This is a genomic window from Pseudoalteromonas sp. P1-13-1a, assembly GCF_001401875.1.
Taxonomy (GTDB): Bacteria; Pseudomonadota; Gammaproteobacteria; order Enterobacterales; family Alteromonadaceae; genus Pseudoalteromonas.
The window spans coordinates 1-48842 of record NZ_LKDV01000031.1 but is presented as its reverse complement, the minus strand read 5'-3'; the positions used below and the strand labels follow the sequence as shown (position 1 = coordinate 48842).

The following is a 48842-nucleotide window of genomic DNA, read 5'->3' as shown; positions in this document are numbered from 1 at the left end:
AAAAGCTAAAAGCTAAAAGCTAAAAGCTAAAAGCTAAAAGCTAAAAGCTAAAAGCTAAAAGCTAAAAGCTAAAAGCTAAAAGCTAAAAGTGCTCACATAGTAAACACTTTCGCCCTATGCTTTAATATTAAAAAAGGGAGGGCGTTATGCATAAAAATCGATTTTTATTTAATAAACAGGTTGCTGCAATGGCTGTGCTAAGGACTTTAGCTGCGCCGCTGCCTGTATTGAGTAATGAGCCAGGGGTATTAGTTGAGCAGCTTTGTGCCAGTTGCCATAGTTTAAACAATCTTGAGCGCAGTGCGGGTTATAGCCAAGCGGATTGGCAAACACTTATAAGCTATATGGTAGATACAGGCGAAGGCACAGCCCTTAGTAAAGATATAAGCGCGTATTTGGCTAAGCATTACTCTGTTAACACTAAGCGCGAGTCAACGGTGGTTAAAGGCGATTTAAAACTAAACTTTAAATACTGGCAAGTGCCTACGCTTGGGCAACGCGCTCGCGACCCTGTGCAAGGTGAAAGCGGGCTTATTTGGTGGGTTGGCCAGTGGGGCAATATTTTAGGCAGGTTAAACCCTAAAACCGGTGAAATGAAAGAGTACACTTTGCCAAGTGGTACGTATGCGCACAGTGTATCGCTTGATAAAAACCAAACCCCTTGGTTTTTAGGTAATAAAAATGGCACGGTTGGGTATTTAGACTTAAAAACCGAAAAATTTAAAGTGTATAAAATGCCCAATAAAAATGCCCGTGACCCGCATACAGGGGTGTTTGATGATGCGGGTATATTTTGGTTTACCCTGCAGCATAGCAATATGATTGGCAGGCTAGACCCTAAAAACGGCGATATTAAACTGGCTACTTTACCCACTAAAGGCTCGCGGCCTTATGGTATAAAGCTTGATTCAAGCGGTACGCCGTGGGTGTCGTGTAATGGCAGTAACTGTTTGGTTAAAGTTGATAAAAACACCATGGCGCTTAGCGAAATAAAACTCCCAGGTGCTAAAACACATACTAGGCGCCTTGCTATTACGCCTGATGATATGGTGTTTTATGTAAACTCTGGTATGGGTAAACTTGGCCGCTATAACCCCAAAAACGGTAAAATAACGCAGTGGGATAACCCCAGCGGCGCAAACAGCCACCCGTATGCCATTGAGTATGCCGATAATGCTATTTGGTTTAATGAATCGGCTAAGCGCCCCGAAACACTAGTTAGGTTTGATTTAAAAACTCAAACCATGCAAAGCTGGCAAATTCCCAGTAAAGAAGGGGTTTACTCTGGCTTAATTAGGCATATGCGTATGGGCAATAACGGCTTAATTATTCATCAAACGGCTACTAATCAATTAGCCGAAATTACGTGGTCTAAGTAATTGAGTTTATTAACACGTTATAGGGAGCCGCTAAGCGTTAATACCCTTATGTATGAGGTAGGAGTTTTTTACAACAGTTAGCAATATTTACGTTGTTTACAAGGGTGTTTGAATATAAATAAACCTAAACTATTGATTTTTATATATTGTTTTGCTGGCTTAGGTTTTGCTTGGTATTAGCTGTATTTTTTAAATAAATAAAGGAGTTATTATGAGCAAGGTTATTACTGGGTTATTTGAAAGTGCATCGCAAGCAACACTGGCTATTTATAGGTTAGAAGCATTAGGTATTAATGAAGCTGATATAAGCATTGTAGCCAACGACTCATACGCAAAGGAAGATTTTGCTTTAGATGAGGGAACTAAAGCGGCTGAGGGCGGCATTGTAGGAGCTGCCTCAGGTGGTATTATTGCCGCTCTTGTAGGCGGGTTTACTGCTGTAGGTACCGTGGCAACAGGTGGAGCAGGCTTGCTCGTAGCTGGTCCATTAGTGGCTGCTTTTGCAGCGGGCGGCGCTGGTGCTGCTGTAGGTGGCACGTTAGGTGCTGCTATTGGTGCATTTATCCCTGAGCACGAAATTAAATATTATGAAGATGCGATTGAAAAGGGCTCTATTTTAATCGGCGTTAAGTACGATAGCGATAACAAAAACGCAATTGAAGAAATTCTTAACAATGCAGGGGCAAGCAACGTCTCTACTGCATAATGGTTAAAGGAATTGCCAGAAAGGTGAAACGTAGTTTCACCTTTTTTTATTCATTTTTAAATGTCTTTAGACACACTTTATTTATAGCGTTAAAAAACCCCTATAAGGGGCTTTAGAAAAGTTACACTTATTAGGTGGGTTATTTGTGCTTTCGTTTATCTAGCGCGTAATTTACGGCCATTCTTGCTAAGCCTGCACCCACGCCCGACACCACAGCCCATGTAACGGCTTCTTTAAGATCAGTTTTTTCACTCGGCTTGTCTTTTGGGGCTGGCTCATTGGTTACTTTTTCCCACGACTTTTGTAAACTTTTTCTGGTCAACATGCCAGCTGATGCAGCGGCTAGGCCTATACCTAGTGTTTTAATTAGTTGCTTGTTACTCATAATTCCCTCCATTGTTTAATAACGATAGGGTCATCTATAACCCGTTTAATGACACTAGTATGTGGAGCAATTAGCATACCGACAGCGCAATGGGCGTGGCGAGCATGGTTTATTTTAGTTTGTGTATGAGGGGGGAATTTGATTAAACGCGCTGTGCTACTGGCTTAGCGTAAAGTTAACTAATTAGCCTCTTAGCGGTTAAGTTGTTTTTTAAGCCACCGCAAAGGTATTTAGGAAAGCGTGGGTTGCCTGCTAGGCCTGTAAAGTTGTCATTTTATTTGTAAATATGCATCAGTTTTTGTACAGCGTTTTGGCAAAATTGCGCAGTATGATTAAAAGTGGCGAGTTGATAATTTCCCATAGCTGATTATTTTATTATGATTCAGCGAGTTAAGTATTATGTAGGTAAATTATGCATCCATAGCGAGCTTGGTATAAAGATTGAACCTAACAGCTAAGCAATCACGGTAATTTATAAACCTGATACTTTACGAGGAGATTACAATGAATAGTTTACTGTTTAATTCATCTGGTAGTAAAAGCGCAACACGTATTTTTAAACCCGCTTGCGCCATACTTTTTACCGCTGCAATGCTACAAAATAGCGCATTGGCGAATGTAGATGTTGATATGCATGCAGTAAGTAAGTCGGGGCAAGGTGAGCTACTTGGCACCGTTACATTGACAGAAAATGAGCACGGGGTGGTATTTACCCCTGCGCTTAAGGGGTTAACGCCTGGGCAGCATGGCTTTCATGTTCATCAATATGCTAGCTGCGAGCCAAAGCAAAAAGACGGTAAAGTTGTACCTGCCGGTGCTGCTGGTGGGCACTTTGATCCTAACAGTGCTAAACACCACGATGAGCCGTGGAGTAATGGCCACTTAGGCGATTTACCTGCGTTATATGTAAATAAGGATGGCGAAGCTACATCGCCTGTTTTAGCCCCAAGGCTCAAGCTTGAGCAGCTTAAACAACACGCAGTGATGATCCACAAAGGGGGCGACAATTATGCCGACGAACCCAAGAAACTGGGTGGCGGCGGTAAACGTGTTGCGTGCGGCGTAATTAAGTAATACGGAGGTTATTATGCCTTATCAAAATACAAATGAGTTACCGGAGTCGGTAAAAAGTAATTTACCTAAACACGCCCAAGAGATATACCAAGAGGCGTTTAATAGCGCGTGGGATACCTATAAGGACCCAAGCGATAGAAAAAACGATGACGATCGCGAAACCACAGCGCATAAAGTGGCGTGGTCTGCTGTTAAAAATAGCTACAGTAAAAATGATAATGGAAACTGGGTTAAGGCGAGTAATTAGTTACTTGTAAAAGTAAAAAACCAACGTTTAAAAAGCCGCTACAACTTTTGTAGCGGCTTTTTTATAGCGTAATTGGGCTACTCGCTTTTGTGCTTACGGCGTTTATAAAAGGCAAAACCACCTACTACACACGCTAATATAAACGCCATAATAATAGTAAATGCCCACGGCCCAAAATTAGCAATGGCAGGAAGTGCGAGCGCAGTAACAATACCGCCGCCAACCACAGGTTCATAAAGCGGTTGTTTGTAACTAAAGGGGCGAATATGCTCACTAGGGTTCGAGGTAGCCTGTTTTAGCATTAACAGTCCAACCGCCGTGGTGCCCATAGATTGCCCAAGCTCGCCAATCCCTCTCACTTTCCAATCTTTAGGGAAAAACCACCCACCAAAGAAAAAGTAAATAGCTGCGCTATAAGCAACCCCCACCGCACCTAAAATTAAAATACTTTGCCAATATTTAGCAAGCACCGATAAGTTAAGTGCACCCAGTGCGGCAATTATCAGTAAATCGAGGGAGAGGTTAGAAAGCAGGTTTATTTGATAGTGACTAATTAAGTTACCCATGCCTGATTTATTAAGCGCTATTTGCACCACTAAACCCACCATCATGGCAATGGGGAATAAAGGCATGTACTCAAGTATTTTTACAGATGAATCGGCAAAAAGGCTTTTTTCGGCTACTTGTAAGCCGCTAAGTAAAAGCCAAGCAACAATAACAACAGTGCCTAAAATAGCAAAGTGCAGACCAAACGGGCGGTCTTTTACTTCTACTTTTTCGTCGTGGCTAATTTCAAGCTCTTGGTCGCCATCATCGTTGCGATTAGACATAATAGTCCCTAACACGATGGCGCTTATAAGGCCTATTGTTGCTATACCTAGCCCCAAGTCCATACCTTTTGCAAAATCGATACTCTCAAAAGTGGATTGCAGGCCAGCTACGGTGCCATGTCCGCCTTGAAACCCCACAGCAATAAGCGCACCGGCAATTTCGTTGGTATCAAATAAAGGGGCTAGTATTAATAATGCTGTGATCATCCCGACTACATATTGGCCTATGGCAATGCTGTAGCCAAAGCTTAAATTGGGTAGGCTTTGATTTAGCGATTGCTTAATTGTAGGTATTTTTTTACCTAAAAATAAACCTGCAAACACCACCACAATTAAATACCCAGGTAACTCCTTCCATATATTTGTGACCTTTTCATCTATCCATAAATTAGTCCCTTGGAGTGACAAATTAATATGCTCACCGAGTAATTGTGGCCCTAATAAAAGAGCCAACACGCCGGCAATTAACGAGGAGGGCACAATTAATCCCCTTAAAAATGTGTACTTAATTAAATTACCTAGCGTTAAAAAAAAGGCTAGTAATAGTAACGACTTAAAAAATATAGCTATATCCATAACTGATTTAACCTGTGTTTTATGCTCCTTTAAACTGCCCGCTAATAAAAAGAGCTATACATGTTTGAGTGCTAAATACGCTAGGTAGCAATATATATTCCAGCAACTTTTAAATTTTAAGTGATTGATAATTCTATTTTAAATATTTTATGCTGAATTGAGTGCGACGGCTTTACAGAGTTTTTGTATGATTTTCAAACTAAAGTGTTAGGTAAATAAACAGGGATGCGCTAAACACTCGTGTGAGTTTTGCTTAAATGTGCGTTACTATTTGGCTAAATTAAGTTTGTTTTAGCCCATTGGGATAGCGTTGAATTATTTAGCTCACCTTTATTTTGCACAACCTACAGCCGATTCGCACTTTGGCAATTTATTAGGTGACTTTGGCGGCCGCAGGTATGCACAGCACCTGCCAAGTAGTGTTAAAAGCGCGCTAGAAAACCACTACTTAGTTGATAAGTTTACCGACTCACACTATTTAGTAAAATCCGCTAAACAGTACTTTTCGCCCGAGCGAAAACGCTTTGCAGGCGTAGCGATTGACGTGCTGTTTGATCATTTTTTAATTAGGCATTGGCAACACTTTAACAAACTCCCTTTAAATGATTTTAAACACAGCAGCTACGCACTTTTAAATGATCGCATAGCGGTTATGCCACCGCGCATGCAGCATGTTGTAACCAGCATGATTACAAACGATTGGTTTAAAGAGTACGAAACGATAGAAGGGGTAGGGCTTGCGCTCGATAACATAGCCAAACGTATTCGTTTTACTAATAACTTTGCTGGTACTGCTGATGATATAACGCAAAACTACCATGAGTTAGAAACAGTATTTTTAGCGTTTTTTCCTGAGCTGATTGAGCATGTAAAAGAGAGCGGGCTTGAAAGAGGCTGCTAAAAATAGTAGTTATAAGCGTTTCCCATTAAATAAAAGCAGGGGCAGAAAAAGAACCCTGAAGGCCCAAATATACATAAGCGCGGATTGCGTAAAGCAACTAATAGCAAAATATGGGGGGCTGTAGTGTATTCCCTTAGTGATGAAATATTGTTGAAATTTAAAAGGAAGTAGATTTTATGCCTGATGTAACGGCACTGTTTTATATAGCTATTATGGCTTTTTATTTATTACACAAAAACGAAGAAGCCAAAATATTAGTTCCCGTAATTGGCTTCGCTGCAATCCCTCTTTTTAGCAACGACTACTGGCAATGGTTTCAGCTCAGTGCGGCACTGAGTGTTGTTGTTATAGTGATAGAAAAAGAGAAAGCAGGGTATACAGGCGGTGGTGCTGTTTCGGCATTTGCTGCATTTTTTATCGGCGCGTTATTAGTTAGTATTTTTATACACGCGACTTCGTCTGCTGTTACTAGTTTAAAATCTACAAACTTTAATTTTAAACATCCACTAAGTTACGAGTGGTCTAGGGAAGTTGTAATTTTATACGCATCTTCGTTTATAACTGCATTGCTCGGGATATTATTCAATGTTCGTATGCCTGCAGCTCATAATGGCCTAGTAATTATTGCCGGCTTACTTGCTGTTTTACCTCATTTTTGTGGCTCTTTTTTATATGGTTTAGCATTAAGTGTAATTATTATTGTAGTCACTTTTTTGGTAGCACTTGTTAAAAAGGCGCAAGAAGAAGCGCGCGTTACATTTCTTTGTATTGGCGCAGGGTTAATGCAGGTGAGTTGTTTAGTTAAGTACTTTAGCTAACTATTTTTGTTATTTGAACGATTGCTCAAGTTGTGTTTTAATTGAAACTACTACTTTTAGGAGCGTTTTATGATCAAATTTTATTTTCACCATACACCTAACCCAATGAAGGTTGCTTTGTTTTTGGAAGAAACAGGCCTACCGTTTGAACTTGTACCACTTGATACTTTAAAAGGTGAGCAACATACACCTGAGTTTAAAGCCATTAATCCTAATGCAAAAGCACCTGCCATTGTTGATGGTGAAACCCGTGTGTTTGATTCGAACGCTATATTAATGTACCTAAGTGAAAAACACGGCAAGTTAGCAGGTAAGCCAGAGAATCGCGCCGAAATGCTTTCATGGTCAATGTTTATTGCATCGGGTTTAGGCCCATACTCAGGGCAAAGTGTTCATTTTAGACACATGGCGCCAGAAGGGCTTGATTACGCAGTAAACCGCTACTTGCGTGAGGCGCAGCGCCATTACGAAGTGCTTGATACACACCTTAAAGGTCGCGACTTTATAGTGGGTGATGAATACACTATTGCTGATGTATCTGCTTGGGGTTGGATTGATAAAGCCCCTGTAGTACTTGGTGAAGAAGCCCTTGCACCATACCCTAATTTAAAGCGTTGGTTTGAAAGCATTGATAGCCGACCAGCGGTTGCGCGTGCACGCAAAATTGGCACCGATGTCGCCTTTAAAAAAGAATTTGATGAAGAAGCCAAACGTGCTTTTTTCCCATCTAATTACCCAAAGAGCTAACGCTTAAAAGTAAAAAAGGGCAATTTTTGCCCTTTTTTATGCGTATTAATTCCTTAATTTTGCTACAGTGCTACTAAGCTATGCTCTAGCATTGATTGAATCTGTTCTACTATTTTAGCTTCTGTTTCTGGTTCAAACTGTTGTATACGCGGAGTATGGATATGTCCGGTAGGTATGCTTGAATTAAGCTCGTCACGTAGGCGTATGCTGCGATACGATATTTCGTTAGATAAATAGCCACCCCCGCCGCCATTTACCGCAACACTGTTCTTAAGTACGCCATACGATCCCGCTTTAAAGGTTTTATTAAGTGTAGTGACTTCGCGGTTGTCGATTACTTTATACGGGCCTTTGGCTTTTTGCATAGCGCTTACAGGTAGGCTAAATTTTACAAACTCATTACCAGGTAGGGGGCGTCCATTTAGCTTAGGAATAACAGGGCTTGTTTGCGTACCGCCGTAGACAATATTAGCGTTATCTGGCGCGGTGACACTGCGGCGTTTACCCGGAAAGTGCTCTAAATCAAACTCGGTTCTGCCCATGCTAACCGTTACAACCATGTCAACGTTATTTAGTGCATAGTAGGGGGCAAGCAGAGACTCTATTATGCCTTGGTCAAAGTCTTTGTAGCGTACTGGTACCATAACCGTGTTAATTTCGGCGCTAACGCCATTGTAATCAATAACTTGGCCGTCGAGTAACAACGCGGCTACCCCAGATGGGTTACTTTGGTTGATATTTTTGTCGAGTAAAAAAGGGTCAAACCCGGTTAGAACAATCTTTTTATCACTGCCTGATGAAAAAGCTAAATCGGTGCGGCCTCGGCTGCCTTCTTCAAGCATTTTTAGCAGCGTATTTATTTGCGCGTCAGATAGCTCAAATTTTGCGGCGGTTGTACGTATTATTTTACTTGAAAGCAGGCGCGCCCAGTAAAGTGCTCTATCGTCGTAGTTTTTAGTTTTAATAATGCGTTGCTTAGCGCTTTCCCACAGCTCAAAACTATAGGTTTTTATGAGCTGCTTGGCCTCTTTAAAGTTATTGAGCGCTTTGAACTGCTGCTCAAAGCTGGTTACTTCTTTATCAAAGGCGTTTAACACGGCGGGCATTGCAGTTTGTGCTTTGCTGATGCGTTGTTCTTCAACGGTGAGTGGATTACTTAAAGCTGCGAATGAAGAGGCAATTAAGCTGGTTGCTAGTAATACTTTGATCATGATACTCCTAATTAAGCCGTTGTTATTTGAGTAACTTACTATCCTACTATTAAACAGTGAGGGCAATTATTTAAAGTTGAATTAACTGATATCTGGTACGGATGGAATGTTACATTATTACATTTTAATGAATTTAGCAAAGCGCCGCACTTTTAGTGGGTTATTTCCTTTACTATAGATTTAATAAAAAACACGGGAATAAAATAATGGTCTCTAGAAGAGAGTTTTTATTAAGTGCAGGCTCGCTTGCGTTTATTGGCTTATCGCGCAGCGCAATGGGTAATGTTGCTTTACCTGAAGTAACAACTAAGCTGCCCGCTTATGGCCCATTAATAGCCGATTCTCAGGCCTTATTAGATTTACCTAAAGGCTTTAGTTATCAGGTTATATCTAAGCTTGGCGATAAAATGGATGATGGTTTAGATGTGCCCGATCGGGCTGATGGCATGGGCTGTATTGCATTAGATAACGAACGCGTAGCCCTTATCCGTAATCATGAATTACAGCCTAAACACATTGATACAGCGTCTGATTTAATTTGTAATCACAAAAGCCCCTTAGCCTATGATTCGCTTGAAAATGGTGTAGCTTTGCCTGGGGGCACTAGTCATATAATTTATAATTTAAAAGAGCAAAAACGCGAGCAAGAATATTTATCGCTATGTGGCACAATACGAAACTGCTCAGGCGGTGTAACACCATGGGGTAGTTGGCTAACGTGCGAAGAAACCGTTATGGATAAAAGCGATGGTTTGTCACAATCTCATGGTTACATTTTTGAAGTTCCAGCTAGTGCCAAAGGCTTAACTAAGCCAGAGCCATTATATGATATGGGCCGATTTAACCATGAAGCCGCAGCAATAGACCCACAAACCGGTATTGTTTATTTAACTGAAGATAGAGGCGATAGTTTGTTTTATCGGTTTATTCCTCATCATCGCGATAAGTTAAATAAAGGCGGCACATTGCAAGCTATGGTAATTAAAAACCAGCCTCAGTTTGATAGCCGAAATTGGGACTCTCCGGCCATGCCACTTCACAGCGACCTTTTGGTTGAATGGATAACACTTACAGACCCTAAAAGCCCAAATGATGACTTACGCAAGCAAGGTTATAAAAAAGGCGCAGCCTTATTTGCACGGGGAGAGGGGATACATTGGGGTAAAAATGAGCTTTATTTTTGCTGTACTAATGGGGGCAAAAAGCAGTTAGGTCAGGTAATGAAGTACACACCATCAAAAAACGAAGGTACTGAGTTAGAGCAAAATGAACCTGGCAAAATACAACTATTTGTAGAAAGTACAAACGAGTCGTTATACAACTTTGGTGATAATTTAACGGTAGCGCCTAATGGGCATTTAATTGTATGTGAGGATCAATATACTGATACGGTGAATAACCATTTACGCGGGGTAACACCTAAAGGAGAGGTGTATAACTTTGCTAAATTGCATACGCAAACAGAGCTTGCTGGAGCGTGTTTTTCACCTGACGGGCAAACCTTATTTGTAAATGTATACATGCCATCTAAAACGTTGGCTATTACTGGTCCTTGGGATAGTTTTAAGCTTTAAAGCGGTAAAAAATACAAACGCTTAGCATGCTTATACTAGGCGTTTGTACTTTAACAATCCTTGTAGATTTACCAAATCCGTTAGCAAGCTTTAATCATCCTTGGCGCATTTACTACATCCTTTATGTAATAAGTAACGGGTCCTTGTAGTTTGCACTTCATCCTGTACCAACTTATGTAACGTATCCTTGTATGATTATTAATCTCTTAATACTTATTAACATTCCTTGTATGGCAAAGTAGGTAATCAATTAATGATTTAGTTTACCTGCAGACGATTCAATGTGAGCACGCACAAACCATTGAAATTGCTCCAAATCGCCAAGCTGGCTGGTGATCATGTCTTCAGATACAGGGTCTAATTCAGACAGCGTGCTAATGGCATTACGATGATCGGCGTTTACGCCACTGTATACTTTGTCTAATGCGCCCAAATGTTCAATTACAAAGGCTTTACCTAATGAGTATTCATCCCACGTGCGGCGATCTACAATTGACTTAGGTGTACCTTGTGGCGTACCGCCTAATGTAGCAATACGCTCTGCGATGGTGTCGGTCATTTCGCGAATAGCATCCACCTGCGGGTCTAACATTTCATGAACACCAATAAAACTAGGGCCCACTACATTCCAATGAATATGCTTTAAAGTAAGTTGTAAATCTAAAAGAGATACAAGTCGATTATCGAGTGTTTCAATTGTTTTTTTTGCTGTTTCGTTATCCATACCTGGGGCTGTAAATTCAATTGGGTGTTGTGAGTTACTCATAATGTCTCCCGTTATGTAATGTGTTGTATGTAGCCATTGCTACTATTTAGCTTGCAATACATGAAGCAAAGCCTATGCCTATTAGACTTGATTGTATAAAGACTTGATAATTAATGGTTTATTTTAATTTCTAGTGTGGGGGGAACAAAAGGAAGGGCGGAGATTATGAATTTTATGCACTGATTTTTGTAAATTCTGCATACTAGCAATAAAGTCGGAATGCGTGTGGTACGCGTTTAAATTAGACGGCGTTTAGAAAGGCATAATCGGTGTAGTGCAACTATTTTGCGTACTTAGTAGTTAATTTAGGCCCGCATTACATGAGCTTTAAAAGTTAGTTTTAGGGCGCACGCGTTTCAATATTTAAGTTAGACATAATTTATAAACTAAGCAGTTATACCTAAAAGGAGCCAATTGTGTACCTACGTTAAATTAGCACTCACACTTTATATTCATACAAAGCCTGTACAGCTCTTCGATTGCTGCATATAACTGCCTAGATTTAAAAAATCATTCTTTATACTTATTTAATCTCTTTAGTTGGTGAATGCTCACTGATATACTCCTGCCGCATTTTAATTGGGGTTATGTAAATAAATAATGAATTTTTTTAAAGCACTGTTTACAATATCTATACTGCTTTTGTCTCACTCAGCTCTAGCAGAAAATTGGAGCATCACACAGCTTCACACAAACTTTGGCGATGCCTTAAATCCTTTTACTGGGGAGTCGTCATTTACACGCACCTACACCATAGAGCATGCCTCAGAGCATGACTTGGGTGATAACTATTTTTTTATCGACTTTTTAAACGACAGCCTTAGTGATGGTTTTCAAGATACGGGTATTTATGGCGAGTGGTACACAACACTTAGCTTATCTAAAGCCTTAGAGACTTCTTTAAAATACGGACCAATAAAAGACACAGGTTTAGTATTTGGTATAAATGCCGGTGAAGAGGGATTAATGAAATACACCCCAGGCATAAAGCTCAGCTGGGATGCGCCAGGCTTTGATTTTTTAACTACCACTTTTGCAGGCTATATTGATGCCAATGGTGGCGTTCAAAAAGATCAGTTAGCTAAACAAGATAACAGTATTTTTATAGACCTTGCTTGGGGTGCTCCTTTCACGTTAGGTAGCCAAGCATTTTACTTTACCGGCCATGTTGAATACATCTCAGGGCGTAATGATGAGTTAGACAAAAAAGTTAATGAATGGCTACTTGCGCAGCCTGCAGTGTATTGGGATGTTGGGCAAAACTTTAATTTAGATGCTAAGCAATTAATGGTGGGAGCTGAATGGCGTTATTGGTACAACAAGCTTGGTACGGCTGACATAGAAAACCAGCCCTTTTTACATGCCATTTGGGTATTTTAAGCAAAGCTTGCTTTGCTAGGCTGATAAAAAAATAGCGCCTTTTGGCGCTATTTTTGTCAGTGTGGTTGGAACTATAAATGGTTGGTTTTACTCGTAACCACGAGGTTTTTTGGTTTTTATCACTGCGATGTAAGCATGCCAGTTGGCATAGCTTAGTAAGGACATAATTACTATAAAACCGGTAGCGCCTTTGGCAAAGCCAATGGCTACCAACAAAAATATATATTTGCCAAACGAGCCTTATATTGTAGTGGGTTTGGGGAATAAGAAAATAATAAAAAGCTGTATAGTGAGTATGGCTTTTTATTAACTAATTAAGTGTCTTTATAATAAACCTTTGGGTGAAATGAATTACCACAAAAACTCCTACCAGTACCTGGCGATAGAAACTCGCATTAAGCTGGGTCATCTTAATTTCGTAATAATCTATAAACTTGGTTAGACCATAAAAATTATTAACCGATGATGTAAGTTTTTTTAAGCTGTGAGTAGTTGTAAAAGCTAATTCAAAGCAGGTAGGATTTATGTTTTTTATGAACACCTTGAGTGTTTTATACGTAACTGAAAGGGCTCTGTTTTTCCGTTGGTTGGTAGTTTCTAGCATAATGCTTTTAGTATGAATATTTAGTGTATATGGTTATTATTTCTACTTAAGCTAAATAATAGATTACTATTCTATTGAATAGACCAAATATGGCCTTGTGGGTTTAATAACTAAGGCTGTGTAGTAAAGACTCGACTGATGAAGTCAATCGGGTCTTTACTTGCAATAATTTAAAAACTAAAGCTTGTACCTACGTGAAAGAGTGGCAATCGCAACTAAAAGCAAATAAGACATACTACCTGATGACTGTTCGTCATTAATACTGTCATCAATATTTTTATCATCAGTGCCACCATGGATGTTTTCATCACTAATAAAATCAATATTAATTGTTTTAACCTCAGACTCAGAGAATTTATCACTTACAGAGTATTGAAAGCTCGTAGCTTGGTTGTTTTCGACCCCTGGAGTATAAATAAATAAACCCGTTTCTGATTCTAATGAGACACTACCATATGCAGGATGAGAAATCAGTTCAAATGTAATGTAGTCGCCATCTTCATCTGTACCACTCAATTGAGCGTTTATAGGACCGCTTCCTGTTATTTTATAGGTAGAATCTCTGGCAACTGGTGTCGTGTTTGTAAGCATGATACTAACCATGCTTTCTTCGCTACTTGTTATTGAATCATTCACGGTATAGGTTGCTGTTAAAGGCTCTAAAGATTGTGCGTTAGGTACATATCTAACATTGCCACTATTTGGGTTTAATAACTCAATCGTTCCACTTGTAGGGAGTGTGTTAAAATTATAAGTTAGTAACTCTTGATCGTCATCATTACCTTGTAGGTTAAATTCAATAGGCGTGTTCCAATGTGTACTAATGGTGAAGTCACTACTGGTAGGTTCAGCATTTTTAATATCAATATCAATATTAGCTACTTCAGACTCTAATCCGTCTAGCACAGTGTAAAAATAGAGATTTTCAGTTCCAATCTCACCTTTAGGGGTATATCTAAATTTACCTGCATTGTTATCGATATATTCAATTGTCCCTATTTTCGGCGTGTTAATAATAATATTATCTATATCAGTTAACTGTAAATCTATTTCAATTTCTGAAAGTACATGTGTTGAAAATGAAGCATCATGAGGCTTTTCTAATTTTTGGTCTACTTTTTTTGCATATATTACAGCCGAACTGCCTATTGCTGATATATAAGCTGTATCACCAATCGTAGTTGTTTTTAGCCTGTCTGAAAATATATTATTATTTAAAATAGTGGTGTTTTTACCACTATTTAAATTTAATTCTCGTAAATCTTTACCGCATGAATATATTACACGCCAATTTTTTTCAGATTTAGCAATACCACCTATATAGTAAATTGCAGTACCGCGGGGATCTGTATCTGTATAACTGTCGCATAGATTAGTGGCAATTTCTTCCACTTCACCATTTGTTTGTAGATAGTATGCTTTTGAATTACTCTGATTTATTGATACAAGTCTTTCTTCACTCCCAACTTTAACTTTTTTCGCGTAGGAATAATTACTATTGCTCCAATGATGCCCGTATTCGGGTGCGTAATTAGTAAATGTGTTATCTACAAAGTCATAAATAACAAGAGAGCTATCATGATATTTTTCGCTAAGAACTAACTTTGGTATATCGCTATTATTTAAATAAATAGTTTCCATATCATAAGTAGAAAGATTCCGGTGAGCAATCGCTGCACTTTTTATAACATCGCCAGTTTGTCCATTTAGAACATATAATACATAGTTGTTGTCGACTATATTTACAATTAAAAGTATTTCTAAAACTCCATCATTATTAATATCTAAAGTTTTAAGTTGCGTTATCTCTTTTCCTTCTAATTCGACTTGATATATAAGCTCTGTATTTTCAGGTGAAAGAACTTGTAACGCTAAATTATCTATATCTTTCGTACCTATTATTATTTGCTTTTTACCTGTATTAAATAAATCCCCAGTTGTTACTTTTTGTGCTAATAAATTCGGGGAGTTAGGGTTAGAAACGGATAGTATATTTTCTGATTTTGCATAAAAAGGGCGCTTAGTCTCTAAATCAATAACTTTTAAGGTAGAGTAGCTATCTTCGGAATAAATTAATTCAGGTTTATCATCGCTATTTATATCAACGATCTCATAGATACCTGAAGAATAAACTAAGGTTTCTTTATTCCATAAAGTTTCTTTTGATGGGATATCTATTATCTTATATTTAGTACTACTGTTATCAGCTCTATAAGCAGCATCCAAAAATGGTCGACTACCACACGCCAAGTTTAAGTTACCGTCTCCATTAACATCATCAATTAAAAAACTTGCGCTGCATTGAAAATCGTGCACCTCGTATTCCCAAAAGGCCTCAAGGTTTGAAAGTGATAAACCAAATACTGTTTGTATTTCAGGATCAAAATAAAACAGACTATCATTAATACCATCACCATCATAATCTACGATAGTCTCGTGCAAGTAGCTACGTTGTGGCTTTTCTTCTGTAGTATCAGTATCAGTATCAGTATCAGTATCAGTATCAGTATCAGTATCAGTATCAGTATCAGAAAAGGGGTAAGTGTTTATAATTTCTAGAGTTAATGGGTCTAGTATATTTACAGTATTATATTTCCTGTTGACTACTTCGTATTTAACAAGCTCATTTACACCATCATCATTGAAATCTAAAACACGAGGTAATGTATAGTCTAATATGCTTATTTCAACTGTGCTTTTAATTTTTCTTGTGGCTAAGTCAACAATGTATATTACTTTATCATAGTTTGATGTAGGAACTTCTTTTTCTGCTTCAATGTAAAGGTAATGTGAATCAGAGTTTACGTCATAAAAATAAAAACTACTTTTAAATAAACCACCGTGATAATACTCAGCGTTGCGGTAAGTTTTGCTTAATGGATTCCTTTCATAATATTGCCTATTACTAACAACTATCTTATCAGTTACTTTAAATTCATTATTTTCAATTGAATTAATAAAATCAATAGTACTATTTTGTACAGTAACGATTTCTTTTATACCATCATCGTTAAAATCACCGCTGTAAGCGCCTTCAAGGCCAGTAGCTAGAGATAAAGTGTGGTCAAAAAATTTTGCAATGTACGCGTCATTACTACTTTGAGCGGGTTCTGACGCCAAAGAATAATTACTGGCTATCGCAGCAGTCATACAAGTAAATAATAAAGTGGTTTTTAATAATTTATATTTCATGAAAATCCTTTTCAATTATGAAAGTCAATTTGAAGCTGTTTAATAAAGGAAAACAATAGATGACAATATTATAACCACAGTAAAATTCCTCATTCATTTCAATGGTTAATTAACTGAACTTATTGTTTAATATTTGAATGTTTCATTTTCGGGTAAATGGGTGCCGGAGGGCTAATATCTTGAAATAGATAACCATTATTAATCCTTTAATGAGTATTCGATCATCATTGCTGAATATTAACACCAAATAAATCTAAATAAAAGTGTACCTAAAATGGTTTTTAACAATGAGTCGCTTTTAGTAATATCTTTTATGATCAGATGACTTATTTAAATTTCCATCGCTAAACGAACTTGGAGTTTAGCGATGGAAAAAGAGCCATACAGTGTGTATGGCTCTTTGTTAACTATTTCATTGTTTAAATGTATGACGGAACGAGTTACTTCAAAAGCCCTACCTGTAACTGCCGACGGAAGCTCGCCATTAGGCTGTTGGGTCATGTTAGCTACGCGATAAACCATAAACTTGGTTAAACCATAAAAATTATTAACCGATGATGTTAGGTTTGTTCAAACTGCGAATAGCTATAAAAAGCACTTGGATCATTAGCAACATGTTCGCTAATTAAATCTTTTAAATCAGCAACACGTTGGCTAAATTGAGCGCTTGAAAGCGAGCTATTAATTAACGTTTGTAAGTACACATGATACGTTGTTAAGTTACTTTCACTCGCTAATGCACTAGGTAGGCGCTCTGCAAGTGCACCACTGGTTTGTTCGTCTATATAAAGTTCTCGTATATCAACGCCATTAAAGTCCATCGTAAATGTGCCAAATGAATCGTTAAGACCCCATGGTAAAATAAGCTAAACACGCCATCTCTGTCGTATATAATAGTTGAGCGCTAACGTACCGTGATAGCTATCTAGGTTTGATAGGGCAGCACTCACTGATAAATATTTTAGTAAACCGTTTACATCAGTTGCATCAGTTTCGCCGTTATGAATTTGCTCAATAAAGTTTAAAATCGCGCCGTTGTCGACTGTGTCTTGCTTGGTTTGTAAATTAATATCGGTATAACTTGTAATGTCTTCACCTCTACACAATAAATCACTGCCTGTGACTCCTAGTTTATATAAATCGACGTTAACGTTTTCAAAGTTATTTTTTAAAAACGTCTCATCGATTCTCCAACCACAAGATAAAAACCGATAAGTTCTTTATTTATATAAAGTTAACATTTATATGTTGCAGTTTAGCAACGCCTATTTTTGCTAATAAGTCGCAGACAATTGTAATGCGCATAGTGAGTTGGGTCGTTGTAGGAGTTATGTAGTGTGAACTTTTTAAATCAGACTGTCTTTGCCTGCTAACATATTCGTTTATTTCTACTTTAAAGTTGTAGAAAGCGCTTTATGAGCTTATAAAACTAGTTAAGTTCGAATCATCTTTTGTTCTGATTGTTATGCTGTAGAGTACTACACCAATAAACGTGATATAGGTTTCGTGGTACTCTTCATATAACGAGTTATCTAGTATGCCATTCGAATTTTTATCGTCTTGGGTAGGCGTTAAAAACGCTTTGTTTCACCTATGTTCTATTGAAGTAACACCGCTTAATTTTTTAGCTAAGGCTCGAAATCATATCTCTTTTTTCCAATTAAATGGTAGAGATTGAATGGCGTTATTGGTACAACAAGCTTGGTACGGCTGACATAGAAAACCAGCCCTTTTTACATGCCATTTGGGTATTTTAAGCAAAGCATGCTTGCTAGGCTGATAAAAAAATAGCGCCTTTTGGCGCTATTTTTGTCAGTGTGGTTAGAACTATAAATGGTTGGTTTTATACCAACCCGCAATAAAACTTAATCATTTTTAGGGGCTAAAAGTGTCGCTATCTGCGTTAAAAAACTCTCATTTAGAACAACTAAATAGCGAATTTTTTGCCTTCCTATCAACACGTTTTTCCATCCTCAAAATAGATCACGTAATTATACGGATTGGTATTACTCGTAACCACGAGGTTTTTTGGTTTTTATTACTGCGATGTAAGCATGCCAGCTGGCATAGCTTAGCAAAGGCATAATTACAATAAAGCCCGCGGCGCCGGTAGCAAAGCCGATGGCTACGAGTAAAAATATACAAATAGACCACACCACCATTGCGGCAAAGTTAGTTTTAACAGCGTTCATAGAGCTGATCACTGCGGTCATAATATCTACTCGGCGCTCCATCATTATTTGCGGAGCAAAAGCAGAAAGCGAAAACACAGTTACAAGCAATACACCACCTATTAAACTGCCTAGCGTTAAAAACGCTGATAATTCTTCAAATGTGGGATTGGCATGGCTAGGATATAAAGCATGCACAAGCGCGGCTAATCGCATCCAAGCTATCATGATCACCATTAGCATTATTGCAAAACCCCATTCACCTACCGGGTTTCTAAACATCGACTTAATAGAGTGGCTTAATGTGGGTTTATGCCCTTTCTCAAGCTCCCATGCTACATCGTAAAGACCTGCCGCAAAGGCAGGGCCTATTAATGCAAATGCCACGGTTGCGGGCAGTATCACTAAATAAGTCCCTGTAAACATTGCCGAGTAAATAATAGCTACAGGAATTAGGGTAAATATAACCCCGTAAATTAGGCTCAATATGGGCGCACGGGTCATGTCTTTAAACGCCAGTGCGAGCCAGTGAAAAGCTGCAAATGTGTTTACCTTATTGCATTCAATGCAGCGGGCAAATTCAGAGTGTTTATTAATCGTATTTGTTGTTGGCATAACAACGCTCCTTAACAAGGTGTCTCTTAAAGGTTTAGAACACATTGGCTTTATTTACAAATTGAACAACATATACGCAACAAAAAATATTTTCGGTCAATTTATATACTAATTTGGTTTTGACAGCTGCTATTGGTGAGATAAATGAAAGGCTAATTTAGTAAGTAGGTATAAATTTGCAATTTGGTTAATAAAAAGTTAATAAGTGTGCTGGTAAGCTTTTTTAATTACAACCAGTCTAACAGGAATAATAAAATGGACGAGATAATACATAATATTGATGTAAATCAGTATTTGCCCGCAGCAATAATGTGGGCAACAAATATTTTAATGGCAATCGTTATATTACTAATAGGTTTATGGCTTGCAGGCAAAGTGCGTAATATGATTGTAAGTTTATGCCATAAATACACTCATTTTGATGACACACTATTTAGGTTTTTAGGTAGCATGGCGCGCTATGTTATTTTAGCGTTTGTATTTATTGCCGTGTTAAACCGCTTTGGTGTGCAAACAGCTTCAATTATTGCACTATTAGGTGCAGCAGGCTTAGCTATAGGGTTAGCACTGCAAGGTGCTATGTCTAACTTGGCTGCCGGTGTGATGTTACTTATATTCAGACCTTATAAAGTAAACGACTTTATAGAAGCTGCAGGGCGCTTTGGTAAAGTTACCGAGGTTGATATGTTTACCACTATTTTGCAAACGTTCGATAATCAGCAAGTGATTATCCCCAATAGCCAAATTTGGGGAGCGCAGATTATTAATCATTCGCACCATCCTATTCGCGGCGTAGATATGCATTTTGGTGTGGCATATGATGAAAACACCGATGCTGTTCGCAAGGTTATTGATAGTGTGCTTGAGGCTCACCCACATATTTTAAAAGACCCAGCCCCTTTTGTTGAAGTAGAAACACTTAACAATAGCTCGGTAGACTTTTTAGTAAGGCCGTTTTGTAAAGGTGAGCACTACTTTGAAATTTTATACACAGTGCCCGAGCTGATTAAAAAAGCCCTTGATGATAACAATATCGAAATTCCATTCCCGCATCGTAAAGTTATTTTAGTTAACGAGAATAAAGACTAATATAAATCCTTTTTAAAAAGAGCACTTTTAAGTGCTCTTTTTTTGTCTGAAAAAGTTACATGCTTGTGTAAATTTTACTTTTATAAATTAGCCAAAATACGACTTTGTTACCTTTACCCTCCTTTTTTACTAGGTTAGTAGGCTGGTCTTGATATTGCATTTGCAAGGTCGCTTTTAGTTTTAAAGCTTATAAAAACTATTGACCCATTAAATCAAATTGTATGAAGGACTAAACATGGCTGAATCATTTAAATACGCAGGCAATAAAGGGCATGGCGGCGAGTTGCATCAAAAGGCGTCGGATGAACACCCTACCATGACCACCGCGCAGGGCTGCCCTGTAAGCGACGACCAAAATTCATTGCGTGCGGGCAAGCGCGGCCCAGGGCTTCTGGAAGATCACGTAATGCGCGAAAAATTATTTCACTTTGATCACGAACGCATTCCTGAGCGTGTGGTCCACGCAAGAGGGTACGGCGCACACGGATATTTTGAAACTTACGACACGCTTGAAGATTTAACCTGTGCAGATATTTTTCAGCGCAAAGGTGAAAAAACTCCAGTGTTTGCACGATTCTCAACTGTGGCAGGAAATAAAGGGTCTCCCGATTTAGCACGTGATGTTCGCGGCTTTGCTGTTAAATTTTACACCCAAGAAGGAAACTGGGATTTAGTGGGTAACAACATACCTGTATTTTTTATTCAGGATGCGATGAAGTTTCCCGATTTAATTCACTCTGCTAAGGCTGAACCAGACCGTGGCTTTCCGCAAGCACAAACCGCGCACGATAACTTTTGGGACTTTGTAAGTTTATCGCCCGAGTCGGTACATATGCTCATGTGGGCCATGTCAGATAGAGCTATACCGCGATCTTTACGCTTTATGGAAGGCTTTGGTGTTCATACCTTTAAATTTATTAATGCCAAAGGAGATGAGAAATTTGTTAAGTTTCATTGGAAACCAAAAGCCGGTATGCAGTCAGTTGTGTGGAATGAAGCACTTAAACTGAATGGCGCCGACCCTGACTTTCATCGCAGAGACATGTGGGAGTCTATTGGTAAAGGCGACTTCCCAGAGTGGGAGCTAGGCGTACAGGTGTTTGACCAACAATTTGCAGATGAATTTGAATTTGATGTTTTTGATTCCACTAAACTTATACCGGAAGAGCAAGTGCCCGTAAAAATTGTTGGGCGCATGGTACTTGACCGCGTAGTCGACAACTTTTTTGCCGAAACAGAGCAAGTTGCATTTTGTACACAAAACATTGTGCCGGGGCTTGATTTTACACCCGACCCATTACTGCAAGGACGTAATTTTTCGTATTTAGATACGCAAACCAAGCGCTTAGGCGGCCCTAACTTTACGCATATTCCGGTTAATGCGCCTAAATGTCCGATGCGCCATTTTCAACAAGATGGTCATATGGCAATGCATAACCCTAAAGGGCGTGTTAACTACGAGCCAAACTCGTGGAGCGGCGATGAACATAACCCACGCGAATGCCCAGTGCATGGCTTTAAAAGCTCAAGCGAGCCAGAAGTAAGCGGTGGAGATAAGCTGCGTTATCGCTCAGAAACATTTAGCGATCACTACAGTCAAGCTCGCCAATTTTACTTAAGCCAAACAGAAGTAGAGCAAGCGCACATTCAATATGCGTTTGTATTTGAGCTTTCAAAAGTAGAGCATGTGCCAATTCGTGAGCGAGTGGTTTCGCATTTATTAAATGTAGACAAAACATTAGCGCAAGAAGTGGCTAAGGGTCTACGCCTGCAAGACATGCCAGAGCCTGCAGAAGCGGCTATGCCAACGCGTAACGATTTACCTGTGTCGGATGCACTTAGTATTTTAAAAAATGCGCCTAATACCTTTGAAGGTCGTAAGTTAGGTATTTTAGTAAGCGATGGTTTTGATGCCGATATTTTCAACTCAGTTATAAATGCCTTAGACGCTGAAGGCGCTAACTACGAAATTGTGGCCGCACAAGTGGGTGGAGCATGTTGTAGTAAAGGTAAGCATGTAGCAGCTGATCAAGTAATTAATGGCGGTCCTTCGGTGCTTTACGATGCGGTGATGGTACTTGCAACGCAAGAAGGCGCTAAGAAGCTTGCCGGTATTCCTGAAGCTAAGGACTTTGTAAGCGATGCATTCGCGCATATGAAGTATATAGGCTATACACAAGATGCTATGGCATTGTTTGAAGCCGCAGGGCTTGATGATGGTAAGGTTGATGATGGTTGGATAGATTTAAACACGCACTCCGCAAATACCTTTATTGAAACATTACGCAATTTGAGATTTTGGCAGCGTTAACAAACAAATGTTTGTAGAAAAGAAAAACCACACTTTGTAAAAAGTGTGGTTTTTTTATGAAAAGAGAGTGTTGTATGGGCTTTTTAGTGGTATACAATAGGTTTATTACAAAACTCTATCACCCTTATTGTTTTGACAACGTGGTGTTTAGTATTAGCCAAATAGCTTGCTATTAGTTAATTATAAGAAATTCGCCGTTGTTAAAAAGCAAGTTAATACTCGCTGATAATTACTTATCGCTTTTAATAGTTTATTGTGCACGTTGAAGCGTTATTTTTTGTGCAGTAATGAAAGTCAGTATAATAGTGGGACTGTGTGGGCTTTTTATTGTATAAAATGTAGTCGTGCATTAATTTGGTGCTCAAGCGGCCCATTTCAAATGGATTTTGCCCTATGTTAGCGGAGGACAACCCTCTACTTAATACATTGAGTTGTATTTCTTCAGTATCGGCTGAGACGATTATAATATCTTTATTTTCAATCATTTGTTTGTATGGACCAAGCGCATTAACATAGTGTGGGTTAAACTGTGCAAACCCCGCTACAGCTAGAAAAATGGGCGGGTTGTCCGTATTTAATAAACTCATCAACTGCTCTAGTGACTTTTCACGTTTACCCAAACTAAACATTGGGCAACGACTATCTTCGCGCCAGCCATTTTTACCTGTTAGCTTTGTTTTGGCTTGCTCAGACAGTGCATACCTAACCCCAGCAATACGCTTGTTTAAATTAGGAGTGGTGTGATGTCCCGACTGTATGCATATCGTATTATTTGCTTTATTGGTAAGTTTTTTTACTTGCTCGCCCAGGGCAACTCCAAAGTCGAAGTTATTACTCCCTACATAGGTTAGGCGGTACTGTTGGTGTTTTTCTAGCAGGTCAGAATCAAACGTTATAACGGGAATATTTTTACTTTTAAGCGCCATTAATGAGTGAGTGACCAAGTGCTGAGAGTCGGTTGTTGCTACGATTAAACCATCAATTCCTTGGTCAATTAATCTATTTATTGCCATAGTTTGGCTGCGAATATCTTGAAAATCTTTTGGTCCATCGTACTTGCACTCGATTTCAGGATGCTCACGACCAAAGTGTAAACAGCCTTTGAATGCTTGCTGATAAAAGGTGTCATTTTTTGTTTTATCTACAATGCCAATTACAACTTTTGCCGCACTTTGGTGAGCCAATAAAACACACCAGCTTAAAAATAAGCATTTCAGAACTTTATACTTTTTAAGCGCTAAGCTAATTTTAGCTACCATTATAAAAGTCCTAATTATTTAAAAGTAGTAAGGTATATATTACAGCCAGTATAGTTATAGAACTTAAATTAGCTAGTTTGGATAAAGTGACTTAAGTGGGTGCTACGTTGAAATAATTGTTTTTAGCCTATAGGCTGAATATATACCCCCAAAACTAATGGAGAGCGTAATGACTGTTTCAGCAATTCCAAAAGGGTTTAGTTCAGTAACTCCGTATTTAATTATAGAAGGCGCGCAGCAAGCCATATGCTTTTATTGCGATGCATTTGATGCACAACTTGTTATGCAAATGCCGCTGCCAGAGGGCGGTATAGCCCATGCTGAAATTATTATTGGTGACTCGCACATTATGATTTCGGACTCATGTCCTGATGAGTCTTTTAAAAGCCCACAAAAACTTGGTGGAACACCGGTAAGTTTAATGCTTTACGTAGAAGATGTAGACAGCGTATTTAAAAAGGCAATTGAACTTGGCGCTACAGAAGTACGCCCAGTGCACGACCAGTTTTATGGTGATAGAGCCGGCACCCTACAAGACCCATTCGGGCATGTTTGGACCATAGGCACCCACAAAGAAGATTTAAGCGAGCAAGAAATTAACCAACGAATGGCCGACTTAATGTCAAAAGAGCAAGATGCTTAGCGCAACTTGCCCTTCGTTTGAATAATATTATTACCCTAAATTTATCGCTAAATATTTTATTTCGTCACCGTTTATTTGCGGTAAAAAATAAATATCTTGGTACTTAAAATATTGTTGCTCGTTAATCGTGACAGCCTCTGCTGAAATAGGGAGGGTGTCGTAGGTTTGGCCTAAATCATAATTTTTAGCACTGCCTACCTTTATAGCCTGATTAACCACTATTTTAGGCTCATCAACTACTCTGTAGCCATTATTGTCTGCTACGTAATATACATTTTGGTAAGTATAGTAAGTGGTATTATGACGTTTAAAGTGTGAATAATGCCTTGGTAATGAGCGTATTCTTAAGCCTCTTGGTGGCTTAACAACATGGTAGCCTCTTTTCGCTTTTCTGTAGTAAATACCATCACTAAATGTAAACGTAATGCCATTAAATCTGATAGATGCACTATTGCGCGGTAAATGGTTAAAGTAGCGCCCAGGTCTGTAGGTAACTACCTTGTGGCGATTGTGTTTAAAATAATTACGTGTGCGTTGCTGTTGTTTGTAATGGGCAGCTTTGCGCTTTTGCTCTTTGCGGTGCTCGCGTTTGGCTTGCTTGCGCTCTTTACGGTCGTTTTTTTTATATTCTATACGCTGTTTTTTATCATCGCGGCGCTCATCTCGTTTGTATTCGATGCGTTTTGCACGCTCATTATTAAAACTTTTTGTGTTTTCTCGCTCATTGGGCGCTGCATATGCAGCGCCAGATACTGCACTTATGGCAAGTAGAGCAGGGAGTAATTGAGTCAGTTTCATACTATTGCCTCGTGTATGTTGTTACATAACTAGGTTCAATACTAGCGCTTTAAACTGAATGGTAACTGACATGTAACCGATAACACGGCTGTGTTTACAGCTTTTTACTAACGTTTACTGTTCTTGACACAAGCCAACGTTTTCTCACATTTTTGACGATTTTAGGAACTTTTATAGGCTTTAAGCAGCGTAACTAATTGTTACGGCAAGTGCTTTTAACACTTGCTGTAAGTTGTATTTAACCTGAACTTTGGATAATAAATTTATCTCGAGCAGCTATTTTCAGCGCTAACTGTGTTGAATTTACTTGCAGTAGGCCAGCTATTGACGCGTAAATTCACCTTGTTTTTACTCAAAACCTCTGACTAAAGAGAATAAACTTAAATATCACCATGGTTAAATATTTTGGTAAGTCTATTAATTAGCGTTTTGGTTTTTCGGGTAAGGCCGCTTTTAATTGCGCCGGTGTCACGTTAAGTGTTTTTGCTACAATCGTTAAATCGGCATTAGGGCCACCAGCATTTTGCATTGCTTGCATAAGCGCCTTTTCGCTAACGCCTAGCTTTTTAGCAGCTTGTGCAAACCCAGGTGGTGACATGCCGCCGCCATTAGGGCTGCCTGCTTTAGGACCACCGCCACCAGGTGGTTCATGGCGCGTTGTTCTAGTGCCTTCAGGTGGCTTAGCGCCTACGCCCGCTTGTGCTGTGGTCGCAAAGTTGTTTTGTGCAACCACGCCTTTTAAGCACTTAGGTAAATTAGGGAACGTATTACTGGCATGATAGTGATAAGTAACTGTTCCGCTTTCACCCGTAGGGCCTATGTGGCCATTACAGCTATCAAGCTCGGCGGGGGTTGTGCCATCAATTTCTTGGCTTCCGTAAATCGGGTAACCATCAAAGGCATAACCAAATAGGGCGCTTGGCTTTTGCGTTAAATTATTACAGTTGGCGTTTACATGTTCGTGTTTATATACGCTGTCTATATCACTGGCGGTGCCGTGGTAGTGGTACCAACCACCCGGATCGATATGGCCTGCGCACGTATCAAGCGCGGGTAAATGCCCAGTATGTTGCACACTTGGCGCATCCGAAAAAATAGGCACACCCGCAAGCGCTATACCCACCTTAGATACTGTGCCCAACGCTGTTGATTGCTCAGACATAACAGGGTGCAGTGGTAAAAGGGCGGTAATTTCTACGCTTTTATCTACCGATACATTAATACATGCATGATCAACTGTTGGGCGAATGGTCGCGTTATCAACAATATGCACGTTGCCGTCTTCATCGTAAAAGGTAAAACCTTGCTCGTTAAGCATGGTTAAAAACGCTTTATCTAATCTGTATAGACCTGCATCGGTGCCATCCCAATCCCAAATTCCGCCAACGTCGTCGAGTGTTTCTGGGCAAAAAGGACCTACTTCAATGTTGTCGGGCTGATATTTTAAAACCACTTGAGTACATTGGGTTTGCGAGCCGTTTTCAAGCGTACATTCAACAGTTTGTGGTAGTTTTACCATGGCTTTAATATTAAATGCATCGGTATTAATAAGCGTGTTTTTGAGCGTTTTTTTATGAGAGGTAACTGCTGTATTATCGTTTTGAGCGTGTTCGTCACATGCCGATAAAAGTAGCATGGCACTTAATATGCTCAGGGCGAGTGTGCCCTTTTTAGTGTTAACACCAAGTACTTTGAAACGACTTCGTTTAATTGCTCTCATACTTACCCCAAAACCATTTATTTACCTTGGTTTTAGTATGACAATAAATTGTGCAAATAAAATGTAAGTTTCATAGTTATTGATATGTTTAAGCTGCTCAGTTGGCTTTTGGTCAGCACTATTGAGAGTGCTCGTTAAGTAATTCAATAAAATCACACCATTAAATAGCTCGTCTGACTACACAAGTGAGCCACTGCTTTATTAGCCTAATATTTAACCTAATAAACATTTTATATGTAAAGTTTAGGCATAAAAAAACGCACAGGTGTGCGTTTTTATTTTTAATTAAATAATTATATTTTTTCCCAGTAGGGTTCGTCACCAAAGTAGCCACTAAAGTAGTCTATAAAAGCCCTAACTTTTGGTGCTAATAAGCGTGAGCTTGGATAAACGCTCCAAATAGCGGTGTCGGATGCAAGTGGGTAGTCTTGTAAAATTTGTACCAGCTCACCACTTTGTAGTTTTTTATAGGCACACCAGCTCGACATTAACGTAATACCTAAGCCTTGCACGCACGCGTCGCGCACTGCTTCACCGTTGTCAGCTTGTAATACATTATTGGTTTTAATGTTTTGTGTGCCCTCGGGTGTAATAAACGACCATGTCGTTAAACCATGTAAATTAACACAGGTATGATTTTTTAAATCTTGCGGTGTTGTTGGGGTGCCGTGTTTTGCAAGGTAATTGGGCGATGCGCAAATTAAGCGTTTATCGCGAGCGATTTTTCGGGCTATAAGGGTTGAATCATTAAGAGCAGCGTCACGTATTGCTATATCAAACCCGCCGCCGACCATATCAATGATGCTATCACTTAAACGTAAATCAATAGTGAGGTCGGGGTATTGCTCAATAAATCCAGCCAATGCAGGAATAATATGCATACGCCCGAACGAAGCAGGGGCGGTAATGCGCAATTTTCCTTGTGGCGTTACGCTGCCAATTCCTACCGAGGCGCGCGCCATTTCTACATTGGCAAGGACTTCCTCGGCATGGGGTAAAAAAGCTTGGCCTTCTTCGGTTAGCGATACTTTTCGGGTTGTACGATGAATAAGTTTAACGCCGAGCGTTTCTTCAAGCTTATTTATTTGTGCACTAGAAACTGCAGCCGACAAACCTAACTCCTTGCCAGCTAAGCTAATATTGTGCGTGGTTGCGATTCTGACAAACAGGTTTAAATGGGCAATATTCATTATCAAATTTTTCAATAAACTGATTATTTAAACAACTATATTATCAATGGTTAGTTGTGTAAATATACTAGTGGCTTATTCATTGTGACTTTTCCTGTGGCGCTTACTATAAGCGCCTTTTTTTTCGGTATTTTTCTCGTTTAAATTTTTAAGTTTAGAGTGAGCCTGCCTTATGAATCGTAATACATCATTACTATTAAAGCATTTATTTAAGCAAACTTGGCCTATGTTAGTTGGCTTGTTTTCTATTATGGGGAGCCAGCTGGTTGATAGTATTTTTATTGCTAAGCTAGGCGCTGAGCCGCTCGCTGTGGTTGCCTTTAGTATTGCTATTTTTCAGGTAATTGTGGGAGTACAAGTAGGCTTAGGTATTGCGGCAACTGCAACTATTTCCACAGCACTTGGAGAAAATAAAGTTAACTACGCACGCTACCTAGGTAGCTTAATTGTGGTTATTGGCACCGCAATAGTCACGCTATTGTGCTTGGCGCTGTGGCTTTTTCAGCAGTATATTATTTTAGCGCTGGGTGCAACGCCTTCTTTATTTAATTTAACCGAGCTTTACTGGCTACCTTGGCTAATAAGCTGCTGGCTTGGCGCGCTTCTTTATTTTGGTTACAGCATTTGCCGCGCTCATAACGAAACCTTATTACCAGGGCGAATTATGGTGCTAACCAGCGTGTTAAATATAGCGCTCGATCCATTGTTTATGTTTACTTTTGATATGGGTTTAGCGGGTGCTGCATGGGCAAGCTGTGTTGCTTTTGCAATAGGCTTAATCGTGGTGTTTTGCACGCTTATTAAACGAGAACTGCTAACTTTTGGCGTTTTAAAAAATCGTACCGAGCAGGCAATAAAAGCCATTGCAAAAATGATGGCACCGGCCTTACTTTCACAGTTTATTCCGCCTATTTCAGCCATGATAGTAACTGCACTTATTGCCGCATATGGTGGGTTTGCAGTAGCTGCGTGGGGGCTTGCAAACCGTATTGAATATATTGCGATTATTTTAATTTTAGCGCTTACCATGGCACTGCCGCCTATTGTTGGAAATTTAAAAGGGCGGGGGGAGCTTAGGCAAATATTAAGCGTAGTAAAACTTGCGTGCGGCTTTGTAATTGGCATACAAATTTTATTAGCAGTTATTATGCTAGGCATAGCTAATCCACTTGCACATGTGCTTAGCAATAATAGTGAAATTGTTGCTAACCTGACAGATTACTTTGTTTTTGTGCCCCTGAGTTATGCAGCTTTAGGTGTGTGTATGATCACAGTATCGGTATGTAACGCGCTGGGGTTTCCAACAACGGCCTTATTTATCTCCATATTGCGACTATTTTTGTGTTACCTACCGCTACTTTGGTTAGGCTCGTATTTTTACGGTTTAACAGGGTTATTTATCGGTATGGCATGCGGCAATACCTTGTCGGGTATTGTGGGTTGGCAGCTATTTAAGCAGCAATATAAGCGGTTAACAACGCATGTTGGTGAGCGCTCAATCACTGTTTAATTATCAATATATTGAAGAAAGTTATTCCACTTAAATTGCAATTATCAAAATAGTTAAATGCAATTACTATGCACCTCATTGAATCATTGCTTTATCTATAGCAGCCGAATGTGCTGTGTTTAGGTCAAGCAATTGCAATAAAAAAGAGCTGCTTGAGGTGAATAACATGAAACTTTATAAATTGTTTTTAATAGCTATAACGCTATACGCAGGCGCTGCAACGGCTGCACAAAATTACTTTTCGATGAGCTACATACAAGGTGAAGGAGACGTGCGAGGGGTTAAGGTGGCTTATCAATATGCCTTAGATTACCAAATAGAAGGCTTTGAAGAGCTAGAGATTTACCTAGAAGCCAATGCCAACTTTTTTGAATACGATGACCCAAAACGCTACGACGCTAATTTAGGTTTATCGCTCTCGCCTGTAATTTTTTATCCTATTGGCAGTATTGCTGGAAACCGGGTTTTTGCCGAGTTTGGTATTGGCTTAAGCCTATTAGACGACACTAAATTTGCGGGTAAAAACATAAGCACCCATTATCAATTTGAAGACCGCCTAGGCATTGCCATGAAATTTGGTGAGGCTGAGCAACACAGCGTGTCGCTCAAGTATTTTCACTATTCAAACGCAGGTATTAAAAAGCCCAACCCTGGCCTTGATTTCATATCGCTAAGCTACTCACGCGCACTTTAAGTGAGTAAATCAGCGCTTATAATATACGTAAAAATGCCACGAGATCGGCTTGTTCTTGCTTAGTTAAATTAAGCTTTATAAGCAGGTCGGTGGTTTTGGGGAAGTGTGGGTCGTTTAGTTGGCTTTTTCGTGGTCGCGGTCTTACTCCACCATGGTTGTATAAGGCGACAATACCGGCTAAATCATCAAATAAGCCGTTATGCATCCACGGAAATGTTTGCATTAAACCTAAAAGCGACGGCGTTCTAAATTGGCCTATATGCTCAGGGTTTTGGGTGGCATCATAGCGGCCTTTATCTTCAAAACGGCGGCCATAATAATGCAGCCCCGTACCATGGAATTGGTTGTCGCTGAGCAGCGGGCCATTATGGCAGGTCATGCATTTGGCTTTAGTTCTGAAAAGGTGCAGACCATTTAGTTCACTATCACTCAAGCTATTAATTGCGTGTTGTGGGTTTTTATTAAGCTGCGTTAAAAACGTTTTATAGCGGCTACTTGGCGCGGCTAATGTTCGCTCAAATGCAACTAAGGCTTTTGCCATTTGCTCTGTGGTTAACGTGCTGCTATTAAAAGCGCTTTTGTTAAATGCATGGTAGCTTTTGTCTTTATTTACTCGCGCTAAAGCTATCTTTGGGTCTAAGTCCATTTCAATAGGGTTTGCTATGGGCATTAGTGCTTGTTGCTCTGCGGTGCTGGCGCGACCATCCCAAAAAAAACTTTGCCATTGATCTATACCAAAAATAGCGGGGGTATTACGCGTACCAACTTGATCGTCAATGCCTATGGCGGTTGTGCGGCCATCATGAAAGCCTTTATCGCGTTCATGGCAGGTGGCACAACTAACGGTATTATTACGCGAGAGCTGCACATCATGAAAAAGCTTATCGCCTAACGCAACGTGTTCAGGTTTAGGCGAGGCTACAGGCAAAAGCGACATGGGCTCTACACGTCTGCCATCACTGGTTTGTATAGCAGGCCAATGTGCTTGGCCTTTGCTATACAGTGAGCGTAAATCGTTACTACTTGCTGATTTGGCATTTAAGCTAAATGAGCACAATACAAAAATGCTTAATAACCTAATCATAGTTATAGCTAACTCCTAGCCAAAACATACGCCCAGGCTCAATACCCGATGCACCTTCGTTTACTGTGTAAGTACGTGCATTTAATAAGTTAGAAATATCTGCTCTTATTTCAACTGACTGGGTTTTTGTCAGGTTGTGGCTATAGCGTAGGCTTAGGCCTAGCATGGTTCTGGCACGAACTTCTTGTTCTTCGTATACATCAACAAGTGTTGACTCTACAGGGCAATTTGCACAGCTTTGTTCAAGGCTTATGCTTTCGCTTGCGCCGGTACTCACTGCACTGGTGTAGCTATCACTAAAGGTTATGTTAAGGCCTGTGCTTAATGAATTGCTCCAATCAACATTCCAACCTAGTGCACCGGTTATCGGAGTGCCAAAGTTTGTACGAATTTGCTCAAGCTGCCCAAGTGTTACAAGCTCGCTGCTGCCACTTGCATTTACGTAGTAAACAAGTTCATCAAGAGGGGTGTTTTCAGCCGTGGCATTGTAGTCGTCGTTAGAGACTTTGTTTTCAGCGTAGGAGGCGTTAGCCCATAATGAATGGCTACCAAATTGTGCGCTCCACGAAATAGAATAGCGCTCTGAGCTGCCATCGCCTTCGTTGGTCATACGGATATATTTATAACCATCGCTAGCAGCTTCTTCATCGGTAACCTGAGAGAATTGCTGATGCTTTTTACGTTTTACATATCTGAGCGATACATTGCCCGCTTTTTCAAATGAATGGGCAATACCTAGCGCGAGTTCATCATCGTACGGGGTGTTTACATCATCAAAGCGGTATTTAAACGCCCCAGTATAGTTAGAAGGCAACCACCCTTGAAGGTAACCGTTTTCAATTGGGCGGTATTCTCGGTATGAAAAACGCTGCTGTTCTTTGACTTTATAACCAATAATAGCTGAATCGTAATAGCGATTAACGCCTGCGCTAATAATAGTGCGGTTGTTGTTAAAAACATCGTAACCCAGCGATATACGTGGTGCAATATTATGATTTGCTAAAAAGTCATCATATTCGTAGCGCATACCTAAATTGAGGCTTAGCTGACCTAGTGTGATGCTATCGGTAGCATAAAATGAGGCACGATTAAGTGTTACATTTATATACTCTGCAGGGGTAACTAAACGGCCATTAAAATACTGTGCTGTTGCGGTTACATTATTTGTATAAGCGCTAATGTGCGCTTGATTATTAAAATCAATTTCGCCACCAAGTTGCGCTGCAAGTTCGTCAATAGAAATAGTGGTTTGCAGCGCTTGGCAATCAAGCGTATAACCACTGCAATTAAGAGGTGTGCTAGCGCTAGACCAAATAATAGGCGAATCGTAGCTGTAGCTATTTTGTATGCGTTCGCGTTCTACTTCTTGGCGAATAAGTTCAATACCGGCTTTTATACGGTGCTCAGTGCCAGCAAACTCCAGCGTTTTAAAATCAAGAGTGTTTTTCCAGCTGGTGGTGTATTGGGTATTATCAAGCGCGCCGTATCCCCCTTGGCGAGAATAACGTGTTTGTGCATCACCTTGGTCGGCGTATTGCCCCCAATCTTTCCCTTTGGCTTGTAGCCAGCTATAAAAGTGCGCAGGGCCTTCTCGGCTGCTGTCACTCATACTAAAATTAAGATTACTGTGCCACGATGCAAAGTCAAAATGCTCGGTTAATGCCGCAACGGCGCCAATAGCCCCGCCTTCTAAATGAAAGTCACTGTCTTTGGCATCCGTAATAAAATTATCAACTTCGTAGGGGGAGTACATTAGTGTTAAATCTAATGCATCTACCCAGCCATTTCGGTAGCCATACTTCACAATCGCATTTATGTTTGTTCTGCTTTGAGTTTTTACTTCCCCTAGCGATAAATCGCTGATGTCGCTGGTTAAGTAACTAACACTCATCATTACGCCATGGCGCTTATTTATTTGTTTATTAGCACGCAGGTTATAGCTAATTTTTTCGTATTTAGGCTCTTCAAGCGTACTTTGGTCAACATTTTGCTGTGAACTATCTTGATCGGCCTCTATAAAATGATAACTCCCCCAGCTACTTTGATTCCCCCGCACGCCAAAACTAAAACTGTCGTTTGCAAATACGCTTTTGGTTTTACTATCAACAATACCACCCGAAAAACCACCAAATTCAGCCGGAATGTTATGGTCGTAAACAGTAATAGATTCAACTACATCGGAGTTTACGTTCATACTTTGCACGCCACCCGATACATCGTCTGATGAAGAGCTTAATCGGCTGCTACTGGCTGGGTCTATGCGGTTATTGTAATTTAACCCATCTAACGAAAACCCTGTTTGCCAAGGTTGCGCCCCTGAGATTGATATTTCCGGCGCGCTGATCTCAGCTAAGCTACCAATAGAGTAGGCTTCGTTACTTAGCTGTACACCAGGGAGCAATGCAATTAGCTCATTTATATCGCCATTGCCTTTAGGTGTGGCGTTTATAAAATCACGATTTAAGTAAGAACGCCCAATAACTTCGGGTACTTCAATGCCTATGTACTGGCCTTTTACTTCAATGTGCTCAAGTGCTTCACAGCGCTCTTTTTGCTCATCTTTAAGTTCGTTACATGGCTGTGGTTTTGGCTCGGTCTGCTGTTGCTGCTCTGCGGCGTATACACCCTGAGAAAGCAAAAGCAGACACGCGAGGGTAGTCGGTGTCTGCATTTATTACGGCTCTTAGTTAAATACCTAGTGGGGTAGTGTCTTCGCTATCAATTACGCCATCGTTATCGGCGTCTTGGTCGGCAATTAACCCAGCTAAGGCTATGTCTTCATCGCTGGCGTTAGGTAAAAAGAAGTTAGGTAGGCCGTCGTGGTCGGTATCTACGCTTGCTATCGCTATGCCTCTAAAGTCATCGCGAGAGGCGACTAAGTTGGTCATGCCTATGTAAAGCTCAAGCTGATCGGCCTCGCCATTAACCCCGTTACTAATTAAGCTTTGTGCTTTGCTAATATCGTTAATTAACGTAAAACTGTTAACTAAGTCTTCCATATTGTCGGCAATAATTGTATCGGCAAAGCCCAAAATAAGAGGCTCAAGCGTATTTAAAAGCGTGCTAGCTTGTGTTTTTGCATTACTATAATTTGCTGAAAAGTCGCTAATGTTCGCTGCGTTTGAACCCATACTTGAAAGCATAGAATAACGTTCAAATTCACCTGTTTGAGCTTCTTCTAAGCCAATTACTTCGGCTTTAACAGCGGCTAAAATAGTTTCTAGCTGATCGCTTGTTAATGCATTTAGCTCAGGGGTTATTTCAGTAATCGCATCATTTAAAGTGGTACTTGCCAGTGATGTTTGGTTTGCATTAACTAAGTAACCTAAAGTTTCTAAGCGGGCTTCAAATCTGTCTTCGGTATCTTCATCTAGTGCAATGTAGCTAAGTAGTTGATTGTGTACACCAGCTACTTGCTCCGATAAGCCGCCTTTAATAAGCGATACTATTACTTGGTTATGCGCTGTAATTGATGAGTTATTACTTAGCGTGCGTATATCGCCATCATTAAGCGTATTAAGCATGCTTAAGCATTTATTAGCGGCATTTGCTGTATCGCCACCGACCTGCGCAGTTAAATCAACTAACAATTTACAGCCCTTTGAACCGGTTAAAAACGTGGTTGATGACTCTTTGCTAATGTATTCATCAGAGGCTAAAAAGTCGCCCGCATAGGTAAATATTTGCTGTGCTAAGTCGTTTCTGCCGGCTTCACTTAAAATTAGGCCTGTGCCTGGGACGTTATCAAGTTCGGTAAGTGCTCTAAAAAATTCGTTGTAATCACCATTTTCAGTAAAAAAGCTGCGAGCTTGTGCTGCGGCACTCGTTATATCTTCACCAGCAAGTAGGCGGTTAGCTATATTAAAACCATACACTTGTTCTAGCGCGTTATTTATATCGGTTTCGCTGTCTGACAGCGTTATTGCAGGGTTTTCGTCGCTTTGGTATAAGCCTTCAATTAAGCCTGCTAAAAATTGAATCGGGTAGGTGTAGTTATCTAAAGTAGCGGCGCTATATGGCGATGCAGAATAGGCATAATTACTATCAAAACCAGTAGAGCCATACATAGCAAGTACTTGGTTAGTGTAATCTTTTGCCGTTTCAAATTCGCCAGCTCTATAAAGATATTGCGCAGCCCATGCCCCGTGCAACGTTTTGTATTGCTCGTATGGTTGGCCTTCGTATTCGCCGCTACGTACCAGTCTGTAACCCGCTTTTACCGCAAGTTGCGCGTAGTTATTGGCAAGTAATTTAGCTTGTGTTAAATCGCTTTCATCTAAGCTTTGTGCATAGCTTTGTAGGGCATCATCTATTGATAAGCGTACGCCATTTAAAAAGTAGCCATAGCTTGATGTGTACTCGTCTTCGCGTACTTGCTCAGCGTATAACGAAATTGTGTTTAACAAATTACTTGCTTGTGAGACTTGATCGGCGCCTAGATAGCTTTTTACTAAAGAGTAAAGCGCTGATGCGTCTGATGAGGCAATATTATCGAAGCCTTTATCAGCTAAGTATTGGTTGTAGGCCGCCACCGCTTGGTCGCGGTAATCGTTTGCTTGTTCTGTTTGGCCTATTTCATCAAGTGCTTGCGCTACATCTTTTAGTGCCGAAGAACGTGCTGTTTGCTCGTTTATTAGTGCTAAATAGTCGTTAGCAGTATCTAAAAATCCTGCACGCGCATAGGCGGCAGCTTGTGTTGCGTATATATCGTAACGAGACAGTTCATCAGCAATATTGGCGCTTAGCTCATCAGCTTGTTTTAAGTGAGATAGGCTAGAGCTGTAGTAATAATTAAGTTTGTCTTCGTTAGTTACATAAGAAGGGCTTAACGAAATAATTGCAGTTAACGGCTCGCTAATTAGGCCATCGGTGTAACTAATTTCAAATTGCTCATCAATGCTGCTTAGCGTTTGTGCTTCATAGGTAAATTCACCTGTGGTGCTATTTATGCTCATTACGCCATTACTCGGTGGTGTAATTAAGCTAATAGTTACGGTGTCACCATCTAAATCTTGCGTAGTAATAATCCCTTGCGTAGTGGTTGAAGAGGTAACAAACACATTAGTGGTTAGTAGCTGCGGCGCATCATTAACATTTTCTACGCTAAAACGTACCACAACATTTGCGGTTAAGCTGCCATCGCTTGCGCTAATAGTTGCGCTATCTTCGCCATAGTAATTACTAAAAGGCGTATATGTAAATTCACCATTTGCTTCTACTGCTATAGTGCCGTTACTAGGAGCATTAGCCAGTGTGTAGCTAAGAGCATCGTCGTCGGTGGCTGTTACTTGAGCAGTAAATGAAGTGTCTTCGTTTACAGTAAAGCTTAAATTAGGTTGTGCAAACTGCGGGGCTGTATTGCCAGAGCCGCCTCCACAGCCAGCTAAAGCAAGGGCGCATAGTATTGGGGTAAACTTAATTAGCTTGTTCATTATTGTTAATATAGAAAGTTAATGATGTTGCGAATGATAACGTATATCAATTAGATTTAAAAGTTTAATCTCCATTTGTATTATAAATAGGTAATATTAGCTGGTGGTTTAAAATGTTCCTAAAAAGCAAAACCCTGTTATTAACAGGGCTTTATTATGAGTAAAATAGGAGGTTAGTAAGAGAGGAATAGTTATTAGTTTAAGTCGCTAATGATAAGAAGCGGAAAATTTTTAACTGAACGAGGTTGCCAATTATTATAGCTAATATTGCTAATTCCAAAATAGTTAAGCACTTTAGGTGCGTACGTCCAACCACGAGCACGTTGCTTTATGGCAGCACTGCGTAGATTGGGTTTTAACCCAACAGTGAGTAAGTCGTGATTTACGTTTAATTTGTTGTAGAGAGCTTTTTCGCGCAGGCTTGCTTTATTAATGACCTCATCGTAATGAGCACGTAATTCTTTCCATTTTTGGCTTTTTTGAGGCTCTTTTAATTGCTTTACCATGGCATCAATATCACTATCTAACCACTTTGCTGAAGCTGCATCACCATGCCATCCAATAATTGCACCGGGCTCTATTATAGTTGGGTGCCCAGCAAGTAATACATAATTAGCACACGACGAAAAACAAAACTGCTTTATATTTACGGTTAATTTATGCGCCAAAATTAGCTCAGCTAAATCCATCCCTAAATCAATATTTCCGCCACCGCTGGTAATAGTAAAAGTATGAATAGTGGGATTGTTTTTTAACAACTCAGCTGCCGTATTGTTATTTTGTTGGTTGATTTGACCACTATAAATAAGCGTTTTATCGTTTAAGGTGACTTTAGCCTGTAATAAAGTAGGAAGTATTAAAAAAAGAGTAAAAATTAATTTTAGCATGTGAGATGTGTATAAGGATTTTTGCCAAAGCCTACGTAAATTGACAGAACGTGGCAAATATTAATTTATCTAAAGTAGTTAACCCCTTTTAACCCACTCTTAACCCTTGGCCTAATAAACTGTGTGCAATGATGTAAATTAGGCACAGTTAAATGGTTTATTTTAAAAAGCGTTCAACAGTTTTATTGCTTGCATTTAGCTGCACGCTTGCTGCGTGTAGTAGCCAGCCAAGTTATACAGGTAATAGCACCGAGCAGTCTCTAAAGCAGCATACAAATTGGCAATACACTCAAGAAGATGCAATCAAGGTAAGTTATATTACCGATTTAGTGAATATAGCGGGGCTTGATTCCCTTATTGAGCAAGCCATTGCAAATAACCCGTCGTTTAATCAAGTGCATGTGGCGCTAAAACTTGCTTATGCACAGCGTGATGTAACCGCAGCAAGCCAATGGTTTAGCATCAATGCCGACTTTGACGCTCAGCGCAACGAAACAACCGGCACACAGTACAGCTCATCGCTAGGGGTTAGCTGGGAAGCCGACGTATGGCAAAAAATTGCTGATAACGTTGCCGCGCAAGACATGACCATAGCTAGTAATCAGGCCACTTACCAAAGCGCTAAAGACACCTTAGTAGCCAGCGTGATACGCACGTATTTAAATATTATTTTGCAGCAAGATTTACTCAACATAGAGCAGCAGCGTTTAACGGTTTTAGAAAATAACGAGCAAAGTATTGTTGAGCGTTACCAATACGGTTTAGGTGATTTAGAAGCCCTTGATACCGCGCGTACAAATACCGCCTCAACTAGAGCCACTATTGCCGATTACCAAGAGCAAATAGCGCAAGCAAAACGCGCTTTAGTATTATTAGTGGGCGTTGATAAACTTGAAAACTTACCATCTAGCGCTGTTTTACCTGAGGTTATGGAGCCGCTAAGTGCATTACCAGAGCAAGATTTAGCGCGTCGCCCCGACTTACAAAGTGCTTATTATAATATTCAATCTAAGCGTTATTTAGTGGATGTAGCTTATAAAGATTTACTCCCTAGCATTACGCTTTCGGCATCACTTAGTGATTTAGCAACCACACCCAGCAAAGCGTTATTAACCAGCCCAGTATGGAACTTACTAGGCAGTTTAAGTGCGCCGTTGTTTCAAGGTGGCGCATTGCGTGCACAAGTTGATATTGCAAAACTAAATGCCGAACAAGCGTTTTGGGAATACCAAGACACCTTATTAAGCGCTGTAAACGAAGTAGAAAACGCACTAGGGCAAGAGCAATCATTAACACAGCAGCAGCTTCAAATCAGTAACGCACTTGCCAGTGCTAAGCGTAGCTATAGCAACTACCAAAGCAAATACCAGCAAGGTTTGGTTGATATTTTAGACCTACTCACTGTGCAGCAGCAGGTGTACGACCTACAAGCTCAGCTTAGCCAAATAAATTACACCCTTTTAACTAACCGTATAGATTTAGGCCTTGCTTTGGGCCTTGGAGCATCGTCATGAAAATTTCGCCAGTACCTGTTGTTGTAACCCTAGTTGCCATTGTTTGCATAGGGCTTGCTATTTCATATAACGGCCAAAAAATGGCGCAGCAAGCAAATGGTCCAAAGCCAGAGCCGGCTAAATCTGTGGCACCCAATGTATCTGTTATAAATGCTGTGCCAAGTACATACCAAGCCTATGTTAGTGGCCACGGTGAGGCTAAAGCACATTGGGCACTTAGCTTAAAAGCACAAGTTAAAGGCGAAATAACGGATATGAGTGAGCAATTTGCCACAGGTAATGTCGTTAAAAAAGGCCAAGTGCTTGCACAAATAGATAACACCGAATACTTACAAGCAGTCGCGAGCGCTAAAGCCACATTGGCAGATGCTAAGCTTGCACTGCAAGAGGAGCAAGACTTAGGAAACCAAGCAAAACGTGAATGGCAGCGCTCGGGCGTTACCCAAGCGCCTAGCTCACCCTTAGTATTTAGAACGCTTCAGCTAGAAGCTGCACAAGCTACGGCCGATAATGCGCAATACGCATTACAAACCGCACAGCGTGATGAAAAAAACACCCATATAAGTGCGCCGTTTGATGCTGTTATTTTATCGCGCGATATAGACCTAGGTACATATGTAAGCATTGGCGATACACTGGCTACATTAAATAGCACCGACAAAGTAGAAATTAGCGTGCCGCTTTCGTTAAGCCAGTGGCAAAACTTAGCAAGCGATAAGTCGGGTGAGGTTATTTTAAGTGATGTAACAACACAAAATCAGTGGCAAGGTTATATAGCTCGCTTTGAGCAACACCTTGATGACAGCTCGCGTCAGCGTACTGTAGTGGTTGCACTAGATAAACCTTTTGAGCAAGCAAAACCGTTGTTACCTGGTACTTTTTTAGCGGTGCAAATTGCGGGTAAAACACTTAATAACGTAATTAAATTGCCTGCATCAGCCGTATCGCAAGATGGCTTAATTTGGTACGTAAATGAGCAAAATACGTTAGTAAGTGCTAAAGCGCAAAAACTATTTGAGCGCGGTGATTACGTTTATATCTCTCCTATTGAAGGGCATACCAATTTACGCGTAGTTGCACGCCCGTTAGTGAGCTACCTAAACGAAATGTTAGTAAACCCCGTTGTTGAGGAGATGCCATAATGAGCCCGCATCAAGCACCGCAATTACCTAATAACACTAACCCTTTGCACGGCATTATTAGCTGGTTTGCTAATAACTCAGTGGCCGCCAATTTATTACTCATTAGTGTAATAGTAATGGGTATAATGTCCCTCTCTACCTTGCGTAAAGAGGCGTTTCCAAGTCTTGAGCCGGATACTATTTCTGTATCGGTGGTTTACGACAGTGGTGACGCCCTGCAAGCAGAGGAAGGCATTGCGCTGAAAATAGAAGAAGCCCTTGAAACCGTACCGGGTATTAAGCGTATTACCTCTACATCAGATGCCAGCGGCAGCCATGTAAGCATAGAGAAAAAAACCGACTACTCGCTTGATGAGCTACTCACCGACGTTAAAAACCAAGTAGATGCCATAAACAACTTTCCGGCAGATGCCGAAGAGCCGGTGATCGACAAAGCCCGCAGGCAAGATCACGCATTATCCATACAATTATTTGGTGATGCCGATCGCCATACATTGCAAAGCCTTGGTGAGCAATTAAAAGCTGATTTATTAGCTAAATCAGGCATTAGCGATGTAGAGCAATCAGGCGTGCTTGACCCTATGATGTCGGTAGAAATCGACGAAGGTAAATTACAAGCCTACGGCTTAACCATTAGCGACGTAAGTGAAGTAATTAATAACGAATCATCGAGCCCGCTTTCGACTAGCTTACGCGATAGCAATAAAATTATACGTTTAAAAGCCGCTGACCAAGCTTATTGGCAGCGCGACTTTGCTGATATTGTGTTACTAACAACGCAATCAGGCACACAAATTAAATTAGGTGATGTAGCAACCGTTACCGACACCTTCGCAGAAGATACCAACTCGTTAAGCCGTTACAATCAAAAAAATGCTGTAGGCATTGAAATTTTAATGGATGAAAACAGCGATATAACCACGATTGTTGAGCAAGCTCAAAGTGTAATTGATACGTGGCATGAGCGCGGTTTATTACCACAAAATGTAGAGCTTGAGAGCTGGCAAGATAAAAGCACCATGATCACCGAGCGCCTATCGCTACTTACTAAAAACGCCGTAACCGGTATTATTATGGTGTTTGTAATTTTAGCGATATTTTTAAACGTACGCGTTGCGCTATGGGTAGCAGGCGGTTTACCATTTGTATTTTTTGGCACGCTGTACTTTATGACCGACAGTTACACCGCGCTGACCATAAATGAAATGACCACCTTTGGTTTTATTATGGCACTAGGCATAGTGGTCGACGATGCAGTGGTGGTAGGGGAGAGTATTTATACCACCCGTAAAAAGCATGGCGATACCCTCAATAACACAATTTTAGGCACCATGAAGGTGGCGGTGCCCACCATCTTTGGCGTATTGACCACGGTGGCTGCGTTTGTGGCACTTTCGAATGTATCAGGCAACCTAGGTAAAATTTACGCCCAGTTTGCAACCGTAGTGACTATTTGTTTACTGCTTTCGGTTGTTGAATCAAAACTTATTTTACCGTCGCATTTAGCCCATATTAGCACTAAGCGTCAGTTAAAATCGGGCATAAGCGGCTTGTGGTCTAAGGTGCAGCACGGTGCCGACAGCGGCCTAAATTGGTTTAGCGAAAATGTGTATCGCCGCGTTATTGAATACTCGCTACGCTTTAGGTATGCCGTAGTTGCTGCTTTTATAGCCTTTTTTATCCTGGTTATTGGTATGCCAATGACAGGCGCAGTGAAAGTGGGGTTTTTCCCAAGCATTGCCGGCGATACCGTCAGCGCTGAGCTTGTTATGCAAAACGATGCGGCGTATGGGCAAACTAATAAAAACTTGTTAGCGCTTGAGCAGGCTGCAATTCAAGCTGAGCAAAACTTAATGGATAAGTTTGATTCGCAAGAGAGTGAAATAACCAGCTTACAACTTGTGAGTAGTAGCGATACAAGTGGTACCGTTACGGTTGAATTACTGAACGAAGGCGCCTTTACAGCAAATGAATTTGCACAAGAGTGGCAACGCCTTGCTGGCATGCCAGAGGGCAGTAAAAAACTACAAGTATTAGCCACACGTAAAATGGTTGATAACTTTAAAGTAGAGCTAAAAGCGTGGGATGATGAAACCGTAATGGCTGCAGGCGCATTATTTAAAGAGCGCTTACAAAACACCGCTGGCGTTAATGGCATAGACGATAATTTAAACCCAGGTCAGCCACAGCTTAAATTTACCTTAAGCGCACAAGGGCGCGCTTTAGGTATGGATACGGCGAGCCTATCAGAGCAAGTTTTACAAGCTTTCGGTGGTGCAATTGTACAGCGCTACCAACGCGATAAAGATGAAGTAAAAGTACGTGTACGCTACCCTGAAAATGCCCGTAAAACACCGGCTGATATAATGCAGTCGCGTATTAGATTACCCGATGGCACCGTATTGCCTTTGGTTAACGTAGCAAATATAAGCAGCGAATATCAACAAGATGAAATAACCCGCATTGATGGCCTACGTGCAATTTACTTAAGTGCGCAAGTTGACAAAAACGTAGTGGCCTCTAATGAGCTGGTTGATAATTTAAGTCGCGATTTAGTTCCTGAGCTTACTAAGCAGTTCCCTAACTTAAGTATTCACTTTGCCGGCGAAGCCGAAGAGCAAGATGAAACTACAGGCTCAATGGGCACTATGTTTATAGCAGCGTTATTAGTTATATACGTATTGCTTGCTATTCCGCTTAAATCTTACATTCAACCTATGTTGATTATGGTGGCGATTCCATTTGGTGTTGTAGGGGCTATTTTAGGCCACTGGTGGAACGACTTAACCATAAGTATACTCTCGTTAAATGGTATTTTGGCGCTAAGCGGGGTAGTCGTAAACGACAGCTTATTACTTGTTTCGCGCTTTAACGAGCTTGTAAAAGATGAGGGCATGAACACCCACGATGCCATTATAGAGTCATGTACAAGCCGTTTACGTGCAGTAATGCTTACCTCTATTACAACCTATGCGGGCTTAGTGCCATTATTGGGCGAAACCTCAATGCAGGCGCAGTTTTTAATCCCTGCTGCGGCATCACTTGGCTATGGTATTTTGTTTGCTACGGTTATTACGTTAATACTTATTCCGGCCTTGCTAATGATTCAAGTTGAGATTAAGCGCTTAATTGCCAATGTGATAGACTTTTTAAGTGGAAAACGCACTCAAGGAGCAACCTCTTAATGATAAACGTACTACTGGTTGAAGACGACATAGACCTGGCAACAACAATTGTTGATTATCTCGATATAGAAGACATTGAGTGTGACCACGCAAGCAACGGCGTTATGGGCTTAAATTTACTGCAAATTAACCACTATCAAATGATTATTTTAGATGTAAACATGCCCAAAATGGACGGCTTAACAATGTGTAGGACATTGCGCGAACAAGGTAAAGATACGCCGGTATTAATGCTCACTGCTCGCGATAGCCTCGATAATAAACTAGAAGGCTTCGATGCTGGTAGCGACGACTACCTAGTAAAACCTTTTGCCATGAAAGAGCTGGTAGCGCGTGTACGAGTATTGGCAAAGCGTAAAAGCGGTGAGGTAAAACGCCTCACCTTAGCTAATTTAAATTTAGATTTAGCAAAGCGCAGTGCCGAGGTGGAGGGGCAAACACTAAAGTTATCGCCTATCGCCTTTAAATTGTTAGAGACCCTAGTACGCGAAGCGCCGCAGCCTGTTACACGCAGCGCTATTATGCAAGCTGTTTGGGGCGAAGAACAGCCTGATAGTAATAGCTTAAAAGTGCATATTTACCATTTGCGTAAGCAGTTAGAAGGGGCATCTAAACAAGTAAAGCTTGAAACCATTCCAAGTGTTGGCTTTGCAATAAAACCAACCCAAGAGCAACCGCAATGAAAATAAGGCCAAGCCTAAGAATTTACTTTTTTGCCAGTATGGTGGTGCTTAGCTCTGCTATGGCCATCGGCTATTCATTTTTAAGTGTAAATTACTTTGTTGATGGCCTTGATAAAGGCTTAAACGGGATAATGCTAAAGCTTACGCAAACAACGCAGGTAAAAGCAGGGGAGCCAAAAGACATAATAGGTTTTACTGTTGCAAGCCGCTGGGAAGATATGCCAAGCATAATTAAACAGCGTTTTTCAAAGCCTACAGAAATAGGCTTACTGCACAAAAGAAAAGATCAGTCGTCGATGTTTACATTGCCTGAGAATCTTTTTTTTGTTGTGTATTATCCAAATGAATTGGGCGAGCCACGTTATGTATCGCGTATTATGCTCGAAAAAGACCGCCCCACGGTCATTGCCAATATAGATCCCGAACAGCGCATGCTATGGATTGTTGTAACGGGCTTGGCAGCTATTGTGTTATTTGCGTTTTTTTTGTTTATGGTAATGAAAAAAATAGCCAAGCCCGTGGAGTCCTTACGAGGGTGGGCTAAATCGTTAAATCAAGCTAATTTACAGCAAACCCCGCCTGATTTTACTTACCATGAGCTTAATGTTTTAGCCACATTAATACGCAGTAGCTTGCTTTCGGCGCACGAAAGCGTAGAGCGCGAACAGCGCTTTTTAAGCTATGCTAGTCACGAGCTGCGTACGCCAATTTCGGTTATTCGCAGCAACGTAGAGCTACTCAACCGTTTAAGCGAAAAAGCCCCGTTGAGCGATAAACAGCAGCTTACACTTAAGCGTATAGAGCGCGCTGGTTTAACCATGAGCGATTTAACCGATACGCTATTATGGCTAAGCCGCAACGAAGATCAGCAAAGTAGCCCTGAGCCTGTAAATCTGAGTGATAAAATAACGAGCCTAAGTAATGAGCTTAATTACCTGCTTAATGCTAAGCACGTTGAGGTGGTTTTAAACACCCAGCAAGAGCGCTTAATTACAACCGATGCTACTGCGTGTCACATTGTACTGACTAACTTAATTCGTAATGCTTATCAGCATACACAAGCGGGCCAAGTACACATTACGCAGCAAGGCAGTAAAATCACTATTGTTAATTGTAGTAAGCAGGACGATGCCCCTAAAGCGAGCGAGCCTTCAGTAAAACCCGCCAGCATAGGGTACGGACTAGGCCTGCAATTAAGTGAAAAAATAATTAAACGCCACGGCTGGGTTTACGATGTAAACGACATGCCAGGGCGCTATGAAGTGGTGGTCGATTTTAGCTAGTTACTTGGTTAATTAGGTTTCAAGTATTGATAACCGCGCTAAAGCTTTTTTATAAAGGGTTAGCGCGGTTTTTTACATTGAAAAAAATATTTATCGTAACACTTAGAATATAAAAAACTTTGTGATAGTAATATCTTAAGTAATTTGTTAAAAATATAAATAGTAAATAATATTATCTTAAGATGAATTGAGATATGTGCGTCTAATGCAATATTAATTTATTATTTTTTAAAGTTTCGGAGTCACCAGCTCCGTATGTCGCTTGGTAGGCGGCTAAAGGGCGACACCTTATCTAGAGCAGGAGCTCGAAATCTGGGCTGGTTGTGCCAGCAGAAATCGTCCGATTTGAGGTTGTTTATACTAGTCATAGCGCCTCAAGCCGCTCGCAAGGCGGGATATAAAAACGAGTCTTTTATGACTCAACCGGTTGAGTCGGTATAGTGGATACTCACCATGAAAACCAAACTCAGCATTGAAGTAAAGTTTGATATAGCGAAGGTTATTGCAGCACTTAGCGGTCTTGTAGTAGCAATAGCTCACATCGTTCAATACTTCTAAAAAGTCCAAGAGGGATTTTAATAAATCCCTCTTGGCACCAAACAACTAGGTATTGATACTGCGCCTTCGACTATGGGAAGTTTTGAGCGCATGTATTGTTAACGATACACTTACAGGGAGTGTTTATTTTATGTTCAAAATTATAGTTGTTTTAATATCAATTGTTTCTTTTAATGCCTTGGCAGCAGAAGAAGTGAAGCTTGGAGTTGTAGGGAACGTTGGGGCGGATGGCTTTTTTAGCCCAAAAGTAATGTCATTTATTATTGAAGAAGTAAAGCCTAATTCACCCGCTGAAAAAGCAGGGATTGTTGCAGGGCAAAAAATTATTTCTATAGAAGGCTGTAAAATTCCGGGCTGCCCTGCCAGTAAAGCAAAAAAATTAATGCGAAAGGAGTCAGGGGACATCTTACAGTTAGTTTTAGAAAATGAGGATGGTAGCCAAGTTCCTTTAGAGGTTCCTATGAATGCTTGGTAAGACTAATGAGCTTTAAGCGCCGTTAATTGTCGGACGGTGCTGCGCTTCCGACCTACGTTTTAAAATGGTTTAAAAGTCTATTAAAAAAGCGGCTTAACGTAGTAAACGTTAAGCCGCTTTTTTGTGATTACTGATAGGATAATACTTGTAAATGATTATTCGGGGGCAGCTTGCTTGGTTTTTCTAAACATAAACTCAAGCGGAATGTGTAAGCGTTTTGCCCACGCGTTTTCGGTGTGATCTTCCCCCGGGAAATACTGGCTTTGCCATAGCTTTGCTGGGTATTGTTGCGCCATAAATAAATCATCAATTTGCGCTTGTAGCTTAGGGTACATGGCATCTAAAGTGCTGTCGCCATAATCAAAATACACCTTTTGGTTACTTAGCTTTTCGATGTTGTTGGCAATGTAATTTTTAAACTCGGCAAATACTTCGTCGTCGTGGCTAAAAATACCCGGCCAGTGGGTCGACATACAAATAGCACCTGCAAATTCGTTAGGGTAATTAAGTAGTGTATACCACGATATAAGCCCACCCATGCTAGAGCCACCAATATAGCGGTGCCGCGCGCCTTTATTTACGTTGTAGTTAGACTCAATGTAAGGAATAACTTCTTTAATTAAAAAGCGTGAGTAGTTATCTGAGTAAACCTTAGAGGCAAATAATTTATGGCCTGGGTATTTTTCTAACTGGTATAGGGCGTTTTGCTTTTGCTTGCTTAAGGCCTCAAACGGTTGCTGTGGGTAATATTCGCTGTGGCGGTTTTCTACGGCGTTTGGAATACCTACCACAATAAACGGGCGTACTTTGCCTTGCTCTATTAGTGTGCCCGCTACTTCATCTACGCGCCATTCTTGCTTGTTCCATGTGCTATTTGCATCAAACAACATGCGGCCATCGTGCATGTAGAGCACGTCGTAGGTGGTGTGTTTGTTGTAACCTGGCGGTAGCCAAACATTTAAAAAGCGGTTTTTTACAAACTGTGATTTTATATTGTCGATTACCTCAATGTGGCCTTTGCTTACTTGCACATTGGCCGTGTTTGCATAGCTGGTATGCACTACAAATATTGATAAGCTTAACAGTAAAGCAACTAATTTCATGGTGGCGCCTTAGCATACAAAAAGTGCACTATCACAAGCTTGCGTTGTTAATTCAATGTGAATACGTATGCACTTGTATTTAAGCAACGCATGCATACGCATACAATTTATAAATCGCTGCGCCAGCCCATGCCTGACTCTTCCATAAGGCGCTCGTATACGCCTTCAATATTAAGTGGCAGCCAGGCTTGGTATTGCTTTAAATCTGAAAATTCATCGAGCTTAACGTTTTGTTTTATTTGTTCTAGGCTTTGCCCCGCGAGCGCTGCAGCGGTTACTTGGCTGTAAAGCTGCTCTATATAGCTTAAATAACGTACTACATCGGCTTTATTACCCATATCGGCATGGCCGCCCACAAAGGTATTAAAGTCGTAATTTAAAACCGCTTGGGTTGAATTAATCATACCTTGAATATCGTAGCTCCATAGTTTTTGCCATGGCATTCTGCCAATAACAATCCAGTCGACTACAAATAATGTTTTTTGTTTTTCGAACAGCATACTCACTGAGCCTCGGCCATCGTTAGGGCCGTGGTAGTTAAGTTTTAAGGTTGAGCCGCCAAGGGTAAGTATTAGCTCGTCATCAAAAGTAAGGTTAGGCATAACCGTTTTTATTTGCGTGTTTTTAATATCTTGCGCAGTAAGTTTGTGTGCTACAAAGGTAGTGTGCGGGCTTTTAAATACCTCTGCACCGTAAATATGGTCGCTGTGATTATGGCTGTATACAACGTATTTAACGGGTACGTTAAAGCGGGTTTTAATTTGCTCCTTTAACCAAGTGGCGGCTTTTTTATTAAGTGGGTCGGTAACTATTGCGCCTTGTGGAGTGATTAAAAATACCGAGCGGTGTCTGTCGTCAATAAAGCGGTGGAGGCCATCGCCTAAATCTTCAATTTCGTAACTTTGTGCCATAAAACCTGTAAGTAGTAGGCTGGTGGCAAGTAGTGTTTGTATTAAGCGAAGCATGCACAATCCTGTTTAATGTTCTAAGGGTCTGTTGACCTTTGCGGATTAAAATTTGTTCAAACTAGGGGCTATTTAATCGCGGCGCGAGGTTTGTAACCTAGTGGGCTCGATAACTGCTCCTGCGTTATTCTAATGACTTAC

37 protein-coding genes and 1 pseudogene are annotated in these 48842 nt (G+C 40.5%); 20 read left to right on the top strand and 18 right to left on the bottom strand.

Features of this window, described 5'->3' with window-relative positions; genetic code table 11:
• Positions 1–146: 146 nt before the first annotated feature.
• Together AN391_RS16350 and AN391_RS16345 are read left to right on the top strand one after the other, a co-directional pair.
• On the top strand, positions 147–1379 hold the full coding sequence (locus tag AN391_RS16350) for a cytochrome C (protein WP_082429342.1): 1233 nt from the start codon (positions 147–149) through the stop codon (positions 1377–1379).
• A gap of 211 nt (positions 1380–1590) precedes the next feature.
• Complete coding sequence (locus AN391_RS16345) at positions 1591–2085, top strand: hypothetical protein (RefSeq protein ID WP_055016388.1); 495 nt, start codon at positions 1591–1593, stop codon at positions 2083–2085.
• Between the two features lie 139 nt (positions 2086–2224).
• On the opposite strand, the gene AN391_RS16340 is transcribed toward AN391_RS16345, so the two are convergent.
• On the bottom strand, positions 2225–2470 hold the full coding sequence (locus tag AN391_RS16340) for a DUF4235 domain-containing protein (protein WP_055016387.1): 246 nt from the start codon (positions 2468–2470) through the stop codon (positions 2225–2227).
• A 504-nt stretch (positions 2471–2974) separates the two neighbouring features.
• Here AN391_RS16340 and sodC point away from each other — a divergent pair.
• Together sodC and AN391_RS16330 are read left to right on the top strand one after the other, a co-directional pair.
• A complete protein-coding gene (sodC, locus tag AN391_RS16335; RefSeq protein ID WP_082429341.1) occupies positions 2975–3544 on the top strand; it encodes a superoxide dismutase family protein in 570 nt (189 codons plus the stop codon).
• A 13-nt stretch (positions 3545–3557) separates the two neighbouring features.
• Entirely contained in the window at positions 3558–3791 is a 234-nt protein-coding gene (locus tag AN391_RS16330; protein WP_055016386.1) for a ChaB family protein, read from the top strand.
• Positions 3792–3868: 77 nt separating this feature from the next.
• Here AN391_RS16330 and AN391_RS16325 read toward each other — a convergent pair whose 3' ends face one another.
• Positions 3869–5101, bottom strand: a complete 1233-nt coding sequence (locus tag AN391_RS16325) for a sodium:glutamate symporter (protein ID WP_235576496.1) — start codon at positions 5099–5101, stop codon at positions 3869–3871.
• A 406-nt stretch (positions 5102–5507) separates the two neighbouring features.
• On the opposite strand from AN391_RS16325, the gene AN391_RS16320 reads away from it, so the two are divergent.
• The 3 genes from AN391_RS16320 to AN391_RS16310 all read left to right on the top strand — a co-directional run bounded on the left by AN391_RS16320 (position 5508) and on the right by AN391_RS16310 (position 7663).
• A complete protein-coding gene (locus AN391_RS16320) occupies positions 5508–6098 on the top strand; it encodes an ACP phosphodiesterase (protein WP_055016384.1) in 591 nt (196 codons plus the stop codon).
• 176 nt (positions 6099–6274) lie between these two features.
• Positions 6275–6916, top strand: coding sequence for a hypothetical protein (locus tag AN391_RS20800; protein WP_055016383.1), 642 nt, complete (start codon positions 6275–6277; stop codon positions 6914–6916).
• Between the two features lie 69 nt (positions 6917–6985).
• Positions 6986–7663 (top strand): glutathione S-transferase family protein, encoded by a 678-nt coding sequence (locus AN391_RS16310; RefSeq protein WP_055016382.1) that lies wholly within the window; start codon positions 6986–6988, stop codon positions 7661–7663.
• Positions 7664–7725: 62 nt separating this feature from the next.
• On the opposite strand, the gene AN391_RS16305 is transcribed toward AN391_RS16310, so the two are convergent.
• Positions 7726–8874, bottom strand: a complete 1149-nt coding sequence (locus AN391_RS16305) for a hypothetical protein (RefSeq protein ID WP_055016381.1) — start codon at positions 8872–8874, stop codon at positions 7726–7728.
• A gap of 206 nt (positions 8875–9080) precedes the next feature.
• Here AN391_RS16305 and AN391_RS16300 point away from each other — a divergent pair, with 206 nt between their 5' ends.
• Positions 9081–10448 carry an alkaline phosphatase PhoX gene (locus AN391_RS16300; RefSeq protein WP_055016380.1) on the top strand — a complete coding sequence of 456 codons (1368 nt, stop codon included), beginning with the start codon at positions 9081–9083 and terminating at the stop codon, positions 10446–10448.
• Positions 10449–10698: 250 nt separating this feature from the next.
• On the opposite strand, the gene dps is transcribed toward AN391_RS16300, so the two are convergent.
• Positions 10699–11214: a DNA starvation/stationary phase protection protein Dps gene (gene dps, locus AN391_RS16295; RefSeq protein WP_055016379.1), complete on the bottom strand. Its 516-nt coding sequence runs from the start codon at positions 11212–11214 to the stop codon at positions 10699–10701.
• Between the two features lie 600 nt (positions 11215–11814).
• On the opposite strand from dps, the gene AN391_RS16290 reads away from it, so the two are divergent.
• The gene (locus tag AN391_RS16290) at positions 11815–12594 is read left to right on the top strand and encodes a nucleoside-binding protein (RefSeq protein WP_055016378.1); all 780 of its coding nucleotides are present in this window, start codon (positions 11815–11817) and stop codon (positions 12592–12594) included.
• A 781-nt stretch (positions 12595–13375) separates the two neighbouring features.
• On the opposite strand, the gene AN391_RS16280 is transcribed toward AN391_RS16290, so the two are convergent.
• The 4 genes and pseudogenes from AN391_RS16280 to AN391_RS16265 form a co-directional block, all read right to left on the bottom strand.
• Positions 13376–16390, bottom strand: a complete 3015-nt coding sequence (locus AN391_RS16280) for an Ig-like domain-containing protein (RefSeq protein ID WP_055016376.1) — start codon at positions 16388–16390, stop codon at positions 13376–13378.
• Between the two features lie 330 nt (positions 16391–16720).
• Positions 16721–16891 (bottom strand): hypothetical protein, encoded by a 171-nt coding sequence (locus AN391_RS20615; RefSeq protein WP_161804109.1) that lies wholly within the window; start codon positions 16889–16891, stop codon positions 16721–16723.
• 59 nt (positions 16892–16950) lie between these two features.
• Positions 16951–17577, bottom strand: a pseudogene (locus AN391_RS20795) (CotH kinase family protein).
• Between the two features lie 819 nt (positions 17578–18396).
• Positions 18397–19176, bottom strand: a complete 780-nt coding sequence (locus tag AN391_RS16265) for a DUF2189 domain-containing protein (RefSeq protein ID WP_055016373.1) — start codon at positions 19174–19176, stop codon at positions 18397–18399.
• Positions 19177–19431: 255 nt separating this feature from the next.
• Here AN391_RS16265 and AN391_RS16260 point away from each other — a divergent pair, with 255 nt between their 5' ends.
• Both AN391_RS16260 and AN391_RS16255 read left to right on the top strand, forming a co-directional pair.
• Positions 19432–20265 (top strand): mechanosensitive ion channel family protein, encoded by an 834-nt coding sequence (locus tag AN391_RS16260; protein ID WP_055016372.1) that lies wholly within the window; start codon positions 19432–19434, stop codon positions 20263–20265.
• Between the two features lie 235 nt (positions 20266–20500).
• On the top strand, positions 20501–22576 hold the full coding sequence (locus tag AN391_RS16255; protein ID WP_055016371.1) for a catalase: 2076 nt from the start codon (positions 20501–20503) through the stop codon (positions 22574–22576).
• A 242-nt stretch (positions 22577–22818) separates the two neighbouring features.
• On the opposite strand, the gene AN391_RS16250 is transcribed toward AN391_RS16255, so the two are convergent.
• On the bottom strand, positions 22819–23835 hold the full coding sequence (locus tag AN391_RS16250) for a substrate-binding domain-containing protein (RefSeq protein ID WP_055016370.1): 1017 nt from the start codon (positions 23833–23835) through the stop codon (positions 22819–22821).
• 169 nt (positions 23836–24004) lie between these two features.
• On the opposite strand from AN391_RS16250, the gene AN391_RS16245 reads away from it, so the two are divergent.
• Positions 24005–24478: a VOC family protein gene (locus AN391_RS16245; protein ID WP_055016369.1), complete on the top strand. Its 474-nt coding sequence runs from the start codon at positions 24005–24007 to the stop codon at positions 24476–24478.
• A gap of 30 nt (positions 24479–24508) precedes the next feature.
• Here AN391_RS16245 and AN391_RS16240 read toward each other — a convergent pair whose 3' ends face one another.
• The 3 genes from AN391_RS16240 to AN391_RS16230 form a co-directional block, all read right to left on the bottom strand.
• Positions 24509–25276, bottom strand: a complete 768-nt coding sequence (locus AN391_RS16240) for a DUF6515 family protein (protein WP_055016368.1) — start codon at positions 25274–25276, stop codon at positions 24509–24511.
• 421 nt (positions 25277–25697) lie between these two features.
• A complete protein-coding gene (locus AN391_RS16235; protein ID WP_055016367.1) occupies positions 25698–26996 on the bottom strand; it encodes a YHYH protein in 1299 nt (432 codons plus the stop codon).
• Positions 26997–27289: 293 nt separating this feature from the next.
• Positions 27290–28186: a LysR family transcriptional regulator gene (locus tag AN391_RS16230; RefSeq protein ID WP_055016366.1), complete on the bottom strand. Its 897-nt coding sequence runs from the start codon at positions 28184–28186 to the stop codon at positions 27290–27292.
• 172 nt (positions 28187–28358) lie between these two features.
• On the opposite strand from AN391_RS16230, the gene AN391_RS16225 reads away from it, so the two are divergent.
• Positions 28359–29696, top strand: coding sequence for an MATE family efflux transporter (locus AN391_RS16225; RefSeq protein WP_055016365.1), 1338 nt, complete (start codon positions 28359–28361; stop codon positions 29694–29696).
• A gap of 166 nt (positions 29697–29862) precedes the next feature.
• Positions 29863–30390 (top strand): acyloxyacyl hydrolase, encoded by a 528-nt coding sequence (locus AN391_RS16220; protein ID WP_055016364.1) that lies wholly within the window; start codon positions 29863–29865, stop codon positions 30388–30390.
• 16 nt (positions 30391–30406) lie between these two features.
• Here AN391_RS16220 and AN391_RS16215 read toward each other — a convergent pair whose 3' ends face one another.
• The 4 genes from AN391_RS16215 to AN391_RS20735 form a co-directional block, all read right to left on the bottom strand.
• Entirely contained in the window at positions 30407–31474 is a 1068-nt protein-coding gene (locus AN391_RS16215; protein WP_055016363.1) for a cytochrome-c peroxidase, read from the bottom strand.
• Positions 31467–34145, bottom strand: a complete 2679-nt coding sequence (locus AN391_RS16210) for a TonB-dependent receptor plug domain-containing protein (protein WP_055016362.1) — start codon at positions 34143–34145, stop codon at positions 31467–31469. Before AN391_RS16210 ends, AN391_RS16215 begins: the two co-directional genes overlap by 8 nt.
• A gap of 16 nt (positions 34146–34161) precedes the next feature.
• Positions 34162–36906, bottom strand: a complete 2745-nt coding sequence (locus AN391_RS16205; protein ID WP_055016361.1) for a cadherin-like domain-containing protein — start codon at positions 36904–36906, stop codon at positions 34162–34164.
• Between the two features lie 194 nt (positions 36907–37100).
• Entirely contained in the window at positions 37101–37793 is a 693-nt protein-coding gene (locus tag AN391_RS20735; RefSeq protein WP_082429340.1) for a hypothetical protein, read from the bottom strand.
• Between the two features lie 152 nt (positions 37794–37945).
• Here AN391_RS20735 and AN391_RS16190 point away from each other — a divergent pair, with 152 nt between their 5' ends.
• The 6 genes from AN391_RS16190 (at position 37946) to AN391_RS16165 (ending at position 46633) form a co-directional block, all read left to right on the top strand.
• A complete protein-coding gene (locus AN391_RS16190) occupies positions 37946–39307 on the top strand; it encodes a TolC family protein (RefSeq protein ID WP_055016359.1) in 1362 nt (453 codons plus the stop codon).
• Positions 39304–40449 carry an efflux RND transporter periplasmic adaptor subunit gene (locus tag AN391_RS16185; protein WP_055016358.1) on the top strand — a complete coding sequence of 382 codons (1146 nt, stop codon included), beginning with the start codon at positions 39304–39306 and terminating at the stop codon, positions 40447–40449. The genes AN391_RS16190 and AN391_RS16185 overlap by 4 nt, the downstream gene beginning before the upstream one ends.
• Positions 40449–43634 (top strand): efflux RND transporter permease subunit, encoded by a 3186-nt coding sequence (locus AN391_RS16180; protein ID WP_055016357.1) that lies wholly within the window; start codon positions 40449–40451, stop codon positions 43632–43634. The genes AN391_RS16185 and AN391_RS16180 overlap by 1 nt, the downstream gene beginning before the upstream one ends.
• A complete protein-coding gene (locus tag AN391_RS16175; RefSeq protein ID WP_055016356.1) occupies positions 43634–44317 on the top strand; it encodes a response regulator transcription factor in 684 nt (227 codons plus the stop codon). The genes AN391_RS16180 and AN391_RS16175 overlap by 1 nt, the downstream gene beginning before the upstream one ends.
• Positions 44314–45600, top strand: a complete 1287-nt coding sequence (locus AN391_RS16170; RefSeq protein ID WP_055016355.1) for a HAMP domain-containing sensor histidine kinase — start codon at positions 44314–44316, stop codon at positions 45598–45600. Before AN391_RS16175 ends, AN391_RS16170 begins: the two co-directional genes overlap by 4 nt.
• Positions 45601–46288: 688 nt before the next feature.
• Positions 46289–46633, top strand: a complete 345-nt coding sequence (locus AN391_RS16165) for a PDZ domain-containing protein (protein WP_152967909.1) — start codon at positions 46289–46291, stop codon at positions 46631–46633.
• A 155-nt stretch (positions 46634–46788) separates the two neighbouring features.
• Here AN391_RS16165 and AN391_RS16160 read toward each other — a convergent pair whose 3' ends face one another.
• Positions 46789–47736, bottom strand: a complete 948-nt coding sequence (locus tag AN391_RS16160; RefSeq protein WP_055016353.1) for an alpha/beta hydrolase — start codon at positions 47734–47736, stop codon at positions 46789–46791.
• Positions 47737–47843: 107 nt separating this feature from the next.
• On the bottom strand, positions 47844–48701 hold the full coding sequence (locus tag AN391_RS16155) for an MBL fold metallo-hydrolase (RefSeq protein ID WP_055016352.1): 858 nt from the start codon (positions 48699–48701) through the stop codon (positions 47844–47846).
• Positions 48702–48842 lie beyond the last annotated feature (141 nt).

Excerpts from the sequence above, each read along its gene's own strand:
- AN391_RS16280 (WP_055016376.1), bottom strand. The coding sequence starts at position 16,390 with ATGAAATATAAATTATTAAAAACCACTTTATTATTTACTTGTATGACT.
- AN391_RS16160 (WP_055016353.1), bottom strand. The coding sequence starts at position 47,736 with ATGAAATTAGTTGCTTTACTGTTAAGCTTATCAATATTTGTAGTGCAT.
- AN391_RS16165 (WP_152967909.1), top strand. The coding sequence starts at position 46,289 with ATGTTCAAAATTATAGTTGTTTTAATATCAATTGTTTCTTTTAATGCC.
- AN391_RS16155 (WP_055016352.1), bottom strand. The coding sequence starts at position 48,701 with ATGCTTCGCTTAATACAAACACTACTTGCCACCAGCCTACTACTTACA.
- AN391_RS16265 (WP_055016373.1), bottom strand. The coding sequence starts at position 19,176 with ATGCCAACAACAAATACGATTAATAAACACTCTGAATTTGCCCGCTGC.
- AN391_RS16230 (WP_055016366.1), bottom strand. The coding sequence starts at position 28,186 with ATGAATATTGCCCATTTAAACCTGTTTGTCAGAATCGCAACCACGCAC.
- AN391_RS16305 (WP_055016381.1), bottom strand. The coding sequence starts at position 8,874 with ATGATCAAAGTATTACTAGCAACCAGCTTAATTGCCTCTTCATTCGCA.
- AN391_RS16330 (WP_055016386.1), top strand. The coding sequence starts at position 3,558 with ATGCCTTATCAAAATACAAATGAGTTACCGGAGTCGGTAAAAAGTAAT.
- AN391_RS16340 (WP_055016387.1), bottom strand. The coding sequence starts at position 2,470 with ATGAGTAACAAGCAACTAATTAAAACACTAGGTATAGGCCTAGCCGCT.
- AN391_RS16240 (WP_055016368.1), bottom strand. The coding sequence starts at position 25,276 with ATGAAACTGACTCAATTACTCCCTGCTCTACTTGCCATAAGTGCAGTA.
- AN391_RS16210 (WP_055016362.1), bottom strand. The coding sequence starts at position 34,145 with ATGCAGACACCGACTACCCTCGCGTGTCTGCTTTTGCTTTCTCAGGGT.
- AN391_RS20615 (WP_161804109.1), bottom strand. The coding sequence starts at position 16,891 with ATGACCCAACAGCCTAATGGCGAGCTTCCGTCGGCAGTTACAGGTAGG.
- AN391_RS16175 (WP_055016356.1), top strand. The coding sequence starts at position 43,634 with ATGATAAACGTACTACTGGTTGAAGACGACATAGACCTGGCAACAACA.
- AN391_RS16300 (WP_055016380.1), top strand. The coding sequence starts at position 9,081 with ATGGTCTCTAGAAGAGAGTTTTTATTAAGTGCAGGCTCGCTTGCGTTT.
- AN391_RS16255 (WP_055016371.1), top strand. The coding sequence starts at position 20,501 with ATGGCTGAATCATTTAAATACGCAGGCAATAAAGGGCATGGCGGCGAG.
- AN391_RS16350 (WP_082429342.1), top strand. The coding sequence starts at position 147 with ATGCATAAAAATCGATTTTTATTTAATAAACAGGTTGCTGCAATGGCT.
- AN391_RS16250 (WP_055016370.1), bottom strand. The coding sequence starts at position 23,835 with ATGGTAGCTAAAATTAGCTTAGCGCTTAAAAAGTATAAAGTTCTGAAA.
- AN391_RS16260 (WP_055016372.1), top strand. The coding sequence starts at position 19,432 with ATGGACGAGATAATACATAATATTGATGTAAATCAGTATTTGCCCGCA.
- AN391_RS16205 (WP_055016361.1), bottom strand. The coding sequence starts at position 36,906 with ATGAACAAGCTAATTAAGTTTACCCCAATACTATGCGCCCTTGCTTTA.
- AN391_RS20800 (WP_055016383.1), top strand. The coding sequence starts at position 6,275 with ATGCCTGATGTAACGGCACTGTTTTATATAGCTATTATGGCTTTTTAT.
- AN391_RS16180 (WP_055016357.1), top strand. The coding sequence starts at position 40,449 with ATGAGCCCGCATCAAGCACCGCAATTACCTAATAACACTAACCCTTTG.
- AN391_RS16345 (WP_055016388.1), top strand. The coding sequence starts at position 1,591 with ATGAGCAAGGTTATTACTGGGTTATTTGAAAGTGCATCGCAAGCAACA.
- AN391_RS16235 (WP_055016367.1), bottom strand. The coding sequence starts at position 26,996 with ATGAGAGCAATTAAACGAAGTCGTTTCAAAGTACTTGGTGTTAACACT.
- AN391_RS16190 (WP_055016359.1), top strand. The coding sequence starts at position 37,946 with ATGGTTTATTTTAAAAAGCGTTCAACAGTTTTATTGCTTGCATTTAGC.
- AN391_RS16215 (WP_055016363.1), bottom strand. The coding sequence starts at position 31,474 with ATGATTAGGTTATTAAGCATTTTTGTATTGTGCTCATTTAGCTTAAAT.
- AN391_RS16170 (WP_055016355.1), top strand. The coding sequence starts at position 44,314 with ATGAAAATAAGGCCAAGCCTAAGAATTTACTTTTTTGCCAGTATGGTG.
- AN391_RS16290 (WP_055016378.1), top strand. The coding sequence starts at position 11,815 with ATGAATTTTTTTAAAGCACTGTTTACAATATCTATACTGCTTTTGTCT.
- AN391_RS16220 (WP_055016364.1), top strand. The coding sequence starts at position 29,863 with ATGAAACTTTATAAATTGTTTTTAATAGCTATAACGCTATACGCAGGC.
- sodC (WP_082429341.1), top strand. The coding sequence starts at position 2,975 with ATGAATAGTTTACTGTTTAATTCATCTGGTAGTAAAAGCGCAACACGT.
- dps (WP_055016379.1), bottom strand. The coding sequence starts at position 11,214 with ATGAGTAACTCACAACACCCAATTGAATTTACAGCCCCAGGTATGGAT.
- AN391_RS16225 (WP_055016365.1), top strand. The coding sequence starts at position 28,359 with ATGAATCGTAATACATCATTACTATTAAAGCATTTATTTAAGCAAACT.
- AN391_RS16310 (WP_055016382.1), top strand. The coding sequence starts at position 6,986 with ATGATCAAATTTTATTTTCACCATACACCTAACCCAATGAAGGTTGCT.
- AN391_RS20735 (WP_082429340.1), bottom strand. The coding sequence starts at position 37,793 with ATGCTAAAATTAATTTTTACTCTTTTTTTAATACTTCCTACTTTATTA.
- AN391_RS16245 (WP_055016369.1), top strand. The coding sequence starts at position 24,005 with ATGACTGTTTCAGCAATTCCAAAAGGGTTTAGTTCAGTAACTCCGTAT.
- AN391_RS16185 (WP_055016358.1), top strand. The coding sequence starts at position 39,304 with ATGAAAATTTCGCCAGTACCTGTTGTTGTAACCCTAGTTGCCATTGTT.